This is a genomic window from Limibacter armeniacum (assembly GCF_036880985.1).
GTDB classification, from domain to species: domain Bacteria; phylum Bacteroidota; class Bacteroidia; order Cytophagales; family Flammeovirgaceae; genus Limibacter; species Limibacter armeniacum.
In genome coordinates this window covers 1,384,115-1,441,785 of the sequence record NZ_JBAJNO010000009.1, presented here as the reverse complement: position 1 = coordinate 1,441,785, position 57,671 = coordinate 1,384,115, and the positions used below count along the sequence as shown (strand labels likewise).

57 protein-coding genes (1 of these 57 cut by a window edge) are annotated in these 57,671 nt (G+C 40.8%); 27 read left to right on the top strand and 30 right to left on the bottom strand.

Going from position 1 to position 57,671, the window contains the following annotated elements; translation table 11 throughout:
* Positions 1–195: the 3' end of a glycosyltransferase family 4 protein gene (locus tag V6R21_RS23705; protein WP_334246018.1), read on the top strand. It extends 909 nt beyond the left edge of the window; only the last 195 of its 1,104 coding nucleotides appear in the window; its start codon lies off the left edge, out of view; it ends in the stop codon at positions 193–195.
* A gap of 86 nt (positions 196–281) precedes the next feature.
* Here V6R21_RS23705 and dapA read toward each other — a convergent pair whose 3' ends face one another.
* Complete coding sequence (gene dapA / locus V6R21_RS23700) at positions 282–1,205, bottom strand: 4-hydroxy-tetrahydrodipicolinate synthase (RefSeq protein ID WP_334246017.1); 924 nt, start codon at positions 1,203–1,205, stop codon at positions 282–284.
* Between the two features lie 221 nt (positions 1,206–1,426).
* On the opposite strand from dapA, the gene V6R21_RS23695 reads away from it, so the two are divergent.
* Positions 1,427–2,089: a hypothetical protein gene (locus V6R21_RS23695; RefSeq protein WP_334246016.1), complete on the top strand. Its 663-nt coding sequence runs from the start codon at positions 1,427–1,429 to the stop codon at positions 2,087–2,089.
* 86 nt (positions 2,090–2,175) lie between these two features.
* Positions 2,176–3,111, top strand: coding sequence for a bifunctional methionine sulfoxide reductase B/A protein (locus V6R21_RS23690; protein WP_334246015.1), 936 nt, complete (start codon positions 2,176–2,178; stop codon positions 3,109–3,111).
* Between the two features lie 75 nt (positions 3,112–3,186).
* On the opposite strand, the gene V6R21_RS23685 is transcribed toward V6R21_RS23690, so the two are convergent.
* From V6R21_RS23685 to V6R21_RS23665, 5 genes are all read right to left on the bottom strand, one after another.
* Positions 3,187–3,996, bottom strand: a complete 810-nt coding sequence (locus tag V6R21_RS23685) for a CHAD domain-containing protein (protein WP_334246014.1) — start codon at positions 3,994–3,996, stop codon at positions 3,187–3,189.
* Between the two features lie 22 nt (positions 3,997–4,018).
* Positions 4,019–4,492, bottom strand: a complete 474-nt coding sequence (locus V6R21_RS23680) for a DUF6252 family protein (protein WP_334246013.1) — start codon at positions 4,490–4,492, stop codon at positions 4,019–4,021.
* Between the two features lie 407 nt (positions 4,493–4,899).
* Complete coding sequence (locus V6R21_RS23675) at positions 4,900–5,637, bottom strand: DUF4292 domain-containing protein (RefSeq protein WP_334246012.1); 738 nt, start codon at positions 5,635–5,637, stop codon at positions 4,900–4,902.
* A gap of 139 nt (positions 5,638–5,776) precedes the next feature.
* The gene (locus V6R21_RS23670) at positions 5,777–8,407 is read right to left on the bottom strand and encodes a valine--tRNA ligase (protein ID WP_334246011.1); all 2,631 of its coding nucleotides are present in this window, start codon (positions 8,405–8,407) and stop codon (positions 5,777–5,779) included.
* Positions 8,408–8,665: 258 nt separating this feature from the next.
* Positions 8,666–9,067 carry an STAS/SEC14 domain-containing protein gene (locus V6R21_RS23665; RefSeq protein ID WP_334246010.1) on the bottom strand — a complete coding sequence of 134 codons (402 nt, stop codon included), beginning with the start codon at positions 9,065–9,067 and terminating at the stop codon, positions 8,666–8,668.
* Positions 9,068–9,435: 368 nt separating this feature from the next.
* On the opposite strand from V6R21_RS23665, the gene V6R21_RS23660 reads away from it, so the two are divergent.
* A complete protein-coding gene (locus tag V6R21_RS23660; RefSeq protein WP_334246009.1) occupies positions 9,436–10,011 on the top strand; it encodes a hypothetical protein in 576 nt (191 codons plus the stop codon).
* Between the two features lie 58 nt (positions 10,012–10,069).
* Here the strand turns inward: V6R21_RS23660 and V6R21_RS23655 are convergent, their stop codons facing one another.
* The 3 genes from V6R21_RS23655 to V6R21_RS23645 form a co-directional block, all read right to left on the bottom strand.
* A complete protein-coding gene (locus V6R21_RS23655; RefSeq protein ID WP_334246008.1) occupies positions 10,070–10,636 on the bottom strand; it encodes a chalcone isomerase family protein in 567 nt (188 codons plus the stop codon).
* A gap of 38 nt (positions 10,637–10,674) precedes the next feature.
* Entirely contained in the window at positions 10,675–11,400 is a 726-nt protein-coding gene (locus tag V6R21_RS23650; RefSeq protein ID WP_334246007.1) for a cytidylate kinase-like family protein, read from the bottom strand.
* 151 nt (positions 11,401–11,551) lie between these two features.
* Entirely contained in the window at positions 11,552–12,514 is a 963-nt protein-coding gene (locus V6R21_RS23645; RefSeq protein ID WP_334246006.1) for a YheT family hydrolase, read from the bottom strand.
* Positions 12,515–13,193: 679 nt separating this feature from the next.
* Here V6R21_RS23645 and V6R21_RS23640 point away from each other — a divergent pair.
* On the top strand, positions 13,194–14,549 hold the full coding sequence (locus V6R21_RS23640) for a serine hydrolase domain-containing protein (RefSeq protein WP_334246005.1): 1,356 nt from the start codon (positions 13,194–13,196) through the stop codon (positions 14,547–14,549).
* Here the strand turns inward: V6R21_RS23640 and V6R21_RS23635 are convergent.
* From V6R21_RS23635 to V6R21_RS23620, 4 genes are all read right to left on the bottom strand, one after another.
* Positions 14,538–14,945 (bottom strand): EVE domain-containing protein, encoded by a 408-nt coding sequence (locus V6R21_RS23635; RefSeq protein WP_334246004.1) that lies wholly within the window; start codon positions 14,943–14,945, stop codon positions 14,538–14,540. The genes V6R21_RS23640 and V6R21_RS23635 overlap by 12 nt on opposite strands.
* A gap of 106 nt (positions 14,946–15,051) precedes the next feature.
* Entirely contained in the window at positions 15,052–15,432 is a 381-nt protein-coding gene (locus V6R21_RS23630; RefSeq protein WP_334246003.1) for a VOC family protein, read from the bottom strand.
* Positions 15,433–15,434: 2 nt separating this feature from the next.
* A complete protein-coding gene (msrA, locus tag V6R21_RS23625) occupies positions 15,435–16,070 on the bottom strand; it encodes a peptide-methionine (S)-S-oxide reductase MsrA (protein WP_334246002.1) in 636 nt (211 codons plus the stop codon).
* Between the two features lie 33 nt (positions 16,071–16,103).
* Positions 16,104–16,934 carry a bifunctional methionine sulfoxide reductase B/A protein gene (locus tag V6R21_RS23620; RefSeq protein ID WP_334246001.1) on the bottom strand — a complete coding sequence of 277 codons (831 nt, stop codon included), beginning with the start codon at positions 16,932–16,934 and terminating at the stop codon, positions 16,104–16,106.
* Positions 16,935–16,983: 49 nt separating this feature from the next.
* Here V6R21_RS23620 and V6R21_RS23615 point away from each other — a divergent pair, with 49 nt between their 5' ends.
* The 5 genes from V6R21_RS23615 to V6R21_RS23595 all read left to right on the top strand — a co-directional run bounded on the left by V6R21_RS23615 (position 16,984) and on the right by V6R21_RS23595 (position 21,844).
* A complete protein-coding gene (locus V6R21_RS23615) occupies positions 16,984–17,646 on the top strand; it encodes an LbetaH domain-containing protein (RefSeq protein WP_334246000.1) in 663 nt (220 codons plus the stop codon).
* A gap of 89 nt (positions 17,647–17,735) precedes the next feature.
* Positions 17,736–18,851: an HAD family hydrolase gene (locus V6R21_RS23610; protein ID WP_334245999.1), complete on the top strand. Its 1,116-nt coding sequence runs from the start codon at positions 17,736–17,738 to the stop codon at positions 18,849–18,851.
* A gap of 149 nt (positions 18,852–19,000) precedes the next feature.
* Positions 19,001–19,918 (top strand): sulfite exporter TauE/SafE family protein, encoded by a 918-nt coding sequence (locus tag V6R21_RS23605; protein WP_334245998.1) that lies wholly within the window; start codon positions 19,001–19,003, stop codon positions 19,916–19,918.
* A gap of 253 nt (positions 19,919–20,171) precedes the next feature.
* Positions 20,172–21,041: a hypothetical protein gene (locus tag V6R21_RS23600; RefSeq protein WP_334245997.1), complete on the top strand. Its 870-nt coding sequence runs from the start codon at positions 20,172–20,174 to the stop codon at positions 21,039–21,041.
* 89 nt (positions 21,042–21,130) lie between these two features.
* Positions 21,131–21,844 carry a DUF3667 domain-containing protein gene (locus V6R21_RS23595; protein ID WP_334245996.1) on the top strand — a complete coding sequence of 238 codons (714 nt, stop codon included), beginning with the start codon at positions 21,131–21,133 and terminating at the stop codon, positions 21,842–21,844.
* Between the two features lie 18 nt (positions 21,845–21,862).
* Here V6R21_RS23595 and V6R21_RS23590 read toward each other — a convergent pair whose 3' ends face one another.
* Positions 21,863–22,270, bottom strand: coding sequence for a hypothetical protein (locus V6R21_RS23590; RefSeq protein WP_334245995.1), 408 nt, complete (start codon positions 22,268–22,270; stop codon positions 21,863–21,865).
* 444 nt (positions 22,271–22,714) lie between these two features.
* Between V6R21_RS23590 and V6R21_RS23585 the strand changes: the two genes are divergently transcribed.
* The 12 genes from V6R21_RS23585 (at position 22,715) to V6R21_RS23530 (ending at position 39,540) form a co-directional block, all read left to right on the top strand.
* Entirely contained in the window at positions 22,715–25,060 is a 2,346-nt protein-coding gene (locus V6R21_RS23585; protein WP_334245994.1) for an arylsulfatase, read from the top strand.
* A 257-nt stretch (positions 25,061–25,317) separates the two neighbouring features.
* Entirely contained in the window at positions 25,318–25,887 is a 570-nt protein-coding gene (locus tag V6R21_RS23580) for a helix-turn-helix domain-containing protein (protein ID WP_334245993.1), read from the top strand.
* A 1,490-nt stretch (positions 25,888–27,377) separates the two neighbouring features.
* Positions 27,378–27,881: a hypothetical protein gene (locus V6R21_RS23575; RefSeq protein WP_334245992.1), complete on the top strand. Its 504-nt coding sequence runs from the start codon at positions 27,378–27,380 to the stop codon at positions 27,879–27,881.
* A gap of 487 nt (positions 27,882–28,368) precedes the next feature.
* Positions 28,369–28,809, top strand: a complete 441-nt coding sequence (locus V6R21_RS23570) for a cupin domain-containing protein (RefSeq protein WP_334245991.1) — start codon at positions 28,369–28,371, stop codon at positions 28,807–28,809.
* A gap of 218 nt (positions 28,810–29,027) precedes the next feature.
* Positions 29,028–30,557 carry an arylsulfatase gene (locus tag V6R21_RS23565; RefSeq protein ID WP_334247600.1) on the top strand — a complete coding sequence of 510 codons (1,530 nt, stop codon included), beginning with the start codon at positions 29,028–29,030 and terminating at the stop codon, positions 30,555–30,557.
* Between the two features lie 206 nt (positions 30,558–30,763).
* Entirely contained in the window at positions 30,764–32,296 is a 1,533-nt protein-coding gene (locus tag V6R21_RS23560) for an arylsulfatase (RefSeq protein WP_334245990.1), read from the top strand.
* A gap of 72 nt (positions 32,297–32,368) precedes the next feature.
* Entirely contained in the window at positions 32,369–33,334 is a 966-nt protein-coding gene (locus V6R21_RS23555; protein WP_334245989.1) for an AAA family ATPase, read from the top strand.
* Positions 33,335–33,910: 576 nt separating this feature from the next.
* Positions 33,911–34,828 (top strand): DUF58 domain-containing protein, encoded by a 918-nt coding sequence (locus V6R21_RS23550; RefSeq protein ID WP_334245988.1) that lies wholly within the window; start codon positions 33,911–33,913, stop codon positions 34,826–34,828.
* A 206-nt stretch (positions 34,829–35,034) separates the two neighbouring features.
* Positions 35,035–35,514, top strand: coding sequence for a DUF4381 domain-containing protein (locus tag V6R21_RS23545; RefSeq protein ID WP_334245987.1), 480 nt, complete (start codon positions 35,035–35,037; stop codon positions 35,512–35,514).
* Positions 35,504–36,487: a VWA domain-containing protein gene (locus V6R21_RS23540; protein ID WP_334245986.1), complete on the top strand. Its 984-nt coding sequence runs from the start codon at positions 35,504–35,506 to the stop codon at positions 36,485–36,487. Before V6R21_RS23545 ends, V6R21_RS23540 begins: the two co-directional genes overlap by 11 nt.
* A 33-nt stretch (positions 36,488–36,520) precedes the next feature.
* A complete protein-coding gene (locus V6R21_RS23535; RefSeq protein ID WP_334245985.1) occupies positions 36,521–38,197 on the top strand; it encodes a VWA domain-containing protein in 1,677 nt (558 codons plus the stop codon).
* Positions 38,191–39,540, top strand: coding sequence for a BatD family protein (locus V6R21_RS23530; RefSeq protein WP_334245984.1), 1,350 nt, complete (start codon positions 38,191–38,193; stop codon positions 39,538–39,540). Before V6R21_RS23535 ends, V6R21_RS23530 begins: the two co-directional genes overlap by 7 nt.
* Before the next feature lie 35 nt (positions 39,541–39,575).
* Here V6R21_RS23530 and V6R21_RS23525 read toward each other — a convergent pair whose 3' ends face one another.
* Positions 39,576–40,553 (bottom strand): bile acid:sodium symporter family protein, encoded by a 978-nt coding sequence (locus tag V6R21_RS23525; RefSeq protein WP_334245983.1) that lies wholly within the window; start codon positions 40,551–40,553, stop codon positions 39,576–39,578.
* 568 nt (positions 40,554–41,121) lie between these two features.
* Here V6R21_RS23525 and V6R21_RS23520 point away from each other — a divergent pair.
* The 5 genes from V6R21_RS23520 to V6R21_RS23500 all read left to right on the top strand — a co-directional run bounded on the left by V6R21_RS23520 (position 41,122) and on the right by V6R21_RS23500 (position 46,821).
* The gene (locus V6R21_RS23520; protein ID WP_334245982.1) at positions 41,122–41,763 is read left to right on the top strand and encodes a DUF4136 domain-containing protein; all 642 of its coding nucleotides are present in this window, start codon (positions 41,122–41,124) and stop codon (positions 41,761–41,763) included.
* Positions 41,764–41,778: 15 nt separating this feature from the next.
* Positions 41,779–42,369, top strand: coding sequence for an OmpW family protein (locus V6R21_RS23515; RefSeq protein ID WP_334245981.1), 591 nt, complete (start codon positions 41,779–41,781; stop codon positions 42,367–42,369).
* Positions 42,370–42,500: 131 nt separating this feature from the next.
* Positions 42,501–44,459, top strand: a complete 1,959-nt coding sequence (locus tag V6R21_RS23510; RefSeq protein WP_334245980.1) for an aconitate hydratase — start codon at positions 42,501–42,503, stop codon at positions 44,457–44,459.
* Positions 44,460–44,850: 391 nt separating this feature from the next.
* Positions 44,851–46,371 carry an aldehyde dehydrogenase family protein gene (locus V6R21_RS23505; protein WP_334245979.1) on the top strand — a complete coding sequence of 507 codons (1,521 nt, stop codon included), beginning with the start codon at positions 44,851–44,853 and terminating at the stop codon, positions 46,369–46,371.
* A 66-nt stretch (positions 46,372–46,437) separates the two neighbouring features.
* Complete coding sequence (locus V6R21_RS23500) at positions 46,438–46,821, top strand: DUF779 domain-containing protein (protein ID WP_334245978.1); 384 nt, start codon at positions 46,438–46,440, stop codon at positions 46,819–46,821.
* A gap of 135 nt (positions 46,822–46,956) precedes the next feature.
* Here the strand turns inward: V6R21_RS23500 and V6R21_RS23495 are convergent, their stop codons facing one another.
* The 15 genes from V6R21_RS23495 to V6R21_RS23425 all read right to left on the bottom strand — a co-directional run bounded on the left by V6R21_RS23495 (position 46,957) and on the right by V6R21_RS23425 (position 57,387).
* Positions 46,957–47,769 (bottom strand): sterol desaturase family protein, encoded by an 813-nt coding sequence (locus V6R21_RS23495; protein WP_334245977.1) that lies wholly within the window; start codon positions 47,767–47,769, stop codon positions 46,957–46,959.
* A complete protein-coding gene (locus V6R21_RS23490; protein WP_334245976.1) occupies positions 47,770–48,123 on the bottom strand; it encodes a DUF2147 domain-containing protein in 354 nt (117 codons plus the stop codon).
* 82 nt (positions 48,124–48,205) lie between these two features.
* Complete coding sequence (locus tag V6R21_RS23485; RefSeq protein ID WP_334245975.1) at positions 48,206–48,751, bottom strand: Crp/Fnr family transcriptional regulator; 546 nt, start codon at positions 48,749–48,751, stop codon at positions 48,206–48,208.
* A gap of 255 nt (positions 48,752–49,006) precedes the next feature.
* Positions 49,007–49,507 carry a hypothetical protein gene (locus V6R21_RS23480; RefSeq protein WP_334245974.1) on the bottom strand — a complete coding sequence of 167 codons (501 nt, stop codon included), beginning with the start codon at positions 49,505–49,507 and terminating at the stop codon, positions 49,007–49,009.
* Between the two features lie 713 nt (positions 49,508–50,220).
* A complete protein-coding gene (locus V6R21_RS23475; RefSeq protein WP_334245973.1) occupies positions 50,221–50,994 on the bottom strand; it encodes a YwqG family protein in 774 nt (257 codons plus the stop codon).
* 95 nt (positions 50,995–51,089) lie between these two features.
* Positions 51,090–51,365, bottom strand: a complete 276-nt coding sequence (locus V6R21_RS23470; RefSeq protein WP_334245972.1) for a hypothetical protein — start codon at positions 51,363–51,365, stop codon at positions 51,090–51,092.
* Positions 51,366–51,528: 163 nt separating this feature from the next.
* Entirely contained in the window at positions 51,529–51,933 is a 405-nt protein-coding gene (locus tag V6R21_RS23465; protein ID WP_334245971.1) for a hypothetical protein, read from the bottom strand.
* Between the two features lie 97 nt (positions 51,934–52,030).
* Entirely contained in the window at positions 52,031–52,177 is a 147-nt protein-coding gene (locus V6R21_RS23460) for a hypothetical protein (RefSeq protein WP_334245970.1), read from the bottom strand.
* A 169-nt stretch (positions 52,178–52,346) separates the two neighbouring features.
* On the bottom strand, positions 52,347–53,177 hold the full coding sequence (locus V6R21_RS23455; RefSeq protein ID WP_334245969.1) for a hypothetical protein: 831 nt from the start codon (positions 53,175–53,177) through the stop codon (positions 52,347–52,349).
* Between the two features lie 331 nt (positions 53,178–53,508).
* Positions 53,509–54,039, bottom strand: a complete 531-nt coding sequence (locus V6R21_RS23450; RefSeq protein ID WP_334245968.1) for an ankyrin repeat domain-containing protein — start codon at positions 54,037–54,039, stop codon at positions 53,509–53,511.
* A gap of 1 nt (position 54,040) precedes the next feature.
* Positions 54,041–54,628, bottom strand: coding sequence for a DUF6940 family protein (locus tag V6R21_RS23445; protein WP_334245967.1), 588 nt, complete (start codon positions 54,626–54,628; stop codon positions 54,041–54,043).
* Positions 54,629–54,797: 169 nt separating this feature from the next.
* Positions 54,798–55,229, bottom strand: coding sequence for a hypothetical protein (locus V6R21_RS23440; protein ID WP_334245966.1), 432 nt, complete (start codon positions 55,227–55,229; stop codon positions 54,798–54,800).
* A gap of 120 nt (positions 55,230–55,349) precedes the next feature.
* Positions 55,350–56,039, bottom strand: coding sequence for a hypothetical protein (locus tag V6R21_RS23435; protein WP_334245965.1), 690 nt, complete (start codon positions 56,037–56,039; stop codon positions 55,350–55,352).
* A gap of 233 nt (positions 56,040–56,272) precedes the next feature.
* A complete protein-coding gene (locus V6R21_RS23430) occupies positions 56,273–56,848 on the bottom strand; it encodes a hypothetical protein (protein WP_334245964.1) in 576 nt (191 codons plus the stop codon).
* Between the two features lie 77 nt (positions 56,849–56,925).
* Positions 56,926–57,387, bottom strand: coding sequence for a hypothetical protein (locus V6R21_RS23425; RefSeq protein WP_334245963.1), 462 nt, complete (start codon positions 57,385–57,387; stop codon positions 56,926–56,928).
* Positions 57,388–57,671 lie beyond the last annotated feature (284 nt).

The window sequence follows — 57,671 nt, the reverse complement described above, 5'->3', positions numbered from 1 at the left end:
GACCTGATTGATGATGGAGAAAACGGTTTTCTGTTTGCTCCAGGTAGTTTGGATGGTTGTACGCATACATTGGAGGCATTTCTGAATACACCTACCGAGAACTTGCAAGAAATGGGTGATAGACTGAAAAAGTTGATCAGAGCATCTTATACCATCGAAAAAGAATGTGAGTGTTTTCTGAATATCTTTGGTTGATATTCGGCATAGATGAAAAATCCCCAATAGGTTTAACGAACCTATTGGGGATTTCTTTATATAAAAATTACAAAGGCTTCCTTTGCTTAGATTGCAGCTTTAGCATCAAATTTTGAGAAGAATACTTCTTTACGAGCCGACAGTTTAATGTTAGCTATCATTTCTTGCATTTTGCTTTTAAGTTCCTCAGAACCATTCACTAATGGGAGTCTTACGTGGTGCTGACAGATACCTGCAATTTCCAATGCAGTTTTAACACCTGTAGGATTTCCTTCCTCAAATAGAGACTCATTGAAGTCAACCAATCTGTTCATTTCTTTAGAGGCAGCTTTGAAGTCACCTTCCAGTGCAGAATTCACTACGCCACGGTATTCGTGAGGCAGGATATTGGCAATTACAGAAATCACACCTTTTGCACCAACAGAAATTAGAGGAACAGTCAGGGTATCTTCACCTGAGATCAGTAGGAAGTCATCAGCAGTACCATTCGCAATTCTCATACCTTGAACCAAGTCACCAGATGCATCTTTGATTCCAAAGATGTTTGGGTGGTTAGATAATTCAATTACTGTTTCAGCATCCATGTTGACACCTGTTCTGCCTGGAACATTGTACAGCAATACAGGAACTGGTGAAGCATCTGCTACAGCTTGGTAATGAGCGATAATACCTTGTTGAGTTGGCTTTACATAGTACGGACAAACAGATAGGATTGCATCTACACCACTCAGGTCTGTTTCCTGTAGTTGGCGAACAACTTCGAGTGTGTTGTTACTTCCAAGTCCAAACATGATCGGTTTGTCAGTAGGGTTGTTAGTCTTGGCAAATTCAAGGATTTCAGCTTTTTCTTCGCTAGAAAGTGTAGCACTTTCGGCAGTAGTGCCGCAGATAACCCAATAGTCCAAAGAGTCAGTGTGCTTAAGCAGTTTGCCTAATGCATTAAAGTCAATTGCTCCTTGTTCATCAAATGGTGTTACGATTGCTGCTGCTGTTCCTATGAATTGTTCCATGATTAACCAGTTTTTGGTAAAGTCCGATTAGGTATTTTGTACTGTTTTTAGAATTAAATAGAATCCTTTTCAGTGATTACATTACAAACATACCTTTTAATAACTCTCTTCAGCAACTATTCATACAAAGAAAACATTAATAAAACGATTTGTTGTATTTAAAACTATTGGTGATATTTGTGCGAAATCAGTAGGGGTAAAGACAACTAAAAAGATGCAATATGATTACGATAGCAGAAGCTGTAGAGGAAATAGTAAGAACATCTCCATTTCTTGAAGAAGCCATTGTTGATGGCATTATCAACTATACAGGCTTGGCTCGACATATCAAGGAAGAGGTGGAGCAAAAACTCTATAAGGAAGTTCAGACAGGAGCCATTGTGATGGCAATTCAAAGACTGAAACCGAAGCTGTCAAAGCTCAATATTGAGGATGAACTGATCAGCTACCTCAAAAATATGGGGGAAATTATTGTCCGTTCAGACTTGATTGACTTTACCTATAAAAACTCCCAGACACTGATTCAGAAACAGCAACAGTTACTGAGAGAAATCGAGGGAAAAAAAGATATTTTCCATGCTTCTTCGAAAGGTGTCTATGAAACCAATATCGTGACCAGCCGAGGAATGGCACCTGAAGTTGAACGAATTTTCTCAGGAGAAGCTTTACTGAATAAGCTTGAAAGCCTTGCTTCGATCACGATGCGTCTTCCATCTGACAATATAGATGTACCCGGTGTGTACTACTATGTGCTGAAAAAAATAGCTTGGGAGTCCATCAATATTGTGGAAATGGTCTCCACTACGAATGAGTTTACACTGATTCTTTATAAGAAAGATGTAAACCAGACATTTAACTTGCTGAACTCCATGACTGACCAATAGTTTTTGGCTGGGGAGAACAACAAATATGGAAAGCTATAGAACATTGCCTTAGGTTCACAAGTTGTAACACTAAACATCAAATGAACATGAAACGGGTAACCGGACTCTTTTGCTTGCTGCTATTTTTTATAGCAGGACATGCACAGACAACAAACAGTAAGACGGAGGCTAAAATTATGGAATACAACAAACTGACTCCTTTTGAGGAATGGGTGATTCAGCAAAAAGGAACTGAACGACCAAATACAGGTAAGTTCAATAACCATTATGAAAACGGTACTTATGTTTGCAGGCAGTGTAATGCTCCCTTGTATAGTTCGGAGGATAAGTTCAAGTCACATTGTGGCTGGCCTAGTTTTGATGATGAGATTCTGGGGGCAATCACCAAAAAAACGGATGCAGATGGAATGAGGACTGAAATCCTGTGTGCCAATTGTGGAGGACACCTCGGGCATGTGTTCTTTGGAGAAGGCTTTACAAATAAGAATACCAGACATTGTGTTAATTCAGTGTCAATGGGCTTTATTCCAGCTAAGGTACAAGAGGCTAAAGCTATATTTGCATCGGGATGTTTTTGGGGAACGGAGTATTACCTTTCTCAGTTGCCGGGAGTGCTAGCCACTACCGTTGGGTTTACTGGTGGTACAGTTGAAAACCCTACCAGTGAGGAAGTACACGCAGGGAAATCCGGACACGTAGAAGCTGTTGAGGTAATTTATGATCCAAGTAAGGTTGATTATGAAACCTTGGCAAAAATATTCTTTGAAATACATGATCCAACGCAAGCCAATGGGCAAGGAACTGATATTGGTCCTCAGTACCGTTCAGTTGTATTCTATACAGATCATACCCAAAAGGAAGTAGCAGAAAACCTGATAGAGGAGTTGAAGCAAAAAGGGTATGGCGTCGTAACGGAGGTGAAGGAGGCTGGAGTATTTTATAAGGCTGATGAAAAGCATCAGGACTATTATTTCAGAACATCCGGTACACCAACTTGCCATAAATACACAAAACGTTTTTAAGGCATTTTCAGGCAACAAAAAAAGCGCTTCATCATTTAGGTGAAGCGCTTTTTGTAGAGCAGAACAGTGGAGGAATTATTCTGAAATTCGGTTCTTTATTTTGTTGAGACAGTATTTGTTTTCTTGGGCTATCAGCTCTTGTAAGTCCAAGTACTTTTTATAGTTGATCAATCGAGCATCATCGCTTGCAAAGTACTCGTCAATCAGGTTAATCATGACAACTTTGTCATGCCACTTACCTAGCATCTCAGAAAGGCAATCCAACTTTTTAAGAGATACAGGAGCATACTTACTATTGATTGCGTACTTGTTGTAAACTGTATAGATGTAGAGGCATTGCTTAATCAGGCTACGTGCTTGGTGAATATCCTTATCTTCGTCTGATTTGTAAAGCATCTCTACACTCCTGAGTTTTTCGGTAGCTAATCCATTCATTCGGGCGATGATCTCTTCTTCAGGAAACTTGCCTAAAACTGTTTTTAAAGTAACCTCCTTTGCATAAAGTTCTTTTGTTTCAAAACCATTCATGGCTTTTGAAAGAGGGGCACGGGCATCCGCTATTTTTGACTTAAAGTATTGACGAAGCTCGGGGTAAAGAATGTTTTCTTTTCTTTCGTAGTAAACAAGTAATGCAAGTTGTACTTGAATGTCACGAAGAGCTCCAGCCGCCTTGAATAGAGATTTGATAAAGGCGAATTCTTTTTTTGAATGAAATGCTTTAGACGTAATCGTATCCGTCATTTGAAATAAAGCTTTGATCTTTTTGACTGCTACTCTGGTTTTATGAATAGCCTCTTCATCAAATTGATTTTTCACTTTGTCCGAATACTTTTCAATGGTCAGTCGTTGCTGTTTATAGTATTTCTTTATGCCTTTTTCAATCATAAAATTGTGAAGCCACCAACCCTTAATTCTCAATCATACTTTCAATTTGCAGGTCAAAGACTCCGTCTGTTACGTTTACAGTATTGTTACCACTAATTGCACTGAAGTCAAAGTTTCCCTTTACGCTGCTTGCGGTGGAGGAGGTTACATGTACCATCCCTGAATTCTGGTTTGTATTCAAAGTGGTAAAGGTTCCGCCATTTCCAAGACCTGCTTCCCACTTTCCTTCATTATTGTTGGCATTACCTCCTAAGGAGTATTCACCTAAGCCGTCATAATTGTTCAGGATAATCTGAAGCGCCTTGTTTCCGCTGCTGGCCGAAATGGATAGGGTTGATCCATTTTGTACCACGACAATCTCATTGGCTTCAAAGCCTTGTCCGTTGATTGTTGCTGAAAACTTTTTGGTTGTAGGTTCGAGAGATGTCTCATCACAAGAGACAAGCAGCCATATAGTAAATAAGCTGATAATTGTTAAGCAATACTTCTTGATCATGTGAGTTGGGTATTTTGTTGAAATAACAAAGTATAAGTTGTTGGGTGTGACCAATTCACTCAGAATATGAAAGTCGTACCCTGCTTTATAACAAAACAATGATGATCTATATATTAAGAGGCTTATTGCCTTGATATCAGAAGTGAGGATGTAAACAATTGGAGATGGCTGTGACAGCCTAAGGTTGGTTAGCTAGTTCAATTATTTATAAGCAGGAATGATACCATACTGTTTCAACGTCAGACAACCTTAGACAGTTCTCTTTGAAGAATTTATAATTCCAGTTGAATGGCTGCAAGTATTTGGAGAAAAGTTGAAGAGAATATTGAAATATTAGCGTATTAAAGTGGGAAAAATGAAAATAAAAAAGCTGAACATTGAAGAATATTCAGCTTTGGGAAAAATTATTATTTAACCTTTAATTTATCTCTAAGGTCTTGGGCAGTTATGACTTCGTATTTATCTGTGATTTTGAAAGGTAATCTCATAGGATCTTTCTCAATTTCAACACGGATAAAGTCAATATCTGCATCCATTTTCTTGAGCGAAATATTTAGGTCATCCACTTCTCCGATTTCAATTTTTGTTTTGAATGGAAAAACTTGGATAGGGTCTTTGTCTGTGATTTCCTTGAAATCGCTATACAGTACTTTTACACCATCTTTGCCTTTTTTCTTTTCCACAAAGAGCTTTTCGAGCTTGAGTAGAGTTCTGCTGATGTAAGCCCTGATCTTGTAATCACCTCTAAATCGTCTGAGAATAAAGAACTCATCATCAATTAGGCCCTTATTTTTCATGTTATAGTCTTCAGGCAATTCACCAATCAGCATTGCTTGAAGTAGCGCGTAATCTATATCAGTCTCAGTGAGCAAGTACAAGTCTGCATAGCTGAGTTGATAGTACTCTTTAGATAATCTGGAGATTGCTCTTAGGGAGTCCCTGTCAGCTAATACCCTTAAACCTTCAATCCCCATTGTACGGACCGAGATCCATAGCGCACTATCTTTTACTACTCTAATATCAGCTGTAACTTTCTGCTGCTGCCCTTTCATGTGTACATTAACTTTAGCTTTGGAGCTTAAGTAATGGTAGTCGAGGTTATCAACGGCAAAGTTATCAGCTTTGACTCTTTTACGGTTGGCCACGTCTTTACGACAGGAAGAAAAAAGAAGGGTAGCGGTACAAAAAAGAAGAATATATATGGTTTTGTAATGCATTTGATGCAAGTGTAAAATCAAAAAGAACTCTCCGGCAGTTGATTGCCGGAGAGACTTGGATGGTATATTATTTCAGGTTGGCAATAGCTGCTTCAAGAGAAGCAATCTTGCTCTCTGCATCTGCCTTTTTCTGTTGCTCTTTCGCTACCACTTGTTCTGGAGCACCACTTACAAATCGTTCGTTTGAAAGCTTTTTGTCCACAGAAGCCAAGAACCCTTTTGTATACTCAAGTTCTTTCTGAAGCTTTTCAAGTTCTGCCTCTGTATCCAGTTGTCCTTCAAGGTTTACAAAGAATTTGTCTTCCTTAATCACAAACTGAACAGCGCCATCAACTTCCTGATCCACATAAGTCAGAGACTCAAGGTTAGCCAGTTTGTTGATCACTGTAGAGAACACTTCAAATACTTCCTTGTTTTTAGTCATGATACACAACGGAAGTGGAACTTTTGGAGCGATCTGCTTACTGTTTCTGATATTACGAACGTTTGAAACTACTTCAAAAGCTGTTTCTGCCTGAGTAAGAATCTTCTCATCTGACTGACCAATAGTAGGGTATTCCGATACAATGATACAGTCACCAGCTTCACGCTCCTTAATTGAGTGCCAAATTTCTTCAGTGATAAATGGCATAAATGGATGTAGAAGCTTCATCAATCTTTCAAAGAAGTTGATGGTAGCATCAAGTGTAGGGCGGTCGATTGGCTTCTGGTAAGCTGGCTTGATCATCTCAAGGTACCAAGAACAGAAGTCATCCCATACCAGTTTATAGATCGCCATCAGCGCATCAGAAATTCTGTATTTGCTGAAGTGATCCTGAATTTCTACTAGCGTCTTGTTCAGCTTAGCTTCAAACCATGCGATAGAAGCTTCGTTTGCACTTCCGTCAAGGCTTTCATCTACTTCCCATCCTTTTACAAGGCGGAACGCATTCCAGATTTTGTTAGCGAAGTTACGTCCCTGTTCACAAAGTTTTGTATCAAACAGAAGGTCATTACCTGCTGCAGCACTTAACAAAAGACCAACTCTTACTCCGTCAGCACTATAGTTTTCGATCAGTTTAAGCGGGTCAGGAGAGTTTCCTAATTGCTTAGACATTTTACGTCCTTGATCGTCACGAACGATACCTGTCAGGTACACATTCTTGAACGGTAGTTCGCCTTTCCACTCGTAACCTGCGATAACCATACGGGCAACCCAGAAGAACAGGATATCCGGACCAGTTACAAGGTCATCTGTAGGATAGTAGTAGTTGATGTCCTCGTTTTCAGGATTTGTCAAGCCATCAAAAACCGAGATAGGCCACAACCATGAAGAGAACCATGTATCCAGTACATCTTCTTCTTGTCTGAGTTGATCAACAGTGATCGTTGCGTCAATTTCCTGAGCAAGTTTCAAAGCTTCTTCAGCAGTTTCTGCTACTACAATTTCCCCATTTGGAAGGTAGAATGCAGGAATACGCTGTCCCCACCACAATTGACGAGAGATACACCAGTCCTTGATGTTCTCCATCCAGTGACGGTAAGTATTTTTGTATTTAGCTGGGTGCAATTGGATGTTGTCGTTCATGACATTTTCCAATGCAGGCTTCGCCAACTCTTCCATCTTCACGAACCACTGTGCAGAAAGCTTAGGTTCGATAACAGCACCTGTACGCTCAGATGTTCCTACTTTATTTTGAAGTGCTTCAACCTTAACAAGGTTACCGCTTTCCTCAAGGTCTTTTACGATTTCTTTTCTTACCGCAAAGCGATCTTTACCTGCATACTTTGCACCAGCCTTATCATTGATTGTACCATCTTCTTCGATGATGTCAATTACTTCAAGGTTGTGCTTCATTCCTAACTCGTAGTCATTCAAATCGTGAGCAGGTGTCACTTTCAGACAGCCTGTACCAAATTCGATATCTACATAGTCATCCCCGATAATCGGAATTTCACGACTAGTGGTAGGAACAACGACTTTTTGACCAATCAGGTGTTTGAAACGGTCGTCGTTAGGGTTTACACAGATAGCAGTATCAGCAGGAATTGTTTCAGGACGTGTTGTAGCAATGGTTACAAACTCGCCTTCTTTACCTACAATAGGATACTGAACATAAAACAGTTTAGAATCTACTTCCTTATAGATTACTTCTTCATCCGAAAGTGCTGTTTTACCTGCTGGATCCCAGTTTACCATTCGTACACCACGATAAATCCAGCCTTTACGGTAAAGGTCAACAAAGACTTTTATAACTGAAGCACTCAGTTCATCCTCCATTGTGAAACGGGTACGATCCCAATCACAAGAAGCACCAAGTTTTTTCAGTTGCTCCAAGATAATTCCACCATACTTCTCTTTCCACTCCCAAGCATGTTTCAGGAATTCCTCACGTGAAATATCTTTCTTATCAATCCCTTGCTCTTCCTTTAGCATCTTAACCACTTTTGCTTCTGTCGCAATTGATGCGTGGTCTGTACCTGGTACCCAGCAAGCCTCAAAGCCTTCCATTCTTGCCTTGCGGACAAGGACATCCTGAATGGTGTTATTGAGCATATGCCCCATGTGCAACACACCTGTTACGTTTGGAGGTGGAATCACCACCGTAAAAGGTTTCTTATCAGGATTTGGTTCTGAGTGAAAGAAATTATGGTCCATCCAGTGTTGGTACCATTTGCTTTCTACGTCTTTAGGATTGTAAGTCTTTGCTAATTCCATCTATATAAACATTTTAGACGCTTCCGTTTGGGTAAGCGTCTGCCATTTTAAGAATCCAAAAATTTTTCAGATGACAAATCTAAGAAAAAATGTGAAGTGAAAGAGGATTGCTTGTATAGAAATGCATTCAGTAGTTTGAAATATAGAAAACTATAATCATAACCAATAGGTTTGATAGGGTGTAAACTAGCTTTAAATAAAAAAGACCATGTACACTCTGACGTATACATGGTCTCGTTAGCAAAATAGAGATAACGTCTAGTTTTGTTGTTTTAACCAACTTCTTGCTGTGGAGAGGTCCTTAAAGTATTTAATATTTACAGTAGATTTTTTTTCAGCCTGATTGTTGGCATTCTGCATTGATATTTCACCAAAAACATTTTCAGGTACCAAAAATGCCATATGCTTCAACCCTGCATTGACGGCACGGGGAAACCAATTGACCTCAATCCATTCCTGACTTTGTTGAGGCATGACAGCCATTTTACTGGTATCAACTAGCATTTTGTAGGAGGCATTTCTTTTGAGTATTTCGATATGATGCAGTGCTACGGACTTGAACTCTTCAAAAGCTAGATACCCTGAATAGGGAGCGATTACGGCAGGGATAGAAGCATCATAATGGGCAGCTTCTATGTTTTGTAATTTAATGTTTGGCATACGATGTGAGCGATTAATGGATAAGTAAATATGAATATTCCTTTTAGGTTGGTTGGTTAGAAAGAACACCAAGTTATCTGTTCTTTTGGTTCTAAATGAAAGTTAATAAACAGTGTCTAAATCCTGTCTATGCAGGTAGGTTATTCATGTTTTTTCCATTAGAAAGCTATTCAATCGCAGGTACTAAACCTTACAGTCACCTCTTTCGTAGGAGCAACTATCTTTTACATTTGTTTTTAATTTTTTTGACTTCCTAACAGTTTGTAAGGAACCAATCAATTGGTTGGATTATTGCGGTTAATTATCTTTGCCGACTTTGAGAAATATTTATATATGAACCTTATATCACAAAAACATAATTGAATTGTATGAAAAACTTTTTAAAAGTTACACTAGTGATGTTATGTATGGTTTTCATGACATCAACTTTTGCACAGAGCAGACGATCAAGCGGAGGGGCTCCATCTAGTTATGGTAATACCTTGAATATAGGTTTAGGGCTTGGGTATGGAGTGCCATTACTGGTTAACTATGAGTTTGATGTGGCCAAAGACTTTACTTTAGCTCCGTTTATAGGTTATCACAGATACAGAGAGTATTGGGGACGATACAATGCTTACTACATTGAAAATATAGTTCCGATTGGTGCAAAAGGTACTTATTACCTGGATGACGTCTTTGGGTTGACAAACCCTAAATGGGACCTTTATGGAGCGGCTTCATTAGGTTTTAATATTTACAGCTACCGTTGGAAAGACGCTACTCCTGACGGTTGGGACGATAGTTGGGATGCAGCAAGTGAAACTTCAGCGTTGTTCCTGACTGTACATGCAGGTGCACAATATCACTTTAATAGTAAACTGGGCGTTTTCCTTGACTTGGCAGGTGGTCTAGCTGGCCCTTCTACTGTAATGCCAACAGTTGGTTTAGCTATTAATTTTTAATAGTAGACAGCATTAGATATAAAAAAGCCTGAAGGAATATTCCTTCAGGCTTTATTTATTATGATTTGCCTAACATCTTTTCCTTGAGGTTTTTGTCTGCAGGTGTATCACAAAACCAAATTCCAAACAAAGCTTCTTTGAAATCTTTGCCTTCAATAATGGTTAGCTGTTTACCGTTCTTGATAACCTGTACTTTACTCCCTTTTGTAGCATTAAACTCAAACTTATCACCTACAACAATCTTCTCATTGAAAACGGCTGTAAACTGATTGATTTTATCCATTAGGGGAGTTGTTTTACCTCCTGTAGCATTTTCAAAACCTTCTGTAATGGCATCTGTCATTCTTTGGCTGGTGATCATCCCTGAAGTGATGTAGAGTCTGATACTCATAGGTTCGTCACTGCTGATGATCGAATTTGCATTGTTATTTTTCTCTTTAAGAAACAATGCCCCTACATACATATCCATAAAGAATTTACTTCGTATCCCTGCACCATTCAATACCAACGAAGTACCATTAATGTCTACGCTTTCAGGTACAGAAACATCTCCTACTTTTGATTGGGAGAACCCTTCCATGGTAAGCCCCAGCAGAAGTACTGATAGTAAAAAAAACTTGTACATAAACGATTTAAATTTTGCTGAAATCAAAAAGACTCAGATCAATCACCTTTGATGACACCAATTGGCATGGTGTCAACTACCTGATAGATCATGTTGATGATAGCATCAGAGGTGAATTTCTCTCTGTCTATTACCAAGTCAAAGGTAGGATTTTCTATTTCTGGTGCAATATATTCAAGAAAAGCATTTCTTCGTTTATTCATATCATCAACCAGTTTCTGGGCTTTTTCATAGGAAAGCTCTTTCTTGTGCATGATGGTCTCCACTCTGTATTTTTCTGAAGCAACAAGCCTTACATTTAGTACTTGAGGGAGGTCCTTGGTAAATGCAACAGCACCACGTCCTACAATAATGACATTTCCTCTTAACAGATAAGTACCAATAACACTATGTAATGCTTTGACAAGGTTGTTGTCCATTACATTATGGTCCTTATCAAAAGCCTTGATGATGCTTTCAATAATACCTCTTTCGATAGGAGTCTTGGCTTTGTTCAGTTTGGAAGATGATACTGACAACTCTGATGATACCCTATGGAGGACGTCTTTGTCTACCAGCATCCAACGTTCATCATCAGGCATGGGGTCTTTCTTGTTGAGCAATAATACCAAAGAGCGCCCTATTTCCACGGCTTCACATCCATATTCCCGAGAGATGGTGATCGCTCTTCCTTTACATTGAAGTGGTGGCAATGCTTCAGGCTCTTCAGTATAGGGAATAGTTCCCATATACCAACCTAGGTAATCGTGAAATTGTGTTTGCATGTCTGTAATGGTTAAGTGGTGGTTGAGAAACCAAATTGGAACATCCAGAAGGGGATGCTTTTACCTAAGAAATGCCAAATACTGAAATTCAGTTCAAAAAGGAGGGGGAATTAAAACGCCCCAGCAAGTGGTGGGGCGCAAACATTTTTTCTTAACCGATATGCTTCATCAAGAATTGTAGAATCTGTTTCTCATGCCAGTACAATTGGTTTCCGGCGTCATAGAAACCCACATGTCCACCGTATTTTGTAAGCATCAGCTTAACAAAAGAGTGCTGGTCTGTTTCCTTTACAGGGTGACTGTCAGGAGCAAGTAGTGGATCATTGATCGCATTCAGTATTAGTGTAGGCACCTTGATGTTGGGAATAAAGTGCTTGCAGCTGTTTTCTCGCCAGTAGGTACGGGCATTTGCAAACCCATGTGCAGGAGCAGTGTACAGGTTATCATAATCTTCAAAAGACCTGATTTTACTGATGTCTTTCAAGGTGAATTTAGCCTCCCGAAACTTAATCTTCGTGCGAGCTTTCTCCTTCAAGAATTTCAGGAAACGATTTCTGTAAAGGTATCCAGAAGGTCTGCTTAGGTAATCAGCAGAGGCTTCCAAATCACAAGGTACAGATATGGCGACTATGCCATTGACTGCAGCAGGTGTATTGGCTCCTAGTTCACCTGCATACTTTAATATCAGGTTGCCTCCAAGACTGAACCCTACCAAGAAAACCTCATTGTAGTTGCCTTGGGCAATGATCTGGTTGATCATAATCCCTATGTCATCTGTTGCGCCACTGTGGTAAGAACGGAAACGCCAATTGGGCTCTCCACTGCACCCTCTGTAATTGAGTCCGACAGCATCCCACTTGCGTGCATTGGCCATTCTTACAACACCTTTAACATAGGCGAGTTCTGCATTTCCTTCCAGTCCGTGTGCTACAATTACACAGCGATGGCTGCCAACTTTTGACCAGTCAAGATCCAAGAAGTCATCATCAGGCGTGAAAATTCGTTGCCGTTTGTAGTCAACATCTCTCACTTTGCGGAACAGTGCAGGATAAATCGTACTCAGATGTGATTTTCTAAAAAGAAAAGGAGGGCGATAAGTAGTTTGTGTTACCATAGACTTGAAAAATTGTAGTAAAGCATCTGTTATTTTGAAGAATCTGCGCCTATGAACATCAAGTATTAAGAGCGTAAAAGAAAGATGTGGTAAATGAAAAATGGTTCATTAGCACAGTGGTTGAATAGTTAGTCACAAATTTATAGTGTGACGGCATGTTGTTTACTGTTTAAACAGCCATTTACATTTATGGCACCTTGAATTTACGAAATACTCTTTGTTATTGTAAAGCCATTAACATTTGTCGCCCATTGTCTCCTTGAGAAAGCAGGCAAAAGTTATCTGTTCCTGATATATGGTAAACCTGAATTTAACGAAGTTGTTAGGAGTGGGTAAAAACACCGAAATGGTAAGTCAAAAAAATCAACGGGGTGCAGCTGTTGTAATACTAGGTGACAGGGTGAAACCTGTCACCACCCATCTCTTACGATGAACACTTAATCGTATTGAGCTACACCCCGAAAAATTTCCCTATCTAAAAAGTAAAAGTGTTAATAAATGATCACGAAACTATAAAATTAATCGTCAATTTCAATAGAATTTTTTATTGTGTAGCTAATTAATCCTAAAATATTGTTCATTCTTTTTTAACTTCAATAGACCACTTATTCGTAATTTCCAATCTGTGTACGGGGCTGTACCATTAGTCCACCAACATGAAAATCAAACCCAACAAACCATGAAAATCAAACGATCCTTATTAGTGACAGCTGGCGCTGCGTTAGGCTATTATGGCTGGAAAAAGCTGATAGAGCCTAGCTTACCGATCATTACCGGATATGCCGCCAAAAGCCTCTGCTCTCAGCTATTTGTGACTAAGCTCCCAATTGAGAAAATATTACAGGAAGATTTGGGCTTTTTTCCAGTCAACTTGGTAGAGATGGATGTGAATATGGAAAAGAAAATGGTGACAGCATCTATTATGGGAAAGCATACCCGTACTGCTATTTATAGGGAAGGACTGGGAACAATGTTGCATCATACCGTCCTGAGTGAACGATTACCTGAAATGCCTAGCCAGCCTTTGGGTGAATTGAGTTTGAATGGAGATGCGCAGCCTATAGAAACCCAAAATTATGAGTTGAGGTTGGCACTGAACAATGCATTTCGTAAGCGAAGCAAGCTGCACCCAGCCAAGACACGTGCTGTTGTGGTAGTACACAAAGGGAAAGTGATCGCAGAGCAGTATGCCGATGGAATTACTCCAGCAACTCGCTTATTGGGGTGGAGTATGACCAAAAGCATCATTTCGGCTTTGGCAGGGATTCTGAACAAGCAAGGAAAGCTGAACTTGGATGACCGAGTGCCTCTCAATGCATGGAAACACACTCATAAAGATGCGATCACTTGGAGAAATATGCTACAAATGACAAGTGGGTTGGATTGGCTTGAGAACTACACAAGTCCATCCAGAGTGAACAGGATGCTGTTTGAGAATGAAAACATGGCAAGGTTTGCTTTAAGGCAGCCGCTGAAGTATACACCCGGTTCCTATTGGCGATATTCTTCAGGAGATACCAATATTCTATCTTATTTGTTGGCACAATACTTTGACAGCCTTGAAGACTATTGGAGGTTTCCTTATGAAGAACTGTTCAATAAGCTAGGGCTGGACAGTATGTTTCTGGAAACAGATGCAGGCGGACATTTTGTAGGCTCATCTTATGCATATGCTACAGCAAGGGATTGGGCTAAATTTGGTCAACTCTACTTGAACAAGGGAAAGTGGGAAGGTGCCGAAATCCTGACAGAGGATTGGGTGGACTTTACCCGTGAGCCAGCTCCGGGTTCTGGTGGAAACTACGGAGCTCACTTCTGGCTAAACAGAGGAGGAGCCATGCCAGACTTGCCTGAAGATGCTTATTTCTGTGATGGCTATCAGGGGCAACGTATCTTCATTATTCCATCTGAAGATCTGGTGATCGTCAGGTTGGGGGTAACTTATCGCAAGAATGGCTTTGACTTCAACAAGTGGGTTCGCAGTATTATAGATGCTGTGAATGTAAAGAAAGTAGATGAAGTATCAGTGAGTTGACAACTCAAGGATCTTGTCAAATTCTTCTTTCTCGACAGGCATGACAGACAGTCTGGACTGTTTGATCAATTTCATGTTCTGCAACATATCCGTTTCCTTAATCAGCTTTAGGGGAACGGATTTTTTTAGTGCTTCCTTTGGGATGATATCCACAACAACCCAGCGATTGTCATCCGTGGTTGGATCAGGATAGCTTTCACGGACAACTTCAGCAATGCCAACTACTTCACGGGCTTTTCCACTATGGTAAAATAGGACTAAGTCCCCTTGTTTCATCTCATTGAGGTGGTTGCGAGCCTGGTAGTTTCTGACACCATCCCACATATCCTGCCCAAGTTTGTTGAGGTCATCCCATCCATAGGTCTCAGGTTCAGTTTTTACAAGCCAGTAGTTCATTGGTAGCGTTATTTGATGGAAAAATAAACCGGACAACAGCAAAGTGATGTCCGGCTCGAATTTAAGGTATTCATCTGAAGAAATCATCAAGGAGTCATTAGCTGCCCTATGATTTATGTTTCCTGTTCGAGATGACAATACGAAATCCATCTGGATCAAGAAAGGTCGTGCCGTTGTCTACCCAATAAGGGTTGCTAGGGACAGCTTCAGGTGTTTTGTGCTGACGAAGGTTCTCGATAAGTTGCTTGTACTCGTCATCAGTATTGGAATAAAAGACCAGCAAGTCATCAGGGTCTGACGCATGCTTGGGCTCTTGCTTTGATACCGTAAATTCTATATGCCAACTTTCTCCTTGTATGCCAAGAAAAACACCGTCATAACCCTTGTGGTCTTCAAAAGATCCGAGTATTTCAAGGCCCAGCAATTCATGGTAAAAATGAATTAGAGGTACTAGCTTGGTTGTATGTCGGGCTATTCGGAAGTCCATATTTATTCCATTTCCTCTTTAAGTAAATGACCATATTCCTCGTGCAGCTTTTTGATCTTAGGAGCAATAATAAAAGAGCAATATGGCTGGTTGGAATTGTCGTTGTAATAATTCTGGTGGTAGTCCTCTGCGACGTAATAATTGCGCAATGGCTCAATTTCGGTTACGATTGGTGCTTCCCAAAGTCCTGATGCATCAGTACGTTTCAGAGAGGCTTCCGCAATTTCCTTTTGAGTTGCATTGTGATAATAAATACCTGATCGGTACTGAGTTCCTTTGTCGTTACCCTGTCTGTTAAGCGTTGTAGGGTTGTGGGAGTGCCAGAAAACTTCCAGCAGTTGCTCAAATGAGATCACTTCAGGGTCAAAGGTAATTTGAGCAACTTCAGCAAACCCTGTTAACCCTGAACATACCTGTCTGTAAGTTGGGTTATCAATATCTCCATTGGCATAGCCTGATGCTACTTTTTGCACTCCTTTCAAGCGTTGGAATACAGCTTCCACACACCAGAAGCAGCCAGCGCCAAATGTCGCTGTCTCGTATTGTTTGTTTTCCATTGTTTTCGTTTTTGGTGTTTGGGCCATGACGTTACTGGTCATTACCAGTAGCAGCCCGATAATTGTTAAGTAGTATCTCATGTTTTCAAGCAAAAAGTATATGTTGTTAACTGTTTATTTAGGGACAATCCCTTTCTTTTCACAATAGTTTTGGTGCCTTTCATCTGCTGGGTAAAATACACCAGCAGGTGCCATTTGCGTTACTACATTAACGCCTTCCTTTATCATAAGTTCTACCTTCTGTTCACTTTTAACCTTCTGTAACTCGGTGGTGTAAAAGATGGCAGAGCGGTAGTTGCCAGAGTTGCGCAAACCTTGTCTGTCATCAGCAGTAGGGTTGTGCATATTGAAGAATACCTCAAGCAGTTCTTCAAAGCTGATAGCTTCCGGTGAGTAGGTTACTTCAACCGTTTCGGCATGTCCGGTAACCTTGCGACAGACCTGTACATAGGTTGGAAACTCCTGATGACCACCCATAAACCCAACCCGTGTAGCAAGAACGCCTTCAGTGTGTTTGAATTTATATTCCTTTCCCCAATAACAGCCGCATGCAAAATAGACTTTCTCTGCTTCGGCAGTTAACTTTTTGTCAGGTACAAACTTTAATGAAATTGAGTTGATACAGTGACGTGTATTTTTTTGGGTGTACTGTTCTCCTTCAAATACATGCCCTAGGTGACCGTCACAACTTCGGCAGACTATTTCAGTGCGTTTGCCATCTGGATCTTGGATCCTTCTGACCGCTCCCGGGATTTCCTCGTCAAAGCTAGGCCATCCGCAACCACTATTAAACTTGTCTTCTGAATAGTAAAGCGGTGCTTCACATTGTCGGCAAACATAAGTGCCGCTGGCTGTGTAGTCATTGTATTCACCCGTAAAAGGCATCTCAGTTCCTTTTTGCAAGATCACTCTTGCTTCTTCCTCAGTCAGCTTATTCCTTTTCATATTTGCTTCTTGGACTTATCTTAGGGGAAATTTGATGAATAGCACTTCTATGAAAAACATCCATTCAACTGATTTGTTCAGCAGGGAGCACACTTTGGCTCAGCAACTTTTTGATTTTGATCTTGCATGGGAGGCTATCCCACAAATCTCGGAAATATTGCAATCCTTGATCCCTCACCTCCCTGACGATTACCAAGAAATACAACCTGATGTATGGGTAGGAAGTGGAACCACTATTGGTAATTATGTAACTATTCAAGGACCTGCCATCATCGGACGTAACTGTGAACTACGTCATTGTGCCTTTCTTCGGAATGATGTGATTATTGGTGATGATGTTGTAGTCGGAAACTCTACAGAGATCAAAAATGCAATCCTGTTTGATGGTGTACAGGCTCCGCATTTCAACTATATAGGAGATTCTATTCTTGGTTATAAGGCACATATTGGAGCTGGTGTGATCCTCTCTAACTTCAGGTCGATTGCAGGTACGGTAAAGGTTGTGTTGGCAGATGGTCAAAAGGCTGATACAGGATTGGTCAAGTTTGGAGCCCTTTTGGGAGATCAGGTGGAAGTGGGTGCACAGACGGTGCTGAACCCAGGTGCTATCATTGGAAGAGAAAGTATGATATATCCCTTGGTGAACTTCAGAGGAACACTCGACAGCAAGATGATTTATAAGGAAGGGGGGCAGGTCGTGGCTAAAGTGTAGCGGTAACAGGAACGCCAAACACGCCTTAATTGTTCTTTGGGTTATACATTGACTATTGCTTCTCACTAAAAGAAATAACAATGAAACCCATGAAATTACTGCTTCGAAATGGTTATATACTCCTTATACTGTTGCTTACGCTTTCCTGTGAAAAAGCAGAAGAAAGGAAGAATCAAATGAATGTGGATATGGTGAAAACCAGAGGGCAAACCCTTCTGAATATAGCACCTTTGGAATCGTGGAAAGAAGGAGATGTCAAAACGGCGATCATGGATTATGTGGAAAGGATTACGGACCCTAATAGTCCAGACTTCATCCCTAAAAGAGACAGGATTGCGACTTTTGATAATGACGGAACCCTTTGGTCTGAAAAGCCTCTGATACAAGGCATGTTTGTGAGCTATCGCATCCATGACATGGTGGAGGAAAACCCAAAACTCCGCAATGTACAGCCATATAAAGCAGTAATAGAAGGGGATAAAAAATACCTGCATGCTTTGGGTGAAAAAGGACTGATTGACCTGGTTCTTAAGACACACTCAGGTATGACAGAAGAAGCATTTGAGAAGGATGTACATAGTTTCTTCCAGTCTGCCGTGCACCCAGTGCTGAAGGTGCCAGTCAATGAGCTGGTGTATAAGCCACAACTGGAATTGTTAGAGTACCTGCGTGAACACGGCTTTAAAACCTATATATGTTCCGGTGGAACAGTGGAGTTTATTCGGGAAGTAGGAGAGGAACTTTATGGGATTCCAGATGAGCAGGTGATCGGTTCCAAGTTTAAGTATAAACTGATAGATGATGGTATAGCAAAAAGTACTATTGAGCGAATGCCTGAGTTGGAAAGCTTCAATGACAAGCAGGAAAAACCAGTGAATATCCAATACGTGATTGGGCAGCGGCCTGTATTTGCCTGTGGAAATGTAGGAGCTGGTGGAGATGTGTATATGTTGCGTTTTAGTCAGGGAAGCCCTTACCTGTCATTTCAATTGCTCGTCAACCATGATGATAAAGATCGAGAGTTTGCTTATCAGGAAGAGGACAGCTTATCACTCAGGATGGCTAAACAGAACGATTGGCATGTAGTCAGTATGAAAGAGGACTGGAACCGAGTTTTTGCCAATGAAACCCCTTATGAGGAACCTATAAGGAGTCAGCCAATCCATAGGGAAGAAGAGGCGGACAGGCCAAAGACAGGAATGTGAGCGAAATTCTATATAAGTAAAATAAGGTTAACCCATATAAACTATCGTTCAGGAATATTGTTTAAGGAAAATTGAATTAAGAGAGTTCCTATCTCAAAAACTTTTATAGTTTTGCGGCTTTGTTTTTCAAATTAACTACTGAACGATTAATGATGTTGACACCTGTATTGGTCTTGCAGATGATCCTGGTGGTGGCAGGGCTATCCTTTATTGCAATTTTTTCACGTGCTGTGTACAGGCAGCACAAAGCGAACACACTTGACTTGAGACAGAGCTGGAAAGCAGCTATCGTAGGACTTGTCGCTAACTTTGTGGATACGCTGGGCGTAAGCAGTTTTGCAGTCATGACTGCGTGTTTCAAGAACTTCAAAATGATGGAGGACAGTAAGATCCCTGGTACGCTAAACGTGGCGGCAACCATGGCGACTTACACACAAGCTTTTCTATTTTTAGGTGCCGTAGAAGTGGAACCTATAACACTGATCAGTATGATTTTATCTTCTGTAATAGGAGCACTGGTTGGAGCCAAGGTAGTATCAGGCTTGAATGTACAGAAAGTGCGAATTGGTATGGGTACCGCTCTGTTGGTGATGGCGGTTCTGATTATTGCAGGACAACTCAAGCTATTCCCAGCTGGAGGAGAAGCAATGGGGCTTGAAGGAAACAAGTTGCTGATAGGCGTGATCGGAAATTTCCTGATCGGTATGTTGCTTCCAATTGGTATTGGAAACTTTGCTCCTTGTATGACTTTGGTTTATATGTTGGGCATGCATCCGCTGGCAGCATTTCCTATCATGATGGGAGCCGCAGCGCTAATGATGGCATTCTCTTCCTACAAGTTTGTGAAAAGCGGTGCGTACGCAATTGATGCTGCATTGATGGTAAACATCTTTGGAGTAGTGGGCGTATTGTTGGCTGTAGGGTTAGTAAAGTCCTTGAATGTTTCATGGATTAACTGGTTGCTGATAGCTGTAGTGGTTTATACTGCTATCTCAATGTTTAGTTCATACTATAAGGCTTTGAAGCAGGTACAGACAAACGAATCGTCACTGAAGCAGGCTGCATAATCAAAGGCAGTTTTGTATCTTGATGATATAATAAAGGCTACACGTTGAGCGACGGTGTAGCCTTTATTATTAATACGTTATTTAACATTACAGGAAACCTTTAAATGATCAATAAGAACGATAAAAGGAAGGAAGAAGAGCTACCTTTTCAGGTAAGAGTACCATTTCTTTTAAAAGCCTGGAAGAACTGATTTAAATCCCAAGCTGTTTTCATTTTACATATTTCAAACTAGAGCAACTTACTACTATGTATTTGAAAACAATCCAATATCTGACGCTTGCTTTACTGATGCTATTGACGGTATCTCTACAGGCACAGGATAAAAACGACATTATCATTACCAATGACGGGAAGGTAATTCAGGGACAGGTCTTGAAAGTTCAGGAAGAGAATGTGGTCTTTACCTATCCCGGTGAGGCGATAGAGAACACCATGTCAAAATCAAATATCAGCAAGATCGTATTCAAGAACGGAAGGGAACAGACCTTCAGTCAAGGAGCGAAAGCAGCTCAGCCACCTGCAGAAGCGGTAGGTGCAGCAAGAGGAACTGAAAATGCCGCAGGAGAGAAGCCGACCTTTAAGGTAGAGCAAAATATGATGGCGGTACTGCCTTTGATGTTTGTCAATCAGGAAACGGGAGAACTTTCTGAGCAAAATTCCAAAAATGCTCAGCACATGATCCATGAGTTTTATGAGAAACATTCGACCAATATCAGACCATTGGCGCTTCAGGATACCCGTACAACCAACTCAAGGTTGAGAGAAGCAGGTGTAAACTATAATAACCTTGACGAGTATTCAATAGAAGACCTGCAAAGGGCTTTGGGTGTTGAGTACATTGTATTTGGTGAGGTGACCTACACAACGGGACAATCCAATATTTCCAGTACCTATGGCAATGTGGATCAAAAGAAGAAAAGCGACAACAAGTCTGATACGAAGGTGTCTGGCTCTACCTATTCTACCGAAAGAACCAAGTTCGATTACAAGGTGGTGGTTGAGATCTATAAAAATAAGGACAAGATCTACTCCAAAAGTAGGGAGCCATTTGGCGATACAGATGATTCATGGCAATCCGCATTTGAGTATTTACTGAAGCGTACACCTATCTACCAGAAATAAATTATTGGGAGAATTCTAATTGAATTACTGAAACAAGAGCCTTTAGTATCACATGATAATAAAGGCTCTTCCAATTCCGGAAACAGGCCATGACGACCATCTGTAAAAACTGTGAAAATACATTTGAAGGAAACTTCTGCAATCAGTGTGGGCAGTCTGCAAGTACAAAAAGGTTGTCAAAACGGCATCTCTGGAATGACTATGTACACGGAGCACTGAAACTCCATCAGGGAATGCTTTACACGCTTCAGGTATTGCTAAAGCGTCCGGGGTATTTTATCCATGATTATGTAAAAGGAAAAAGGGTACAGTATGAGAGTCCTATCAAGTTGCTGGTTTATTTGGCGACTTTATACGGATTCCTTTTTCATTATTTAGGGTTGGATTATGAGCTGACAACTCCTGGTAAGATAGAGGAACTGAAAGAAGTCAGGCTGTGGATACATAACCATTATTCTGTAGTGGAGCTGTTGTTGGCTCCTGTAGCCTCTATATTTTCGTTTCTGCTGTTTCGCCGTCAGGGGTATAACTACATTGAACACCTTGTCCTGAATGGGTATTGTGCCGTACAGCGCTTGATCTTGAGAGTACTGATGCTGCCTTTTCTTTATTTTTTCAATTTCTCAGGTTCAGCTCTCGCAGGGGCGTTGACCAGTTTTTTGTTGCTCTACTGGTCATACGCACAGTTTTTCGCCAACATGTCAAAAGTGAAATCATTTCTGTTGACATTAGTCTGCTATATTTTACTTTATTTCTTTGTAATAGCGGTAGCCTTTGGTCTCATCCATCTTGCAGGAAAATGACTTAGCCAAAAGAGCTCCTTAATTACAAGAAAGTAACCAAGTTTCTGCCTGTTGCTTATTTTCGAAAATAGAAGTAGCAATTCCATTGTCACTATCAACTTCAGTGATTTCCTGAATGAGTCCGCTAAGAAACTTTTGCGTACTTGGTAACTTAGGACTTGTGACATAAGCAATTTTTATGATACTGCTGGCTTTCAGAAAAGAAAGCCAATTGCTAACACTTTTAACGATATCAGCTGGATGGGCTTCCAAATGGACCCTCCGCAAATCGAGTAACCAATAGCTTGGTGAATAAATCAGGATATATTTCTGTATTCTAAGTGCCTCATTCAGTTGTTCATACTTTTTGGTTGATATCGGTTTACATTCCGTCATCAAGAGCTTTTTACTTCTATCAAGATAATGTATAGAAAAATCAGATTCCATTCTGAGCATCGTTGCAATTTTTCGTTTGTTGTTGACACACATAGCACACTGTTAAGCTTCTTAATGAATTTATTTTATTTTTTATTTAGTCAAAGGAACAGTTTGTTTGGTAAAGTAAAGCATGTTGTTGGGAAGAACGAGTTACCAAGGAAATATGGAAGGCAGAGATAACCAAAAAGAGTAAAGTGAATTAGGCCATTGGTTAGAACTTCCTTGTGAACCTTTAGAAGTTGCTAGGTGTTTAAAAATCACAGTATATAACAATGTGCTATTCTATTTTCCCCTACCTCAATAGAGCTTCCTTTTCATTTTTAGACCATCTAAATAAATAGCGATTAGTTTTCTGAGTTGGTTTTACTTGACAATTGGAAGGACAGGTAAACGAACATAAAAGTTATTAAGCCTAGCGCTTTTGATAGTACACCTCAAAATGCCATCCGGTATATGAAAGCCAGTATCTTTACTATATTAATATCCTTGCTGTTGACATTAAGCCAATGGGCATTTTGTCAGACAGAACAACCCACAAAACAAGAGGGAATAGATAAAGTCCCTTATGATGACCCTAAGTTCAAAGGTAAAATAGGAAGGACTTATAAGGAGTCAGAGATGGATTGGCCCGAATTGCCCTCACCTCCCGAAGGTGCACCTAATGTGGTCATCATCCTACTGGATGATGTGGGATTCGGTATGACCAGTACCTTTGGAGGTTCCATTCCGACACCACATCTGGACTCACTGGCCAATCAGGGACTCCGTTACAATCGTTTTCATACTACAGCTATCTGTGGCCCTTCAAGAGCAGCCCTGATCACAGGGCGTAACCACCATAATTGCGGCAGCGGATTCTTGGCAGAGTGGGCAACAGGATTTCCGAGTTATACCACGATGATCCCAAAAGCCACTGCCACCGTCGCAAAAGTGATGAAGTACAATGGTATGAATACTTCTTGGTTCGGTAAAAACCACAATACACCAGACTGGGAAACCTCTGCTGTTGGACCTTTTGACCGTTGGCCTACAGGATTGGGCTTTGACTATTTCTATGGATTCAATGCAGGAGAGACCCACCAGTACTATCCGGTTATTTTTGAGAATACCGTACCGGTAGAGCCAGACAAAACACCTGAAGAAGGTTACCACTTTCAGACAGATATGACAGATAAGGCGATCGCATGGCTACAGCAACAAAAGTCTATTGCACCTAATAAACCTGTCTTTATGTATTATGCTCCCGGAGCTGTCCATGCTCCTCATCATGTTCGCAAAGAATGGAGTGACAAGTTTAAAGGAAAGTTTGATCACGGATGGGACAAGGAGCGGGAGATTGTCTATGAAAGGCAGAAGAAAATGGGAATTATCCCACAAGATGCAGAACTCTCTCCTCGCAATGAGCTTGTACCCCAATGGGATACATTGGGAACAGACGAAAAGAAATTCTACACGCTACTGTACGAGAACTTTGCTGGCTATCTAGCCTTTACAGACCATGAAGTCGGACGTTTGCTCCAAGCAATAGCAGAGTTGCCGGATGCTGACAATACCTTGGTGATGTATATTATAGGAGACAATGGTGCGAGTGCAGAAGGTGGGTTACAGGGTACGATTAACGAAGTAAAGGCACTGAATGGAATTCCAAGCAGCATTGAGGAAAACCTGAAAAAAGCAGACGAAATTGGTGGGCCGGAGACAGAACCACACTTCCCTATTGGTTGGGCTTTTGCTGGCAATACCCCTTTTCCTTGGGTAAAGCAAGTTGCCTCCCATTTTGGCGGAACACGGAATCCGATGGTGGTCTCTTGGCCAAAAGTGATCAAGGACAAGGGGGGGATTCGCTCACAGTTTCTGCACCTTATTGATGTAGTGCCGACGATTCTGGAAGCTACAGGTATTGAGATGCCCGAATATGTAGAGGGTATCAAGCAACGCCCAATTGACGGAAAATCGTTTATGTCTACCTTTACCAATACTGATGCACCAGAAATCCGTACAACACAATATTTTGAGGTATTCAGTAACCGTGCTTTGTACCACGATGGATGGGTGGCTGCTCATCAGCACACACTCCCTTGGCGTCAGGATCTGGCACCAGGATATGAAAACGAAGTATGGGAGCTGTATCATGTAGCCGAAGACTTTTCGGAAGCCAAAAACGTGGCAGACAAATACCCTGAAAAGCTAAAGGAGCTACAAGCCATGTGGGAAGAAGAAGCCGAGAAGTACCACGTATTTCCATTGGATGATCGAGGGGCAGGACGGTTGAGTGTACCCAAACCATCTCCTACTGGTGACCGAACCAAGTTTACCTTCTATGAAGGCGCTATACGGATACCCGAGACAGCAGCCCCCAATACCAAGAACACCTCTTGGACTTTGGAAGCAATGCTAGAGACTTCTGCTGATCACAAAGATGGGGTAATCAATGCACTAGGTGGATTGGGAGGCGGCTATTCCTTGTATGTAAAAGACGGCTACCCAACGTTTATCTATAACTTCTTTGAAGATAACACGATTATCAAGTCCAGCCAGCAGTTGCCCGATGGGATGGCTTCAGTAAAATTGGACGTTGCTTATGATGGAGGAGGAATAGGAAAGGGAGCTACTGTTACGCTTTACCTAAATAACCAAAAGGTAGGGGAAGCCCATCTGGAAGCAACAGTAGGAGGACGTTACGGGATTGATACCTTTGGTATAGGAGTAGACACAGGTTCACCAGTTACAGAGGACTATTCAGCCAATAAGTTTGAGGGGCATATTGTAGAGGTAAATATTGAACTGAAGAAAGGGTAAGAAAATGTGGAGAGCAGGGGGAACCAAATAAAGTCAATTAGGTCATAGGGCAGTAGTGTTAATAACGATTAACATTCATCGTAATAACAGTACGTTCGATGTTCCTTGAACCAAGTCTAAGGGATTATTTATTGAGACTTCGGCTACTTCGACAAGCTCAGCATACATCCGCTCAGTCACCGATGTGTTATTTGGCAAGTACACTTTTAACCTTACGTCCCTGCTGTGGAGGTGTAAGGTTTTCTTATCTTGTTACTATGCATCAAGAAAGCGAACATACAAACCGTACCTTCAGGCACTTGACCAAGGCACAGCGAATGATGATCAGCGTCTTCCTTTATATGGGAAAGTCACAAGCAGTGATTGCTCGCTTGATTGGTGTACACCGCTCCACCATCTCAAGAGAGATCAAACGTAATTCTCATGGGGGAGTGTATGACCCATTTAAGGCTGACAGCTTGTATCAGGGACGTTTATTTGTCAGGGGAAGTGCCCGCAAGTCTGGTCTGATCCTGCCTGAGTTATTCCCTCGCAAGGCAGCTCCCCTTCCATATGGTAGGGTATGCACAGCATGGAATGCAGACTATAACGATTGTTATCTCAGAGGGCCTCATTCTAGACGGAGTATCTTTATATTGAAGAGTCCTAGCCTATTTAAACTTCACGAGAAACCCATCCAACCACGTCTTAATCGCCCACATGTGCAGTTACTGCTTTTGTATTGGAAGGCGCTTTCGCCACGTCTCAGGGATTTTGAAAGTCATAAAACCAATCTAGTAATACAAACGGAGCTATTATCGCATCTGGAACAGAGAAGGTCTGCTTGACTTTTGTTCATTGTACTGGTTTTTACTGATTCTTCTTTAATGCTGTATCACTTTATAACTTCTGCTGATAGCCGACAGCTTTGCTGCCGGTTTTTTTGTTGGTTGCATGGGACTATAACATCTTGCAGAAGGAGTAGTTGTTCCCATTTAGCTAGCTGTTGCAATAGTTCACGTGATTAGCAGAAAGTTGAGCTCCGTACCCTGAGCGTAGTCAAAGGGAAAGGTAGACCTCGGTTCCGCTCAGTGATTAAGCAAGTATTGAATTGGAATAGAGATTTCCTACTCTAATCCTTTCTCATATTATGAGGTACTAAATGATGTTATCCTGTTCAACCCTTTCAGGGTTATGATATATTGATGGCTGTAAAATCCAGATTGCCATCTGGAGCTAATATGGTTTGTTTCCTTCGGAAACGGTGTTTGCTGTGTGAAAAAATAATCCCGAAGGGATTGAACAATAGTAGCCTTAGGCCTAAGCCTGAGGTATAAGTAAATTACATTTATCCAACTCCAAAGGAGTTGAACCTATAAACCATCGATGCGTTTAAAACTTCCGATTTCAATGATACCTCTGCTTAATATAACTGCGGAGTCTTGATAATGAACTTTATCACGATTTACACTTTATAGTTAACATCGGTGACAGAGCGAATGTAAGCAGAGTCTGCCGAAGTAGTCGAAGTCTAAATAAATCGCCCTTCGGCTTCGATCAGGGAACACCGATAGTATTGTTAACGTGAGTTATGTATTGAAATGTCGCTATTTCGCCCTTTTTGGGCTGATTTACATGTCTTTCTTTACGATGGGTGATACCCATCGCTATTGTATAAGACCCTTTCAGGGCATAAGTCCCGAAGGGACAAAATATATCAGCGATGGACTTTAGTCCATTGTCATGTAAACGATATTTCAGCCCTGAAGGGGTGGTATAATCCATAGTTCACGTTCATTTAGTCCATCATAATATAATGTGCGTTTTGGATTAGAATTCGCTTTTAAGGTATCATGAATGAGATGGATTGAAATCCATCACTATTATATTTTACCCTTTCAGGGTAGATGTCCCGAAGGGACTGAATATATCAGCGATGGCCGTTGCACACGCGATTATCCCGTCGTAATGAAAACCACACTGTTCAGTCCTGAAAGGGCGATATACTTGAAGATAAATCCATAATTCACGCTATTGTTAATACGATGAATTTCAATCGTGATAAAGGCTAACATATTGGAATAGCAATTGTGTTTTTTTCTTACATAAGGTTTTCGGTATCAATGAAAGAAAAGATAGAACTGACTATAGGGGGTGTTTTATAGAGATGACGTTACTTATTCCCTGAAAGAAAGAAGGTTTGGCACTTCTTACACCACCCTTGAAATAAAGGTTACTCTTGCCTTACCTTGTAGTTGTTACCATATGCAGATCAGGAAAAATTCCTGTAATAAACATATCAGTTTAGATTTAACCTTAAAAAAACAGAAAACACATTATGGCTACACAACTAGACCTACAAGAAGTTTTCAAGCCTGAAAACTACCCATTGTTTGCATCCAGTAAAATAGAACTGGATACATTCGCCAATATGGTGGAGATTTGGATTGATGAGATGGATGCTCGTTCAGATTTGAAAGATGTAGAAGACCGTAAAAATGGGGTGCGTCGCAGTGACTTATTAGAAAAGAAAGCTGACTTGGGGGAACAGGAGCAAGCGTTAATTGATAAAATTGCGAACGAGTCAGACCCTGCGAAGAAAAGTGAATTAGAACATACCCTAAAAGGAGTTTCTTTCAAGATAGGAGAAATTGATCGCCAGTTATCCAAAAATTTGGGTGGGATGTACCTGATCAAGGATTTTGTTAATATCAAAACCTCTGAAGCCATTATTCAGGAAGTAAAGCAAGGAATGGTTACTTACTTAAACGATTATTTTGTCCCTGGTAACCTTGGCAGTGGGACAGTTACGTTTGATGGAGTTGACTATACAGCATCTTAAAACAATTACAATCTTGTTTTGAACAACCCTGCCATCTCTGTAGATGGTGGGGTTTTGTCTATTTAAAGTGAGCTATGGATTAGACTATCGCTGCTAGGACGTTATTTCACGATGGACTGAAATCCATCGTAATGAAAATCACACTATTCAGCCCTGAAGGGGTGATATAATCCATAGTTCACGTTATTTATAGATGCTTGAATTAAAGATGAAAGAAATATCCTTCGAATACGCCCAATGTCCGTTTAGAGGTTGCTGAACGAAGCCGAAGCCAAAAAACGAATTTAACTTCTAAATTAGAGGGGCTATCATAAATTGTTTGTTGAGTGTATATGTACAGAGTTTGTCAAAGTAGCCTTAGTGTTAAATAACAAGATGAACTCCTTTGCTAGAGACGGTGTTTTTGGGCAGAGTTCCATTGTGTACACTGTTGCATAAGTCATCTCACCCACCTTAACCATTTCGGTTGATTCAAAATTCATAAGACATGACTAAAAGCCAAATCATCAAAGCCAATGAAGGTAGAAAGCTGAATGTGATAGGGGATCATCAGACCATCAAGTTGACTGGTAAGGACACCAATGGCTTGTTTACCTTGATTGAACAGAATAACCCACCAGGTACACAGTTGCCAAAACATATGCATGAGCGAGAAGATGAAGTGTTTCAGTTGTTGGAAGGGGAAGTGGAATTTACGGTAGGAGATACGAGATCAGTACTGAAAGCAGGAGATACGATATTCTTGCCCAGAATGATCCCACATTCCTTTAAGGTATTGGGTAACCAAAATGCCCGAGTGATATTGAGTATATTTCCAGCAGGCATTGAAGGAATGTTTGAGTTATTGAGTCAGTTGCCTGATGATGGTCCACCGGACTTTGAAAAAGTAGTCAGGATCTGTGGTGATTATGGCGTCAAGCTAATGTAAAAGATGGCTATGCAGAGAAATCTGTGTAGCCTTTTTGTTTAGATACAAAAGTGTGAACTCATTCGTTGTGTATGGTGTTACTTGTTAGAATTGTTTAATACTCTACCTTCCTTCCTTCCTTTTATTACTTATCAGGTAATCAATTCCTTAACTTCTACTATACGATGAAAAAACTACTCATTAGAGGCTGGCAATCTGGTGTAAAGGCACTGGTTGCTATGCTGTTTATTTCCTTTCAAACCCATGCCCAAGACAAACCCAATATTCTAGTAATCTTTGGGGATGATATCGGTTATTGGAACCTAAGCTATAACAACGATGGGATGATGGGGTACAATACCCCCAATATTGATAGGCTAGCCAAAGAAGGAACCCGATTTACAGACTACTATGCGGAGCAGTCCTGTACAGCAGGACGAGCAGCCTTTATCACAGGTCAGATGCCTGTAAGGACAGGTATGACGAAAGTAGGGTTGCCGGGAGCTGATTTGGGTATTCAGAAAGAAGACCCCACCTTGGCGGAGCTGCTCAAACCCCTCGGATATGCTACAGGACAGTTTGGCAAGAACCACTTGGGGGACAAGGATGAGTTTTTGCCTACCAACCATGGTTTTGATGAATTCTTCGGAAACCTCTACCACTTGAATGCAGAAGAGGCACCGGAAAACCCTTATTATCCGAAAGACCCTGCTTTTAGAAAGAAGTATGGACCTAGAGGGGTGATCAAAAGTACTGCCGACGGTAAAGTTGAGGATACAGGACCCTTGAATATCAAGCGAATGGAAACCGTGGATCAGGAGTTTCTGGATGCGGCTGTTGATTTTATTGACCGTCAGGCTAAAGCCAAAAAGCCATTCTTCTGTTGGTTCAATACCTCCCATATGCATTACATAACTCACGTACCTCAGAGTTATGAAGGTAAGTCGGGACTGAACTTTTATGCGGATGCGATGATGATGCATGATGAGCAGGTGGGACAAATCTTGAAGAAACTGGATGATTTGGGTATTGCCGAAAATACCATTGTCATTTATAGTACTGATAATGGTCCGCACTTTAATATGTGGCCTGACGGTGGTATTACCCCATTCCGTGGTGAGAAAAATACAAACTGGGAAGGTGGCTACCGTGTGCCATTTGTAATCAGATGGCCAGGCAAAATCCCTGAAAATAGGGTGATCAATGAAGTCACCTCTCATACGGACTGGTTACCAACGCTATTGGCAGCGGCAGGCGACCCTAATATCAAGGAAAAGCTACTCAAAGGACACAAGGCAGGAGATATGACTTACAAGGTTCACTTGGATGGTTATAACCTGTTACCATTTCTTACTGGTAAGCAGGAACTACCTAAAACATATGACCCTGCCAATACACCTTGGCCGAGGAAAGAGTTTTTCTACTGGAATGATGACGGGCAGCTAGTGGCTATGCGCTATAACCGTTGGAAACTGGTCTTTATGGAGCAGCAGTCCAGTAAGATGGGGGTTTGGATGTATCCGTTTGTCTCACTTCGCCTTCCATTGGTATTTGACCTGAAGATGGATCCGTTTGAACGTGCCCAACACAACTCCAATACTTACTATGAGTGGATGGAAGAAATTGTCCAGTTTGCAGGTGTAGCCTCACAGGATATGGCAGCCAAAATGATTTCTAGCTTTAAGGATTATCCGCCACGACAGAAACCTTCTTCCTTTAACCTAGATGAGGTGATGGACAAGCTGACAGAGGGTACTCAAGGTAAATAACATTGTTGCTACTCGTTACTTTATCACGATTAACATTCACCATGGTTAACAATACGCTCGATGTTCCCTGAGCGAATGTATGCTGATCCTGCCAAAGTAGTTGAAGGGAGGATTGTTTATTGAGACTTCGGCTTCGCTCAGTCACCGACATTAACTAATAAGATGTTTATCGTGATAAAGTTTTATCTATCAAATTATATGATCTTATGAAAAAAGGACTGATACCTCTCTGTTCAATACTACTGCTATTGCTGATACAGGTGCCTCAAGCAAACGCCCAAGACAAGCCCAATATCTTGGTGATTTGGGGTGATGATATTGGCTGGTCCAATGTCAGTGCCTATAACAATGGCATGATGGGTTACCAAACGCCGAATATTGACCGATTAGCCAAAGAAGGTGCCATGATGACTGACTACTACTCACAGCAGAGTTGTACGGCAGGCCGTGCAGCCTTTATCATGGGACAGCATCCATTTCGAACGGGGCTATTAACGATTGGTATGCCGGGTTCGCCACATGGTATTCCAGATGATGCGCCTACCATTGCTGATCTTTTGAAACCTTTGGGATATGCCACTGGACAATTTGGTAAAAACCATTTGGGAGATAGAGACGAGCACCTACCTACGAACCATGGTTTTGATGAGTTCTTCGGAAACCTTTACCACCTAAATGCGGAAGAGGAGCCTGAAAGCTACTATTATCCGAAAGACCCTGAGTTTAGAAAGAAATATGGTCCTAGAGGCGTATTGAAGTCTACAGCAGATGGCAAGGTGGAAGATACCGGACCCTTGAATATCAAGCGGATGGAAACCATTGATGAGGAGCTGTTAACGGCAGCTCAAAGTTTTATCGATAAAAATGCCAAAGCCAAAAAACCTTTTTTCGTTTGGTTCAATACGACCCGTATGCATGTATGGACACACCTGAAGAAAGCGTCTGATGGCAAGACCGGTATTGGTTTGTATCCTGATGGTATGGTGGAGCATGACGGACATGTAGGGAAGTTACTTCAGCAGTTGGAGGACCTTGGCATTGACAAGAATACCATTGTGATTTACGGTACAGACAATGGAGCAGAAAAGTTTACTTGGCCTGATGGTGGTTCCACTCCTTTCAGAGGAGAGAAAGGTACCACCTATGAGGGCGGTTTCAGATCTCCATGCCTGGTAAGGTGGCCAGGTGTTATCAAGCCCGGGACTGTGATCAACACAATCTTCTCAGGCGAAGACTGGTTACCTACATTACTGGCTGCGGCTGGTGATCCTAACGTAAAGGAAAAACTGCTGAAAGGCATGAAGGTAGGTAGCAAGAATTTCAAGGTACATCTGGACGGATATAACTTTGTACCATTCTTCAAGGGCGAAGAGAAGGAGGGACCAAGAAACGAAATCTACTATTTCGATGCAGGAGGAAACTTGAATGCTGTACGCTATAAGGACTGGAAAGTGCATTTTGCTGTGATGGAAGGTCCTATCAATGAGGCTTACCGCAAGATTCCATCTTGGCCAGTAGTAGTCAACCTGCGTGCCGATCCGTTTGAAAATGCAGCTTTTGAGTCTGCCAACTATATCAAGTGGTATGCGGACAATATGTGGCTCTTTGTTCCGGCACAAAACTATGTAGCACAGTTTCTTGAGACATTTAAGGAATATCCTCCTAAGCGAGGTTCTTCCCTGAGTGTAGATGAGGTGCTCCAAAAGATTACGACACAAGGTAGACCAACTGGTAATTGAGCATATTTCATATTAAGTGATAAGCAGAGACGAACTCAATATGTCTCTGCTTATTTGCTAAATTATCCTCCTATGGAAACTGAAACCTTAGCCCAAATCAAGTCTCTAAAAGCAAAGATGTCATTATCGGTGATTGGTCAGGGACCGGTGATAGACCGGATTCTGATTGCCTTACTGACAGACGGAAATCTGCTGTTGGAAGGGTTGCCCGGTCTTGCCAAGACAAGGGCAGTCAAGAGCCTAGCCACCTATCTGCATTGCAAGCTGAGCCGTATCCAGTTTACCCCAGACCTATTGCCATCAGATATTACCGGTACGGAAATCTATCAGCCCGATTCGGAAGAAAAGTTCTTGTTCCAGCCAGGGCCAATTTTCAGTAACCTGGTACTGGCAGACGAGATCAACCGTGCGCCAGCCAAGGTACAGGCAGCCCTGCTGGAAGCCATGGAAGAAAGGCAGGTGTCGGTAGCTGGTAAGACTTACAAGATGGCTCCCCTGTTTATGGTATTGGCGACCCAAAACCCGATTGAGCAGGAAGGAACCTATCCTTTGCCTGAAGCACAGTTGGATCGATTTGTTATGAAGGTACTGATTACCTATCCCTCTGTGGATGCAGAGAAAGACATTCTTAGAATGCTGCGGGCAGAGCGGAAGGGAGAGAAACAGACCTTTGAGCCGATTCCGCAAGAAGTAATTTTCAGGGCAAGAAGCGAGATCAATAGTGTAACCATTTCGGAAGCTGCCGAGCAATATATCGTGGATCTGATCAATGCCACCCGTTACCCTGAGATGTATGGGGACAACCTGAAGCATTGGATTCAATATGGGGCAAGCCCTAGAGGAACGATTAGTCTGGAACGTTGTGCTAAGGTAGTGGCTTGGCTGGATGGCAGGGATTACCTTTCTCCTGATGATATCCGAGCCATAGCACATGATGTATTGCGGCACCGCTTAGTACTTAGCTATTTAGCCAATGCGGAACGGATTACAGCAGATCAGGTGATTGACGAGGTATTGAAAAATGTATTGGTGGCATAGGGAAATAGTAGTGTCACATTATTTTAACGTGAGCTATGGATTAGACTATCGCTGCTAGGACGTTCCATCACGATGGATTTCAGTCCATTGCAATTAAGCAGAGGTATAATTGAAATCGGAAGTTTTAAACTCATCGATGGTTTATAGGTTCAACTCCTTTGGAGTTGGATAAATGTAATTTACTTATACCTCAGGCTTACGCCTAAGGCTACTATTGTTCAATCCCTTCGGGATTATTTTTTCATACAGCAAACACCGTTTCCGAAGGAAACAAACCATATTAGCTCCAGATGGCAATCTGGATTTTACAGCAATCAATATATCATAACCCTGAAAGGGTTGAATAGGATAACATCATTTAATAGATCATAATATGTGAAAGGATTAGAGTAGGAAATCTCTATTCCAATTCAATACTTGCTTATATATTGTCCTTTCAGGGCAGAAGTCCTGAGAGGACAATATATGTCAGCGATGGGATTCATCCCATCGTAATGAAAATCACACTATTCAGCCCTGAAGGGGTGATATAATCCATAGTTCACATTATTTTAAAGTTCCAGCTTTTTTCCTCTTATGTCTTACCCACTCGAAATAGTAACCAGCCTTGAAGAGCTGCTTAAGCTCAAGTATTTTATCCAGCGACAGGTTTACCTTCCCAAGCGGACGGTTCACACCATCTTGGCAGGAAAACACAGTTCCAAGCTGAGAGGCAGGGGATTGGATTTCGAGGAGGTACGGGCTTACGTGCCAGGTGATGATATCCGTAATATAGACTGGAAGGTAACCGCCCGAAAAGGAATTACTTATTCAAAAGTGTACAATGAGGAAAAAGAACGGCCAGTGTTTACCGTGATTGACCAGCAGTCAGGCATGTTCTTCGGAACGCAGCGGTATGTCAAGTCTGTTATAGCGGCACAGGTAGCAGCACTGTCGGGCTTCTGGACCTTGAAAAAAGGAGACCGATTTGGTGGTATAGTCTTCAATGATACAGAACTGGAATTTGTCTCTCCCAAGAGGAGCATGTCGCTGATTGAGCACTACCTACGTTTGGTTACAGATTACAATCAGCGATTGCCAGAGATGCCTTTTCGATCGGTGTCTGTACAGCGTCTCAATGAGGTATTGCATCGTACCAGCATGGCAGTCACACACGATTACGTGTTGACAATTATCAGTGACTTTTCTGTAATGGATCAGGATACGGAGCAGTTACTGATGAGCCTTAGCCGACATAATGATGTGATACTGGTCCATATCTATGACCCTTTTGAAGTAGCATTGCAGGACAAGCCTTTTATCTTCTCCGATGGAGAATACCAAACAGCCTGGAAGCATGATAAGCGAAAGGCAGGACAACTATACAATGAGCAGTTTACCCAACTAAAAACAAAGTTGAGGGATCTGCTACAAAAGTATGGAATACCCCATTTACTACTGGATACCTACTCATCTGCTGAACAGCAGCTTACTGAATTACTAAAGCAGAGCTAGGGGAAGGATGCAAAAAAACGTGAGCTATGGATTAGCATTACTATCATTTCACCCTTTCAGGGCAAAAGTCCCGAAGGGATTAAATACCTCAGTGATGGACTTTAGCCCATCGTCAAGTAAATGATATTTCAGCCCTGAAAAGGCAAAACGATTATTGAGCGGAGTCGAAATAAAGTATGCATAAGCCTCTAACTACAATGTAATTGATGCAACAGGACCCAATCCAAATAGGCGAACTGATAGAACCAACTCCAATCGGGTTTAGCTTTGGTGCACCCGGTTGGTATGTCTTATTGGGATTGATATTCTTGATTGGGAGCTTGGTGGCATTAAGGATTTGGTTGCAATACAAAAGGAACCAGTACAGAAGGGATGCCCTAAAGCATCTAAAGTTGATGACAACGACTTATTACGTTCCAACCCAATCCAATCAGCTTGCTTTTGAAACAGTGATGTTGCTGAAACGGATAACAGCAGGTTTATACGGAAGAAGAAAAGTAGCAGCCTTACGAGGAACGCAATGGACTGAGCTGCTGAACAAAACCTGTAAGGAGGTTTCCTTTACCCCTGAAGATGCTGCCATGTTGGACGAGATACTTTACCGACCTGATACTGTCAGTATTCAGGGATGGGTACCCACCTTTGTTCAGAAATCTAAAATATGGATCAGAAAGCATGAGGTTTGAATTTGCATACCTGTGGGTATTTTACCTGTTGCCATTGCCCTTACTGTTTTATTGGCTACTTCCGCCGCTGAAACAAAGGAGGTCAGCATTGGTGGTGCCTTTCTTTGAAAGGATAAATGTGCTGTTGGGAGAAAAGCCAAGAAAGGCGGCATGGGTCAGCAGACGTAACCTGATGGGGTGGATATCCCTTTCATTGATTTGGCTACTACTGTTGGGTGCAATGGCTTCTCCACAGCTGGTAGGGAAGCCGGAGCAGAAGATCAAGACAGCACGCAACTTTATGGTAGCTGCGGATATCTCGAAAAGCATGGATGAGAGAGACTGGATCGTTGGGGGAAAGCGTGTCTCAAGGTGGGAGGCTGTAAAGGAAGTGATGGGCGACTTTATGGAAACTCGTGAGAGTGATAAAGTAGGCCTGATCCTGTTCGGGAGCAACGCTTACCTACAAGCACCGCTTACTGCTGACTTGGGTACCATTAAGTGGCTCCTGAATGAGTCAGAAGTAGGGATGGCAGGACAGATGACTTATATAGGTGATGCTATTGCTTATGGACTCAACATACTCAAGAAGGATTCACTAGAGCAGAAGGTGATGTTGTTGCTGACGGACGGTTCAGATAGTGGTCAGGGAATTACCCCTGAAGATGCTGCTCAGCTAGCCAAAGAAGATAGTGTAACGATCTATACCTTGGGTATTGGTGATCCAAACCAGAAAGGACAGGAACTGGATGAACCCACCCTCAAGCGGGTGGCTGAAATTACAGGCGGTCAGTATTTCCGTGCGATGGATGAGCATCAACTCAAGCAGGTTTATACCATCTTGAATGAACTGGAGCCTGTAGAGTATGAGGAGGAGGCTTACAAGCCTGTGACATTACTGTACAAGTATCCATTGGCTGCTGCGATTGGTGTGGCGTTATGCTTTTTGCTTTTAAGGGTATTGACAAGATTACTTTTTCATAAGGAATCGTGAGGTAACCACTTGTTGAGATAGGAATGATAAACAATGGATGAATTCCACTTTATAAGGAAAGAATGGCTTTGGGCGATGATACCCCTGTTATTCCTTACGGTGCTGACTTTTTTCAGCTTCAGGGAACGAAACAGGTGGCAGCACCTTATTGCGGCATCTCTTCGCCCTTATATGATCAGAAAAGGGAACCGCTTTGCATCATTAGGTCCTTTACTAACTTTCCTTTTGGGAGGAATCCTGATGGTATTAGCATTGGCAGGACCCTCATGGCAGAAAAAGAAGGTGCCCGGAGCAAAGACGGAGGCTGTACTGCTCATTGGTTTAGACCTTTCTAGTTCTATGCTGGTGGACGATTTGCAACCGAACAGGCTTGAACGGGCAAAGTTCAAGATTCAGGACCTGCTGGATGAAAACCCTGTGGCGAGAACAGGATTATTCGCCTTTGCAGGAACCTCACACACTGTAGTGCCCTTTACCTCAGATTACAGCATTGTCAAGCATTACATCGAGACTTTGGAACCCCGTATCATGCCGGTACAGGGCAGAAACTTTGAGATATTGATGCAGGTAGTGGATACATTGATGCAGGACCTGGAAGCGCCTAGTACGTTATTGTTGCTGACAGATGAGCTTTCCGCCGATGAGTCGTCACAGTTACAGGATTTTGTAGGCAATACACCGCATAGTGTGGATATCCTGTTGATGGCTACCGCCAATGGCGGTAAAGTGCCAGGGCTTGGCAGAGGAAAGACCGTTGTAGCCAAACCTGATATGGAAGTGATAAACGGACTGTCAGGAAATGAGAAGATAAGGCTTCACCAGTTGACGCTGGACAGTACGGATGTCAGGCAGATTGCCAAACGGGTAAGGAAGAACCTGACCTTTCAGCAGTCCGACAAGGAGCAAGAGGAATGGGAAGATATGGGGTTGTGGTTTCTGGTTCCAGTCTTACTGATTGTACTGTTCTGGTTTAGGAGAGGATGGGTGTTGCAATCACTATTACCAATATTATTTATACTTGGTGGATGCAGTGCTGAAAGTCCTCAGGCAGACTGGTGGTACACAGCTGATTATCAAGGTCAGTTATTGTATCAGGAAGGGAAGTTTGAAGAAGCAGCCGAAAAGTTTGAGGACTTGTCGCATCAAGCAGCAGCTTATTACAAGGCAGGTAACTATGAGGCAGCAGCAGCATTGTATGCGATGGATTCATCAGCCAATGGTGATTATAACAGAGGGCTTGCTTTGGCTAAGTTAGGCAGGTATAACGAAGCGATGGAGGCATTTGATCAAGCTGAGGAAAAAGACCCTGCACTTTCTCAAGCTGCTACCAGTAAGCAGCAGTTGGAAAAGGCAATGATTCAAATGGATTCCATTGCTCGATTTGATCAGAAAAAAGGAGCCAAGAAAGAAGGGAGCTTGAAAGAAAGAAAACCTGAAAGTCCCGATGAAGAATTGACATCAGATACGCAGACAGATGAGCTTCCTAAGGATGGGGAGCGTGCCACTGACGAGCAGGAAACAGGTATCAGGAAAGTGAAAGAGATGGAAGATCAGGATATGGTAAAGGATATTGAGGCTGAGCCATCGGGAGGACAGCAGCTTTTGATCCAAAAAGCACCGGCTGATCCGGCGGGGTTTCTTCAGAAAAGGTTCCGCTTGCAGCAGAAGCGGTATTTCAAGGATGTCAAACAACCGAAAGAGCAATGGTAAGGTTTCTCATCATATTGGTTATGGTACTGGCATCATGGAGTCAGGTAAAGGCGCAGGCTTTTGCAACAGCCTACGCTTATCCGAAGTCAGTGTACCAGCAACAGCCTTTTCGGGTAAAGGTAACCGTCTATACCGCTACGTGGTTTACAGCTCCATTAGAGTTCGAAAACCTGCAAATACCCAATGCCTTTATCTTGCCTTTTGAGCGTACGGTAAGTGGTATGCACAACATCAATGGAAAGCAATATGCGGGGTTGGAGTTTTTCTATATCGTATTCCCTTACGAACCCGGAGACTATCAGGTGCCACCTATTAGCATTAAAGCAGAAACACCACCCGAAGGAAGCAGTACATCAAGAACTGTTACGGTAAAGACCAAACCGATTTCTTTCAAGGTAAAGGAGGTGCCTAAAGACTTGAAGAAGGAAAACTGGATGGTAGCCAATAATGTCTTTATCAGTGAGAAGTGGAATAAGCCACTGGACAACTTGAAAGTCGGAGATGTATTGGAAAGAGCCATTACCATTTCAGGTAGGGGAACGTTGCCTGCTTTTATCCCTGAAGTTGCCATGCAAAAAGTGGACTGGGCAAGCATTTATCCCAAATCTCCCCAATTGCTTGACCGCCGTGATGATCAGAATGCCAACGGTATCAGAATCGAGACAGCCAGTTACCTGCTGGAAAAGGAAGGGACATTTGAGTTGCCACCTGAAAAGGTGAGCTGGTGGAATCCTTATACCAAAAAGATTTCCTCCAAGCAGACACCTCCTAGAGAGGTTAAGGTGGCAGCCAATCCGAATCTGGGTGTGTTGGCTACCATGCAGGATAGTTTATCCAATGCAACAGATGACAGTGAGGAGATGAAACAAGGGAAAACGATTCTGGGGTTACCTTGGTGGGAAGTGGCGTTGTTGCTGTTGTTCGGACTGTTGTTGCTTTATTATTTTTTCAGGCTGTTGAAAGCCATTTATACCGTCTTCAAGGTTGGTAAAGCAGAATACAGGCAAAGCGAGGCTTTCTACTTTGACAGACTTCAGTATGTGAAACATAAGACTGCAGATGCCTTTTTCAAAGACTTCTACCAGTGGTGGGACAGGTTCAGGTTAGAGAATAAGAAAGCATCCTTTAGGCATACACCTGTCATAAAATCAGAAGAGGTTCAGACCTACTGGGAGCGAAATGAAAAGATATTTGCCAACGATAGCAAAGGCCCTATCGGAGATCAAGAAGGTTTTATGAGAGAAATAAAAACACTACGAACACTGGGAATGAATAAGTCTAGCAAAAGTAGTTTGCTGAATCACCAGCAGGAATGGAGGATAAAAAATAAAGGCGAGGAGTAACAACTGTTTACGCCTCGCCTTTTTATTTATAAAAACTAGCTAACGATTGTAGCTAGCTTAGAAGTAAGTCGCTTGTGATTGGCCCATGTCCATGCGATGGTCAGCCCTGAGATAATATGCCAGATACCCCACCATGCTGTAATACAAGCCATCCCTCCAGTAGGAAGGTCAACAGGGAAGATTTCAGGGTTGAAAAGCAGTACCAGTCCAAGTCCTGAGTTTTGAATACCTGTTTCGATTGTAACCGTACGGCGGTCAGCACTTGGTAGTCTGAAAATGGTACTTACTGAGAATCCAGAAATCAAAGCCAAACCATTGTGAAGCAATACGATGATAAACAGGTAGTGGACATACTGCATAAAGTAACTGAAGTTGTTCTTGAGGGCAATAACAACAATAGCAGCAAAAATAACGACAGACAGTTTCTTGATAGGACCTACGAGTTTCTCTGTGATATTGGGAAACTTATAGGCTACCACTAATCCTGTCAGAAGTGGAAGACCAAGAATAAGGAATACGGTTTCAAAAACTTCAAACGGGTCTATTTCCAGTGGTCTTACCAAGACCTCAGCCTGATTACTTTCAATAAAGCTGATATATAGCTGTCCCCAGAAAGAAAAGTTGATTGGGGTGAAGAATATAGCACCCACCGTTGCAATTCCTGTTAACCCTACTGAAAGGGCAACATTCCCTTTTGCCATATTGGTAATAAAGTTGGAAATGTTACCTCCCGGGCATGAAGCAACCAACAGCATACCCAAGGCAATCGAAGGAGTGATAAAATCCTTCAGCAATAAGGTAAGCAGAAAAGTAAGCGCCGGAAGTACCAAGAACTGTGAGAATACGCCTGTCAGGATAGATTTAGGCTGTTCAATTAACGACCGAAAATGTGCCGGTTTGATTTCTAAGGCAACTCCAAACATCACTATGGATAGTGCGATATTGAGTAACGTAAGTCCTTCTGGGGAAAAGTTCAGTCGTAAGTTGTCTAATAGTCTTAATGACTCTAACATAATGTGGTATAGGTTTATATCATGCTTAGCCTACGGCCAGCAGAAATGTCTAAATCAGATGAGGCATTCTAAATGCCCTTTATTTAATAGGAGAGGTGATCAGGTGGCTGTCAATGCAACAAGCAGTGATCAAGTAGAACACTCTTTCTTTTGGAGTGTAATGTTTACTTTACTTACCTCCCTGATTTACTGTCTTTTTTAATATTCTAGTTTCACAAAATTATAAAAAATATAAGATATTATATAAATAATCCTTTATCATTTTACTCTTGCTATTGGTTTGTAACGCATAGAACAGTATGAAAAGAAGGTTTGTCAAGGGTAGCTGTAGGATGTAATAGTCATATTGAAAAAATGCTCATTCACTTATTAATGCTTACTTATTCGATACTTTTTGCTATGACCAAGGTTTTGGTAGTTGGATATCCCTTGTAGAATAGAAAGAGAAAAGCATGTAAGTTTTTTTGAAATTTCTTATTTTAAATAATTGAAAGCGCATCTAATAACATTGAGTAGTCAATGGATCGATGATGGCTTTTATCAACTGACTTCAACAAAATACTATGCTATGAAAAAAAACTGCTTACTGCTTTTTATGTGTCTAATGGCGCTTTGCGGTTGCTACCCTGAAGGTCCTGATTATGTGGATGAACTGGATGTGGTACTCACCAACCGGCAGCCTGATTTTGATACACTGACAGCGATGACTTATTCGATGCCTAATGAGGTGGTCATTATTGACGATGATGATTTTACAGATTTCGATGATGACAATGAGCCCGAATTTGTGGACGAACCATATCGTTCTGCTATCCTAAATACAGTTCGTGACAATATGGAGAACTATGGGTGGCAAGAAGTTAGTCTTGAACAGAGAGCGGATGTGGTATTACTAGTTTCAGTTTCCCAGACCACTAACGTATTTTACTATTATGATTGGTATTATTGGAACTGGTACTTTGGAGGTTACTACAACCCTTGGGGATGGTATTATCCGGGGTATTATTACCCATCAGTGTCTAGTTACCGTACAGGATCGGTGTTTATCCAGTTGACTGAACCAAACAATCAAACAGCCGATGACCGAGCACCAGTTGTTTGGTCGGGCGTCCTCAACGGCTTACTGGAAGGAAGCAATACCAACATTACCAACAGGATTGAAGAAGGCGTCAATAAAGCGTTTGACCAGTCTCCTTATTTGCAACGCTAAACCATACTGATGAATATGAAAAAGATCTTGATATGCCTGCTGGGAATATTGGCTTTTGCTTTTCATGAGGCCAACGCACAGCGATACAATGCGATACAATACTCCATTGCTTTTCCCTCCGGTGACCTCAATGACTATATAGGAGAAGTTAGCTTTAGAGGTGTGCAGTACGATTACCGTGCTTTGGTAAACCCCAATGTAAGTGTTGGGTTCTCGGTAGCATGGAATGTGTTTTATGACGAAAACAGTGACCCTATCGAGAATGGAACACTAGTGATTTCTGGTAAGCAATTTCGTTACACCAATAGTGTCCCTATCTATTTTACGGCTGACTACTTTCAGAATACAGATTCGGATGTAAGACCCTTTGTAGGAATTGGAGTGGGAACCGTCTATACAGAAAGAAAGACGGAATTGGGGATTTACCAGAACACTTGTGACGCATGGCAGTTTGCCATTGCCCCTGAGGTGGGAGTAATGTATGATTACAGTGACTTCTCAGGATTGATTCTTTCAGCCCGATACAATGCAGCCTTTAAAGGCGATGGACTGGATGGGCAGCCTTATTTCTCCGTCAATGTAGGGTTTGTTTTTACCTCTCCATAACATACCATAAGATGTTGTGATCTAGCCGTCCTTTTGAACCAAAGGGGCGGCTTTCTTTTTATACTCATAGGGATAGGCGTGATACGAAGTGACTTTTCTCAACAGAACGATAAGACAAAATATTTTACTCTATGAACCCGCTTACAGTAACTCATAAACTGATTAAGACACACTTGCTCTCTGGTGAAATGAAACCCGGAACAGAGATAGGACTCAAGATTGACCACGTATTGCAGCAAGATGCCACCGGAACGTTGGTGATGCTAGAACTGGAGGCATTTGGCTTGGATAAGACCAAGGCTGAATGTGCTGTACAGTATGTTGACCACAACTTGCTCCAGACAGACTTCAAGAATGCGGACGACCATCTCTTTCTTCAATCGGCAGCGCATAAATTTGGCTACTGGTATAGCCGTGCAGGAAATGGCATCAGCCATGCTGTACATATGGAAAGTTTTGGCATGCCGGGTAAGACATTGTTAGGTTCAGACAGCCATACCTGTGCGGGTGGAGGTTTAGGCATGCTGGCAATTGGTACAGGAGGGTTAGATGTAGCATTGGCATCTGCCGGAGAACCTTATTATGTCAAGATGCCCAAGGTGATGGGGATAGAGTTGAAAGGACAATTGCCTGATTGGGTAAGTGCCAAGGACATTGTACTGGAAATGCTCAGGCGATATGATGTTAAAGGAGGACGGGGATTTATATTGGAGTATTATGGGGAAGGGCTTAAGCACCTTTCTGCTTGGGACCGTCATGTGATCGCCAATATGGGTACTGAGTTGGGAGCAACCTCCACAGTTTTTCCATCTGATGAAATAACAAAGGCATTTATGGAAAGGGAAGGCAGAGTCCATGAATGGGTAGCCTTGAAAGCAGATATAGGAGCACAATATGACGCCCATGAAACAATAGAACTGGATAAGTTGGTACCGTTAATTGCTTGCCCGAGCAGTCCGGGAAATGTGGTGACCGTGGAGGAGGTAGAAGGAAAAGAAGTGAATCAGGTCGTGATAGGTTCTTCAGCCAATCCGGGGTTGCGTGACTTCTGGATTGTAGCTGAAATAATGAAAGGAAAGACGGCTTATCCTGAGGTGTCGTTTGATGTAAACCCAAGCACCCGACAAGTATTGCTGAGGTTGACAGAGATGAAAGGGCTGGGGCCACTATTGCAGGGTGGTGCCCGAATCCACCAGTCAGGGTGTATGGGATGCATCGGGATGGGACAAGCACCGGCATCAGGAAGTATCAGCCTGAGAACGATGCCAAGAAACTTTCCGGGGAGGTCGGGTACATTGGATGATCAGGTATACCTGTGTAGTCCCGAAACAGCTGTGGCAGCAGCCTTGACAGGAAAGATCACAGACCCAAGAAAGCTGGAAGACCTGTACAGTATGAAATACCCACAATTCAAGGAAGCAGACCATTATAAAACGAGCAAGGAATTATTGGAAGCACCTCCAAGCAATGGGAATGGAAAACTGGTAAAAGGTCCAAATATCAAGTCATTGCCTGAGTTTGAGGCTTTGCCCGATTCATTTGCCTCACCAGTATTGCTGAAAATGGGTGACAATATTTCCACAGATGAAATCCTGAAGGCAGGCGCAGAAGTATTGCCGCTAAGAAGCAATATTCCTGAGATTAGTAAATACACCTATTGTGTCATTGACCCGCAGTTTTATAACAGGGCAAAGGAAGCGACCCAACAGCATGGTGGTTTTGTAGTGGTAGCAGGTGAGAACTATGCACAAGGTTCTAGCCGTGAGCATGCCGCATTGACCCCACGTTATTTGGGACAGCAAGCGGTATTAGCAAAAAGCTACGCCCGTATAGGTTGGCAAAACCTGATCAACTTTGGAATCCTTCCCTTGGAGTTTAAGACCCCAACAGATTATGACAAGATTGAACAGGGTGATATACTCGAAATGGATCATATTATTGAATCTGTAAAGGGTGGTAAGGAGTTGGAAGTTCGTATCAAAGGAAAAAATATTGCCATACCAGTGACTTACAGTATCAGCGAAAGACAACGGGATATGTTGTTGGCAGGCGGAGCCATTAACTATATTAAGAACAATAGAAAGAAGTGATTACTGTCTAATCAGGAAGCAAAGCCTTGTGGAGCAATTTGCAAGGCTTTGCTTTTATAGATACAGTATGGTATTTCTATAGGTTATATCATATAACAATTTATAGACAATTGGAGGGTGTTGCATCCACTTCATTATATCAAATTGATATATAGATATTTTTATAATACAATATATCTTGAATTTTTATAATGTAATTATTACGTTTATACTATAACGATTAACCAAAATTGTATTGGAATAGGAAAGTTATGTGGCTGATGGGAATATTACATATCTCAGAGGCATGAAAGAGCTACTTTCCCCAATTGATATCACATACTGACCATTCCTTATACATTCTTCGCTTCAGTTAACTCAAGTATTTACTTAATTAAACCAAGCAACACACATGGAATCAACAATGAAAAAAACGATGGTGGAGCGTCCTAAATTCAAGGAAAGCTACGGCAACTTTATTGGCGGTGAGTTCGTCGATCCGGTAAAGGGACAGTGGTTTGAAAACACTTCTCCAATTGACGGTTCGTTGATCGCTAAGATGGCTCGTTCCACTGCTGAAGACATTGAAAAAGCACTCGATGCAGCACACAAGGCGAAGAAAGACTGGATGAAAACTTCTGCAACAGAACGCAGCAACATGCTCTTGAAAATCGCCGACATCATGGAGGAGAATCTAGAGTATCTGGCTGCGGTGGACACTGTAGACAACGGTAAGCCAATCCGTGAGACAGTCAATGCAGATATTCCGCTTTGTATTGACCACTTCCGCTACTTTGCGGGCGTGATCAGGGCAGAGGAAGGGTCTGTATCTGAACTGGATGCGAATACAGTGTCCATGAACATCAAGGAGCCAATTGGTGTGGTAGCACAGATTATCCCTTGGAACTTCCCACTGCTGATGGCTACATGGAAGATTGCGCCTGCATTGGCTGCGGGTAACTGTACCATAGTAAAACCAGCAGAACAGACGCCAACCAGTATAATGGTACTGATGGAGTTGATCAAGGATGTATTGCCTGCCGGTGTACTGAACATCGTAACAGGTTTTGGACCGGAAGCAGGTAAGCCATTGGCACAGTCGAAGCGAGTAGGCAAGGTAGCCTTTACGGGTGAAACCACTACAGGTCGTCTGATTATGCAGTACGCTTCTGAAAACCTGAACCCGGTAACGATGGAGTTGGGCGGTAAGTCACCGAACATCTTTATGAAAAACGTGATGGATAAGGACGATGAGTTCCTGCAAAAATGTATTGAAGGCGCCGTGATGTTTGCCTTTAACCAAGGTGAGGTTTGTACTTGCCCATCCCGTATTCTGGTACATGAAGACATTGCCGATGCCTTTATGCAAAAGGTGGTGGAAAGCGTGAAGAAAATCAAGGTTGGTCATCCACTCGATAAGGAGACCATGCTTGGTGCTCAGGCTTCCAACGACCAGTACGAAAAGATTCTGTCTTACCTGAAGATCGGTAAGGAAGAAGGCGCAGAAGTGCTGACTGGTGGCAATGCCTGCAAGATGAATAGCGGATTGGAGAAAGGCTATTACATAGAGCCAACCATCTTCAAGGGCAACAACAAGATGCGGGTATTCCAGGAAGAAATCTTCGGTCCGGTAGTATCAGTGACTACGTTTAAGACAGAAGAGGAAGCATTGGAAATTGCCAACGACACCCTGTATGGATTAGGTGCAGGCTTATGGACAAGGGATATGCACGAAGCTTATAACATCGCCCGCAATATTGAGGCAGGTCGTGTATGGGTCAACAACTACCATGCATATCCGGCACACGCGCCATTTGGCGGTTACAAGAAATCAGGCTTCGGTCGTGAGAACCATCTGATGATGCTCGATCACTACCGCAGAAACAAGAATATCCTGATCTCTTACGACAAGAATAAGTTAGGTTTTTATTAGAAGATAGAAACAAGAAGCTAGACTTATCTAGATTCTAGGCTCCAGCTTCTTGTCTCTTTTTAAAAAATGGAAAAAGCAACACGGGTCGCCCTGACACCAGAGGCGGCAGAAGTAATAGAAGAACTAAGGGACCAGCATGGGGAGTTGATGTTTCACCAGAGTGGCGGTTGCTGCGATGGTTCATCGCCCATGTGTTTCCCTAAAGGAGAATTCAAGTTGGGTAGTAGTGACGTTTGGATAGGCAATATCTACGGTTGTGATTTCTATATGTCAAGCGACCAATTTGAATACTGGAAACATACACACCTGACCGTTGGAATAACAGAGGGCAGGGGTGCCAGCTTTTCCCTTGAAATCCCGATGGGTGTCCGGTTTATTATTCACTCAAGGCTCTTTACCGAAGAGGAAAGCCAAAACCTGGAAGAGGTAAGACCTGCGGAAGAGACTTGATATAGTAGATTGGAGACATTAGACATAAGAATCCCCCATTAGCGAGTGCTGATGGGGGATTTTAATTTTAGGTACTAATCGGATCAGTTAACGGTCACGGTATACTATTGCGATTATAAACTGTTAAGTACAATTTTAATTTGAGTCAATATCTTTGATCCTGTTTTTTTCTCTTTTCCAATTTCCTTTAAAATATTCAATTAAAGGTAAGAAGTTTATTTTGAGTGGATTGTTGCTGTAAAATCCGGTGGTAACACCGTAAACCACTTTCTCTTCTTCAGGTTGGTAGGTTCCGAAAATTCTATCGAAAACAATGAGAATAGCGCCATAATTTTTATCGATATACTTTTTATTCGATCCATGATGCACACGATGAGCCGAAGGAGTATTGAAAAAAACACCTTCTAAAAAGCCAAGTTTTTTAATGGCTTCAGTATGCAGGAAGTATTGAAAAAACAAGCCGATAGCCAAACAGGTGATAATTATTTTTGACGAAAACCCAACCAATACAAAAGGAATGTAAAATAGCGGACTCACAAAATTACCCATCCAATTGATTCGCAGGGCAGTAGTTAAATTCATCTTCATGGCCGAATGGTGTGTATGGTGCAATGTCCAAAGTAGGGGCACTTCGTGACTTAGTCGGTGGTGCCAATAATAGCCAAATTCTGTTACAAAAAATGTGAGTATAACAGTGAAAACATTAGTAGGTATATCAAAAAAATGAAACGATTCTATCCAACCCAAAACCATATACTTATAAGCCAAAGAGAGGGGACGAGCCAATTGATTACCAATAAAAACACCCAGGTTCCCAAGGCTTTCATTGTAGTTAAATACTTGAATATGTTTCCGATTGGCCCAAATCACTTCAATTACTGCCGCAATTAAAATGATGCCGAAGAAATACCATTTTATAGAGTCCATAACCTTTAAAGATGATTCCATTTAGTTTATTTTTTTCCAATTCAAGGTTTTCTTTTGCCAGCCTGCTGAAATGTTTATTGTTAAGATTCCATCCTTTGGGATTAAAACCACATCTACCCAACGGTCTTTTTTGATGATATATATTTTGCCTTTATACATTTCACCGCCTCGCTTAACGTGCTTGATTATCAGCTTTCCGGCCGTGGCTTGGCTGTTGTCCGAGGAAGCAATGATTCCCTCAAATTCACTACCCACGGATTTAATTTCAATCGTGGTGTTTTCTTTTCCGGTGTCCCATTTTCCAAGGATAGAAGCTTGGGCATATGAAACAACAGAAGCGAATAAAAGACCGAATAATAAAACTAAATTCTTCATTGCTGACGACATTATCTTTTGGACAAAATAAAGTAGGATGCTAAGAAAATGTCATTAACAAAAGATAATAAATGTCGAAGGGTTACTTCCTTTTTCCTGCAATACGGCTCCGGATTCTGCTTAAAGAAACCGGTGTGATGCCCAAAACATTGGCAATGTATTTATCCGGTACGCGGTTAATGATATTTGGATGATCCTTAATGTACTGCCGGTAACGTTCTTCCGGAGATAAAAAAACAAAGGAATCTAACCTTTGAAAGGCTTGTTTGAGGATTTGTCTTCCAACCCCTCCTCGGTTGGTGCCCAAAACATCAGGATAGGAAGCGGTCAATTCCTGAAATGATTGGAGGTCGGTGTAATACACTTTGGTTTTTTCAAAGGCTTCGTAGAAGAATTTGGAAGAATCATTAAACAAAATGGCGTGTACGTTACCAAAAATTTGATTTTCGGGAAATAACTGAAAGGTGATTTCTTCTCCTTTCTCGTTGATTAAATAACTACGCACCAATCCTTTTCTGATGAAAAAAACAACCTTGTTGGAGTCGCCTTCATTTAGGATTATTTCTCCTTTTTTAAAGTTTTTTACTCCTAGGTTTCTGAGAAGCGCAAAAAGAATTTTTATGTTCATCCGGATTTATGGGCTTTGGATTTGTAGCAATTATGCCTAATGCTTGGCTATATAGCCTGTTGAGGACGTAAGATAGTAGATATTAGACTGTAGAGATAAAAGTTTGATATGAAAAATCCCCCATTAGCGAGTGCTGATGGGGGATTCTATTTTTAGAAATCCTCATGAGTTAAAAACTAAAATATAGTCCTTCGACTCCACTCAGGAACCAAAAAAGAGGTGGCTGAGCGAAGCCGAAGCCAAGAATATAAAAGATCAGTTGGCGGTTACGGTGCGCTTCAGAAACTTGAAAGTACCCTGAATACCTGTGCCACCAGCTTCTAGCCAATCAAGCACTGCATAGCCTCTTTCTTCTGCGCTATCAGCCAAGGCACTGGCGCCTGCCGCCGTCAGCTCGTTGAGTAACTGTTGTCTGATACCTGCTTTGGTAAGCTTTTCTTCCAACACATCGATACGGTCTGTCAGGGTTCGTAATTCTTTCTGACGAAGGGCAATAATCTCAGGGTCACCGTCTGTTTCTGCTTGGGTAAGGGCAGACTGTGCACTAGGCAGCTGACGTTGGATTAAACTCAGCTCTTCCGCATCTTTTTCAGCAGAATAAGAGCGACTGATACGTGACTTCTCAAAAGAGGACTCCTTGTCCTGATTGTCGTGGTAAAGGATGGACAGGGCATTTAAGCCCTCTACGACTGCTTCTGCATCGGGGAAGCGCTGAGGAAACTCCTCATTTGGAAAGCTGGTCTTATAGATTTCCATAGTTGATAAATAGGTTAAATGATTAATAAAGAAACTATAATCCTAAGATAGGGAGGTAGAAGGGGACTTGCTGTGGGCAGAAAAGTAGGAAATTACATACGTAAGAAATAAGGAAGGATAGCAACTGGGTAGTTGCTAACAGTACCTTTGCTCTAATAGGGGATAATAGGTATAGTGTTCGAGTTGTGTAGTACTATCACTCGCGATACAACTTAACTCGATTCAGAAGTTGTTATTTTATTTTTTTTGGTGGAGGAAATACATATCCAACTAAAGCTCTAAGTATGATAGCTAATTGAATAGTTCTTTTTTGTATTAAGCATATGCTCTAGCTACCTATTAAGCAGAGGTATAATTGAAATCGGAAGTTTTAAACTCATCGATGGTTTATAGGTTCAACTCCTTTGGGGTTGGATAAATGTAATTTACTTATATCTCAGGCTTACGCCGAAGGCTACTATTGTTCAATCCCTTCGGGATTATTTTTTCATACAGCAAACACCGTTTCCAAAGGAAAGAAACCATATTAGCTCCAGATGACAATCTGGATTTTACAGCAATCAATATATCATAACCCTGAAAGGGTTGAACAGGATAACATCATTTAGTACCTCATAATATGAGAAAGAATTAGAGTAGGAAATCTCTATTCCAATTGAATAATTGCTTAAAAGTAAAAAGCTACCCACTGGCACAAGGTGCTGTGACTAAAGCTAATAACAATCATATTCTATTACAGAATTAGAGAAGTCAATGTCGTATAAGTCATTCTTATTGATTAAGATTCTGAAAATACCACAATCTCCAAACATGATTTTCTCTGATGATTCTATTTGAAGAAATTGAATGTAATTTGAAATGTGATCTTTATAACTTCTTGGATCTTCTTGTATAAAGTTACTATAACCTCCGATTTTGTTGCCTTTTGTGTTAAAGTATTGGTCTTTGGTCTCCCAGTCTATTTTATCTAACTCTTCCTTAAGCTCTTTATATGAATAACTATTAAATAAATTGATGAATGTTGAATCTGTGAAGTTACCCTTGTCTTTAGTTATAGAGAATGATAATTGATGTACACCTCTAATGAAGAAGTAGTTGAAATATTTTAATTTTTTTAACTTATCAAGGAATGAGAAATCGGTTATTGATTCGTAGAATACCTCTTCGTCATCGTGAAATATTACTTTATACTCACCATACTCTTCTACAGATGAGAAAACCTGAATGATACCGTCATCTGGGAAATTTTTAAGATTTGGAATTTCCAATAAGTTCAATTGGGCTATTAATAACATTGGATTTCCTTTGCTATCATAAGGGTATTCTTTTTCAATTGGGAAAAATGGTAGCCCGCCAAATTTGTTCTCTTTTATTTCTAGTGGGTCTTCTAAAGGAGATTTACTTACAGTTTCTGCATCAACTTTTATATAATCTTTTTCGAGTGATTTGATTTTTTCTGCATATTTCTCAAAAACTAAATTACTCATATGTAGGTGTTTTATATTTTGAAAGTAGAATGTTGTTGAGTTTGACGGTTGTCTATAAAACGTGTCGGTATGATTTATATATCTTGTTGCATATCCTAAGTTTTTATTCTCAAATGTCTAATAAAAAGATCTTCAAGACCTTTTAAGTCAACTTGGTCAAAGTCACCTGCAGGCGTATAAGGATGACCATTGTTGTCTTGAGGTGGATTCTCCAGCGCAACGTAAAAAACATTGTCAGTCTTACCGTAGCTTGAGAAGTAGATTAAATTTTTTTCTGAAAAGTCCGTCAGTCCGATTGAATGTAAGTCAGCGTCCCAATGGTCTTTAATTTTGAATTTGTCAGTCCCAAATTTATCGGCAAAGTATTTCACCGTCAACTTGATTGTCTTGTCCTTATTTAAGTCTTAATAATTCGTATCTACTCTGTCCTAAACTATGGTGATAAATGGCCAGATATGGCACGTGCCTCTGGGATTTTTAAATTATCGGTTTTGCACTTCAGGTTCATGTATCTCAGTAGAGGTATGTGCTATATTATTTCTTGTGTGGAGTTCCTTTGTTCCACTTTGTTAATTCAAGATGTAGGACAGAGGCTTTCTCCATCAGTATTTTCCAATTAGAATCGTCTAGTAGCTCATCTATGCTGTCTTCAGGGATTAGCTCATCGACCTCATCAAAGAATTTGTTAAAGTCCTCAAGTTTCAAAAGTTCGAAATGAGCAAATGCATAACGAAATATTACAGAGTTAATATCATAAAGATCATCAAACCACATGCAAACCATTTCAGTAATAGCAGTTTGATCTCCAACTTGGTTTGCGTACTCTCTTTGTTGTTCAGCACTGCTGTAGAGCAGCAGAAGTTCCATTGTACTTGATCGAATGTTGTTACTAATTTCTTTTTCTTTCTCTGTAAGGTGTTTTTTGGGCTGTTCATTCATTGATAAGTGGGCTCTATTTTTAATTTGGGTATTTCTTTATTGCAGAAGTTAGGTCGTTAGCTAGTTATATCAAGTACTCCCTTTATTCAGTGAATCTTCACGAGTCTCTAGATTGAATTTCTTTGTTGATTTCCGATTTTTCAACTTGTCGTTCTGATTTCCAGAAGATGCGCTTGTAGTCCTTACGAAGGTGCTTAGTCCACTCAGTTACTACCGTTAATTGTCCTTTCTTTTTTGTTGCCATTTTTTTGGGGAGTTATGTCGTACAACGTTTACTGTATGTTTTCGTGGCTGAATTCAAGGTAGTAAAATTTCGATTTACCACGTAGTCAATCTTGCAGATTGACGGGATTTCCACGAAGAACCAAAGCCTCGAAAACTACTAACCAGCCATGAAATATACAGCGTGTTACCTACTTTTTTTCCTTTAGTTTCCAATTATCATTAATCAGTTCGTTGCTTCGCTCGATAAAATATTTAGCCGCTACTTCATGACTATTATCATAATTTGTATTCGGTTCATGCAATACTTCCTCTTCACTTTGATCAGAATTTTTGATGCTTGTGACATTATTATTAATAGTGAGTTCTATATGTTCATGATCTCGTTCAAATATCCAATTGATAGTTTTATTTGCACGTTTGATATTTCTATTGGTTCGTGCAAAAATTTCTTCGGGGGCTAACTTTCTATTAAATGCAGTTCCATCAATTCGTTTGTCAAACCATTCGTTGTGGAAAGAGGAGATGTTGTCAAATAAGAAATCATTGAAGTAGAACATTCTTATACTATTATTCTCAACTGTGCAAGTGGGAATTCCTGATCTGCTTCCGTCACATTCTTGCCATAGAAATGAAATCCAAGTGTAGAAGAGTCTATCCAATAGCTCGTAATAGATGTCTAATTCTTCATCTTCAATTTCATTGACATTTGAGAAGTTAATTTTACCGTGAAAATCTTCAATAAACAGCATGAAGTCATCATCTATATCATGGTCTTCTAAAGCTGGTGAAAGAGAAAATATTCCAATATCCTTCCAGAATTCTAAATGAGTAGTTTGTGAGTCATCTCTTCTAATATTTTTAAGATTTTCGTATTGATATTTCTCTACTATCTCTTTAAGCTTTGAAGAGGTTGAATCACTAATGCTTGACCAATAATTACAAATGTCCTCAACTTTTAGAATCAGGTCTTCTGAATAGTCATTCGTGGATGCCAATCTCTGTATAATTTTCTCAAACATCTGATTAGTTATTGTAGGTAACACCAAGCTATCGTTAGTTCAAGCTTGATCCTTCTCAATATATTACTAATCCAAGATTTAATAAATTGATAGCGCATGTTATAAGCTGTTTTACAGCGTTTCTTTGGCAAGGCACAGTGGGTGTGAAAGTAAAACGGATACCGTAGGGAAGTTCTGCTCCTTCAGTTTTGTTATTCGATCCGACTTTTCTTTACGCTAGGAGAGAGTATTAAAGGATGGAGTTTGAGGCTGTGGCTAAACTATCGGCCGTTTCTCCAATGTACAAGCCGGCACGAAACATGCGACTAGCTATTACATATACGGCTTTTTTTTATGCTTTTTTTAAGAATTCAACCACTTCAGTTTCATTTTGCCTTTCAGCAGTATCAATTGGTAGTTCGTCTCGATAGTTCTTTAGGTTCGTATTTGCACCATTTTTTACTAACAGTTTGACTGTTTCTAAATGTCCAGCGAAAGAAGCACTGTGCAAGGGAGAGTAAAGTTGAGGATCAGTTTGCACGTTAATATCGGCTCCTTTTTGAATTAACAACTCAACTGTTCTTTTATGTCCATTCATTGCGCAGGCATGAATAGGATAGAAGTTATTAATTCTGCTTAGGTTCGGCGTTTCTGAAATCGGTTCAGAAAGAATAAGCTCGGCAATTTCTGATCGTCCTTCTGAGCAAGCAATGTGAAGAGCTGAAAACTCATCAGGGTTACTGTTTAGTTTGATTTGTTCAGGAGTATATTGTTTTATACAGTTCTTAAAAGAATCGATATCGTTGTCATAAATGGCTTTCATAACAACTTCCTCAGGAACTGGTTCCTTGTCTGTTTTAAACAGACGTTTGAAAATACTCATGTTAGAAGGTTTTAAATGGTTCGAAACGATAATACTTAGGTCTTTTGTCAATTCGTACATGTAACCAGTGAACTCCCAAACCAGCAGTGCTCAACCAAATCGGTTGGTCATTAAGTTCGTTTGAGTAAGCCGTTCCGACGGTTTTCCAAAAGTCGTCAATTTCCTGTTCTTTCGCTGTTCGTAGGAAGGAAGCAAAATGTGCGTAGTTGCATTCAGTGTTGATGTTGTTCGGAACAATTAGTTGAGCGTCACCTTTGAGGTTCTTAAATGAAAGTGTGGTTTGTTCGTCGTTAAAGTACTCTTTGAATGGTTCAGAATCCATTGTGATTTCACTAATTCGTCTGCCATAAACAGTAGCGAATTCGAATTCTTGTTCGATCGTTCCTTTGGTGCAGGGTTTAACCTCCCAAAAGAACCCATCGAATTCTGATTTCTTAAGTGTGTTCGTTAGTTCTGTTCTGAAAGAAGAAGAGTTGATTAACAAATCAATAACCACGTTAAATGATAAGGTTTGTTTTTCTTGTTCGACCTTGTAAGTTACAGCTCGAATCGAATCTGTATCGTATTTCTTAAAAGTGAATTCGGGCATTTGAAAATTTATAAAGCATAACGACTCATCTAAAAAGCGTTTTGAAGAACCTACGTTCCGTCTACTAAATAGCTACAACCTTAATTAATTTTTCAATTTGTGGCGGGCTAGCTAAAACACCAACCTACCAATTTAACCACTAAGGCTATGCTTTTTTAGCTTGATTTCATTATTTAAAGCAATCAATTAATTTTCTGAATATTTCTTGACTAAACCCTTCTTTATCAATCTCTTCAGGGGTGACTAATGTATATTGCCATGCATCATTTAAAAGTATTTGAGATTCATAAGGTTCTACATTAGAATTTACTTCTTCGATTATGTTAACTTTTAAATCTATATGCTTTTTTCTTACAGCAATAAAATAAATACAACCTTGTTTGTTTATTCTTGAATTAAAACCATATTCATCATGTTCAGTAAGCATATTTTCGTCCTTTGAATAAAATCTTTCATGCTTTTCTATATTCTCATTAGAATTATGAAACACATTTTTATCAACAATATAGCTTGTCCAATATTCTCTTATATGCCCTTCAAATTCTTCTATAATATTATTGAAAGGAATATTTGAATAAAAAACGTTATCAATCCCTGTCATTTTTAGTTTATATTTAATTCAAGCTAACACCTAGGCTATAGTGCGTTTGTTTCGGCAAAGGTCGAGTCGACCGCAACACTGCGTGGCAAATGCACCTATAGCCGATGTTAGACTCTTTTTTTATTTTGATTCAATCCTAAATAAAGACTCTTCAATTTTCATATTAGCTTCATAAACTTCGGTTACAAAACGGAGCTGATGTATCCCTACCTCCATTACTGCTACAGTCGGAATAAGTACTTTATTAAACTCTTTATAATGCGTATAGTAAGTCGAAGTTCTTGTTTCTAAATCTCTAGACAAGTATAGAAGTCCACTATCAACGTTATAATAATTGATTCGTTTATTACCGTGTGGATCTGTTAACTCGACTTCATAATAACCTAATTTGTATGGTTTTTCTCCTGCATTATGAATCTTATACCCTTGTTCGATAAAGTACAATTCAGGAAAAAGTAATGTTTCTTCTTTTAGACCCCTTAAAGTAGTCTCGTCCATTTCTTTTTCTTCTCCATTCTTTATAGCCTTACCAATCCCATTATTACAAATATTTATAGTGGTGTCATTCTCTTCACAAATCTCTATACGGATGTAGTTGGGGAATTTACGATAACTATACATTGTAGAATTCACACCAAGCGATTCGCTCCCCCCTTTTGTTATCATTCGAACAGACTTTATCTTTTTTAGTCTTTTCTCTCCTCCTATTGCTTCAATAAATTTATTGATTATTTCTTCTCCTGTTGGTTCGCTCTGTGCTAGTATTTGAAGAGGTAAAAACAAAAAGAGTAATGGTGAAAAATATTTCATTAGTGTTTAGTTTGGATGATTAATTGAGCCTAACGCCTCCAGTATGTGGAGTAGCGTAAATTTATTGTAAAAAAGTTTCGGTTTACTAAGTAGGCAAATTAGGCAAATCTACGATTTGCCGTATTTAATTTTGTCCCGAGAAATACGTCAAAGCGTAGATTTGACGGGGCGTACAAGTAGTACAACAGCTACGAAACATGCTACGAGCTATTACATCATACTGCTTGTTGTGCTTATTTTTCTTTTATATAATACTCTTGATCAAACTTCATTTCTAGATCATCAAAATTATCTAGAAAGATCGCAGAATACCCTTGATCTAAGAGAGATTTAATAACCTCTAATGTTATAGTAGCTCCCATTGGATCTTGTCCTACTAAATCAAAAATAATATTTTTGGTTAAAGATAATTTTGAAACAATCGATAACCATTTTCTTTGATTACCAGGAAGAGTTACAACCTTAGTTTTAGGACTTGTATAATCTAATCCAGAAAATAATTTTAAATCTTCAAAATTAGCTTGTCCATTCTGTTTCAGATATCGTTCTATGGTTAGTGGGCAAAAATATTCTTTAAACCCATGAGGATAAACATGTTCTGCAAATGCAATTTTTTGAAATAGCTTTATATGAGGGTTTGGAATTATACCCATCAATATTTTGGTAAGCTCGTCTTCTAATGGAAAAAAGTGAGAACCTCCATATAAACATAAACGAATTATTTCCCCTTCATTAAGTTTAAAAGAGGGAATTATAAAATCTCCTATTTCAAATCCTTCATTAGATAAAATCATATCATACTTAAGCATAACGTTCCGGCTAAAAAGTCGTGCAGCGGTTAGGTTGGTTGGGTATGCATTTTAGCCATTGTTGTGGTGTCGTTTTTTTATTTTTTTAATTCATTTACTATTTCAATAAATTCATCATATGAGTCTGCTGGTGGGTTTTCATAGTGAATGTATCCATTTTCCGTTTTAAAATATTTCTTCATTTCCTTTAAGCATTCATCTTCATTTTCGGTGTTTAAGTTTCCACTCATGTCAGCGTTCCTTGATATTCCGAAAATCATGCCCCCATCCTTTGTGTAGAATATCATTCCATGCTTATTGAGATTCTCCTCATCTTTATTTCTCCAGTAAATACTTTGAGAATATTCAGGATTAGATTCAAGGAAAATCATTAAATCCTCAGCATTATCAAATTCACTAATCGGATCATCTGAATATTGAGGAATGAGATACTCATCTGCACTTTCTTCTCTTAATGGAAGGAAATGGTTCAAAAAATCAATTCCTAATTTTTTTGATCTCGACTTTTGGATCACATATATGTCTGCTAAATATCCCATTCTTTAATGCACCACAATACCAAGCTATCGTTAGTTCAAGCTTGAATCAGCGTAAGGTGGTTTTTATCCTTTTATTGCGTTAGCTTTTCTGCAAACGCTGACAGGTTATCAGCTTTTTTCACCTGCCTTCCGCTTTCTGAAAACAGGTTTTCTCAAGGCTTCAGGCGGAAAGTAAAAAACCAAATCCTTCGGGTCTGGCACAGAAAAGCTAAGTTGTATATTTTCCTTAAAAACCACCTTGCAGCTGCACTTCCTTACCTCCTTGCTAACCACCTCTCCACCAA

Bases quoted from the DNA above. Each gene is read 5' to 3' on its own strand.
- dapA (WP_334246017.1), bottom strand. From the start codon at position 1,205: ATGGAACAATTCATAGGAACAGCAGCAGCAATCGTAACACCATTTGAT.
- V6R21_RS23695 (WP_334246016.1), top strand. From the start codon at position 1,427: ATGATTACGATAGCAGAAGCTGTAGAGGAAATAGTAAGAACATCTCCA.
- V6R21_RS23690 (WP_334246015.1), top strand. From the start codon at position 2,176: ATGAAACGGGTAACCGGACTCTTTTGCTTGCTGCTATTTTTTATAGCA.
- V6R21_RS23685 (WP_334246014.1), bottom strand. From the start codon at position 3,996: ATGATTGAAAAAGGCATAAAGAAATACTATAAACAGCAACGACTGACC.
- V6R21_RS23680 (WP_334246013.1), bottom strand. From the start codon at position 4,492: ATGATCAAGAAGTATTGCTTAACAATTATCAGCTTATTTACTATATGG.
- V6R21_RS23670 (WP_334246011.1), bottom strand. From the start codon at position 8,407: ATGGAATTAGCAAAGACTTACAATCCTAAAGACGTAGAAAGCAAATGG.
- V6R21_RS23665 (WP_334246010.1), bottom strand. From the start codon at position 9,067: ATGCCAAACATTAAATTACAAAACATAGAAGCTGCCCATTATGATGCT.
- V6R21_RS23660 (WP_334246009.1), top strand. From the start codon at position 9,436: ATGAAAAACTTTTTAAAAGTTACACTAGTGATGTTATGTATGGTTTTC.
- V6R21_RS23655 (WP_334246008.1), bottom strand. From the start codon at position 10,636: ATGTACAAGTTTTTTTTACTATCAGTACTTCTGCTGGGGCTTACCATG.
- V6R21_RS23650 (WP_334246007.1), bottom strand. From the start codon at position 11,400: ATGCAAACACAATTTCACGATTACCTAGGTTGGTATATGGGAACTATT.
- V6R21_RS23645 (WP_334246006.1), bottom strand. From the start codon at position 12,514: ATGGTAACACAAACTACTTATCGCCCTCCTTTTCTTTTTAGAAAATCA.
- V6R21_RS23640 (WP_334246005.1), top strand. From the start codon at position 13,194: ATGAAAATCAAACGATCCTTATTAGTGACAGCTGGCGCTGCGTTAGGC.
- V6R21_RS23635 (WP_334246004.1), bottom strand. From the start codon at position 14,945: ATGAACTACTGGCTTGTAAAAACTGAACCTGAGACCTATGGATGGGAT.
- V6R21_RS23630 (WP_334246003.1), bottom strand. From the start codon at position 15,432: ATGGACTTCCGAATAGCCCGACATACAACCAAGCTAGTACCTCTAATT.
- msrA (WP_334246002.1), bottom strand. From the start codon at position 16,070: ATGAGATACTACTTAACAATTATCGGGCTGCTACTGGTAATGACCAGT.
- V6R21_RS23620 (WP_334246001.1), bottom strand. From the start codon at position 16,934: ATGAAAAGGAATAAGCTGACTGAGGAAGAAGCAAGAGTGATCTTGCAA.
- V6R21_RS23615 (WP_334246000.1), top strand. From the start codon at position 16,984: ATGAAAAACATCCATTCAACTGATTTGTTCAGCAGGGAGCACACTTTG.
- V6R21_RS23610 (WP_334245999.1), top strand. From the start codon at position 17,736: ATGAAATTACTGCTTCGAAATGGTTATATACTCCTTATACTGTTGCTT.
- V6R21_RS23605 (WP_334245998.1), top strand. From the start codon at position 19,001: ATGATGTTGACACCTGTATTGGTCTTGCAGATGATCCTGGTGGTGGCA.
- V6R21_RS23595 (WP_334245996.1), top strand. From the start codon at position 21,131: ATGACGACCATCTGTAAAAACTGTGAAAATACATTTGAAGGAAACTTC.
- V6R21_RS23590 (WP_334245995.1), bottom strand. From the start codon at position 22,270: ATGGAATCTGATTTTTCTATACATTATCTTGATAGAAGTAAAAAGCTC.
- V6R21_RS23585 (WP_334245994.1), top strand. From the start codon at position 22,715: ATGAAAGCCAGTATCTTTACTATATTAATATCCTTGCTGTTGACATTA.
- V6R21_RS23580 (WP_334245993.1), top strand. From the start codon at position 25,318: ATGCATCAAGAAAGCGAACATACAAACCGTACCTTCAGGCACTTGACC.
- V6R21_RS23575 (WP_334245992.1), top strand. From the start codon at position 27,378: ATGGCTACACAACTAGACCTACAAGAAGTTTTCAAGCCTGAAAACTAC.
- V6R21_RS23570 (WP_334245991.1), top strand. From the start codon at position 28,369: ATGACTAAAAGCCAAATCATCAAAGCCAATGAAGGTAGAAAGCTGAAT.
- V6R21_RS23565 (WP_334247600.1), top strand. From the start codon at position 29,028: ATGCTGTTTATTTCCTTTCAAACCCATGCCCAAGACAAACCCAATATT.
- V6R21_RS23560 (WP_334245990.1), top strand. From the start codon at position 30,764: ATGAAAAAAGGACTGATACCTCTCTGTTCAATACTACTGCTATTGCTG.
- V6R21_RS23555 (WP_334245989.1), top strand. From the start codon at position 32,369: ATGGAAACTGAAACCTTAGCCCAAATCAAGTCTCTAAAAGCAAAGATG.
- V6R21_RS23550 (WP_334245988.1), top strand. From the start codon at position 33,911: ATGTCTTACCCACTCGAAATAGTAACCAGCCTTGAAGAGCTGCTTAAG.
- V6R21_RS23545 (WP_334245987.1), top strand. From the start codon at position 35,035: ATGCAACAGGACCCAATCCAAATAGGCGAACTGATAGAACCAACTCCA.
- V6R21_RS23540 (WP_334245986.1), top strand. From the start codon at position 35,504: ATGAGGTTTGAATTTGCATACCTGTGGGTATTTTACCTGTTGCCATTG.
- V6R21_RS23535 (WP_334245985.1), top strand. From the start codon at position 36,521: ATGGATGAATTCCACTTTATAAGGAAAGAATGGCTTTGGGCGATGATA.
- V6R21_RS23530 (WP_334245984.1), top strand. From the start codon at position 38,191: ATGGTAAGGTTTCTCATCATATTGGTTATGGTACTGGCATCATGGAGT.
- V6R21_RS23525 (WP_334245983.1), bottom strand. From the start codon at position 40,553: ATGTTAGAGTCATTAAGACTATTAGACAACTTACGACTGAACTTTTCC.
- V6R21_RS23520 (WP_334245982.1), top strand. From the start codon at position 41,122: ATGAAAAAAAACTGCTTACTGCTTTTTATGTGTCTAATGGCGCTTTGC.
- V6R21_RS23515 (WP_334245981.1), top strand. From the start codon at position 41,779: ATGAAAAAGATCTTGATATGCCTGCTGGGAATATTGGCTTTTGCTTTT.
- V6R21_RS23510 (WP_334245980.1), top strand. From the start codon at position 42,501: ATGAACCCGCTTACAGTAACTCATAAACTGATTAAGACACACTTGCTC.
- V6R21_RS23505 (WP_334245979.1), top strand. From the start codon at position 44,851: ATGGAATCAACAATGAAAAAAACGATGGTGGAGCGTCCTAAATTCAAG.
- V6R21_RS23500 (WP_334245978.1), top strand. From the start codon at position 46,438: ATGGAAAAAGCAACACGGGTCGCCCTGACACCAGAGGCGGCAGAAGTA.
- V6R21_RS23495 (WP_334245977.1), bottom strand. From the start codon at position 47,769: ATGGAATCATCTTTAAAGGTTATGGACTCTATAAAATGGTATTTCTTC.
- V6R21_RS23490 (WP_334245976.1), bottom strand. From the start codon at position 48,123: ATGAAGAATTTAGTTTTATTATTCGGTCTTTTATTCGCTTCTGTTGTT.
- V6R21_RS23485 (WP_334245975.1), bottom strand. From the start codon at position 48,751: ATGAACATAAAAATTCTTTTTGCGCTTCTCAGAAACCTAGGAGTAAAA.
- V6R21_RS23480 (WP_334245974.1), bottom strand. From the start codon at position 49,507: ATGGAAATCTATAAGACCAGCTTTCCAAATGAGGAGTTTCCTCAGCGC.
- V6R21_RS23475 (WP_334245973.1), bottom strand. From the start codon at position 50,994: ATGAGTAATTTAGTTTTTGAGAAATATGCAGAAAAAATCAAATCACTC.
- V6R21_RS23465 (WP_334245971.1), bottom strand. From the start codon at position 51,933: ATGAATGAACAGCCCAAAAAACACCTTACAGAGAAAGAAAAAGAAATT.
- V6R21_RS23460 (WP_334245970.1), bottom strand. From the start codon at position 52,177: ATGGCAACAAAAAAGAAAGGACAATTAACGGTAGTAACTGAGTGGACT.
- V6R21_RS23455 (WP_334245969.1), bottom strand. From the start codon at position 53,177: ATGTTTGAGAAAATTATACAGAGATTGGCATCCACGAATGACTATTCA.
- V6R21_RS23450 (WP_334245968.1), bottom strand. From the start codon at position 54,039: ATGAGTATTTTCAAACGTCTGTTTAAAACAGACAAGGAACCAGTTCCT.
- V6R21_RS23445 (WP_334245967.1), bottom strand. From the start codon at position 54,628: ATGCCCGAATTCACTTTTAAGAAATACGATACAGATTCGATTCGAGCT.
- V6R21_RS23440 (WP_334245966.1), bottom strand. From the start codon at position 55,229: ATGACAGGGATTGATAACGTTTTTTATTCAAATATTCCTTTCAATAAT.
- V6R21_RS23435 (WP_334245965.1), bottom strand. From the start codon at position 56,039: ATGAAATATTTTTCACCATTACTCTTTTTGTTTTTACCTCTTCAAATA.
- V6R21_RS23430 (WP_334245964.1), bottom strand. From the start codon at position 56,848: ATGCTTAAGTATGATATGATTTTATCTAATGAAGGATTTGAAATAGGA.
- V6R21_RS23425 (WP_334245963.1), bottom strand. From the start codon at position 57,387: ATGGGATATTTAGCAGACATATATGTGATCCAAAAGTCGAGATCAAAA.